We start from the raw sequence: 54,778 nt of genomic DNA on the forward strand, positions 1-54,778 counted from the left end.
ACCGCGCCGATGATCAGCGCCAGCACGACATGCACACGGCAAAGGCTGAGGACGAGCATCAGCCCCACCGCCAGCACCACTGCGTTCATCGTTGAACTCCTTGCAAATGAAACGAACTCGACCGTCTGCGGCCGAAAAAAGGGGCGTACTCTGCTACAGCCATCCCCGCCTGTCAAAGCCGCGCATGCGCGAATGTCGCCTGGCTATAAACCGTTGTGCACGGTTCTTGCGTGCGATTCGCCGAACGACGGCAATCCGGCGCCAGCGACCGGACCGTCGTCAAGAATGGGCGAGCCCTGCCGATAAGCCTTGGGCCCCCGCAGTTTCTTCGTACAAGGACCCCTCCCATGTTCCTTCGCCGCCTGTCCATCCAATGGAAGATCACCCTGCTGGCAGGGCTCTGCCTGCTCGGCGTGGTCGCCTTGCTGGTCGGCCTTTCGGTCTACCGCATGCAGCACAGCAGCGTGCTGGTGAAAAGCGCCAGTACACAGATGCTCGACGAATCGGCGCGCCTGCGCCTGGAAGCCCGCGGGGAATTGCAGGCGTTACGCATCCAGCGCTATTTCATGGATGCCTTCCAGTACGGCAAGGGCTTCTCCCGGCAGATCCTGTTCCTCCGCGACCAGGCGCAGAAGCGCTTCCTCGATGCCTACGACCTGCGCGAAGACCTGACCCGCCAGGTGCGCACCGCGCTCGCCGCCAATCCCGAGGTGCTCGGCCTGTACGTGGTCTTCGAACCCAATGCGCTGGACGGCAAGGACGAACTGTTCGTCGACCAGCCCGCCCTGGGCAGCAACGACAAGGGACGCTTCTCCCTGTACTGGGCGCAGGCCACGCCGGGACAGCTGGAATCCGAGTCGATGATCGAGTCCGAACTCGCCGACACCAGCAGCGGGCCCAGCGGCGCGGCCTACAACGCCTGGTACACCTGCCCGAAGGAAAGCGGGCAACCCTGCGTGCTCGATCCTTACTTCGACAAGGTCGGCGAACGCCAACTGCTGATGACCAGCATCGCCTTTCCCCTCGAACTGGATGGCAAGGTGATCGGCGTGATGGGCCTGGACATCAACCTGAGCAACCTGCAGGCGCTCAGCGAACAGGGCAACCGCGAACTCTACGACGGCGTCGGCCAGGTCGGCATCCTCAGCCCGGCCGGGCTGTTCGCCGGCAACAGCCGCGACGCCGGCCTGCTCGGCAAGAACCTGGCCAAGGCGGATCCGCAGCACGCCGGCGAACTCCTGCAACTGCTGGCCGCCGGCAAGAGCCGGTTGTTCAACGAGAACGACGACCTCAAGGTGCTGCAACCGTTGCAGCCGATTCCCGGCGCCAAGCCCTGGGGCGTGCTCCTCGAAGTGCCGAAGAGCGCCCTGCTCGGCCCGGCCCTGGCGCTGGAGCGGCAACTGGACGACATGCGTCGCGAAGGCACCTGGGTCGAACTGGGCCTCGGCCTCGGCGCCGCGGTGCTCGGCCTGCTGGTGCTGTGGCTGAGCGCCCGCGGCGTGACCCGGCCGATCCTCGGCGTCGCCCACATGCTGCGCGACATCGCCAGCGGCGAAGGCGACCTGACCCAGCGTCTGCCGCACACCGGGCGCGACGAGCTGGGCGAACTGGCCGGTTGGTTCAACCGTTTTCTCGACAAGCTGCAGCCGATCATCCGCGACGTGAAGGTCTCGGTGCGCGATGCGCGCAGTACCGCCGACCAGTCGGCGGCGATTTCCAGCCAGACCAGCGCCGGCATGCAGCAGCAGTTCCGCGAGATCGACCAGGTCGCCACCGCATCCCACGAGATGACCGCCACTGCCCAGGACGTCGCCCGTAGCGCCGCCCAGGCCGCCGACGCCGCGCGCGGTGCCGACCAGGCGACCCGCGACGGCCTGGCGCTGATCGACCGCACCACACAGAGCATCGACAGCCTGGCCGCCAACCTGACCAGCGCCATGGGCCAGGTCGAGCAACTGGCCAGCAGCAGCGAGGAAATCGGTTCGGTGCTGGAAGTGATCCGCGCCATCGCCGAGCAGACCAACCTGCTGGCGCTCAACGCGGCCATCGAGGCGGCCCGCGCCGGCGACGCCGGCCGCGGCTTCGCGGTGGTCGCCGACGAAGTGCGCAACCTCGCCCGGCGCACCCAGGACTCGGTGGAACAGATCCGCGGGGTGATCGAAGGCCTGCAACAGGGCACCCGCGACGTGGTCGACGCCATGCATGGCAGCCATCGCCAGGCCCAGGGCAGCGTCGAGCAGGTGGATGAAGCGGTGGCCGCGCTGCAACGGATCGGCGAGGCGGTGACGGTGATCAACGACATGAACCTGCAGATTGCCAGCGCCGCCGAGGAACAGAGCTCGGTAGCCGAGGAGATCAACCGCAATGTCGCGGCGATCCGTGACGTCACCGAGTCGCTGTCGAGCCAGGCCGAGGAATCGGCCCAGGTCAGTCAGTCGCTGAACCGCCTGGCCAACCACCAGCAGGGCCTGATGGAACAGTTCAAGGCCTGACCGTTCACGGCCTGAATAGCGCCGGGGGGCCGTAGGTCCCCCAGATCGCCAGGCGGGCCAGCGAGCGCAGCCAGCCACGCAGACGCGCCGGGGCTCCCGCCTCGGCCACCTTCGCTGCCGCTGTCCCGGCCTGTCGCGGCTCGCCGCGCTCGCTGCGCAACGCGTTTTCCACGGCCTGCTCGTAGCGAGCCTGCGCGGGTAACCGCGGCGACCGCCCCTCCTCTCGCTGTCCACTGGACTCGCCCAACAGGAACACCAGCACCGGCAGCATCAGCGCCCAGCGCCAGCGGCCCGTACTCGTCCGCCGTTTCATCGTCCAAGACCTCCTTGCAAGAAGCCCGGGATGCTAGGGAAAGCGCAGGAGGAAATCTTGCCGGGACTGTCGGCAAATGGTGAAGAACTGTTAAGCCCTGGCGGCGCGGCCGCTCTTCTGCAACGGCAACTCGACGCTCACCCGCAGGCCGCCCAGCGGGCTGTCCTCGAGACTCAGGCGGCCACCGCAGGCCTCGGCGATGTCGCGCGCGATGCCCAGGCCCAGGCCATGGCCGCTGACCTGCTCGTCGAGCCGGGTACCCCGCTCGAGCACCGCCTGGCGCTGGTCGGGGAGGATGCCGGGGCCGTCATCGTCGACCTTCAGGCGGACCATGCCCTCGCCCTGCGCGACAGTCAGGCGGACTTCGCTATCGGCCCACTTGCAGGCGTTGTCCAGCAGATTGCCGAGCATCTCCAGCAGGTCCTCGCGGTCCCATGGCAGGCGCAGCCCCGGTGGCGCGCTCCAGCTCACCTGCAGGTGCGGGCCGTGGATCAGGCGCAGGGTGTCGCACAGCGACGGCAACTCCTCGGCGCAATCGAAATGTGCGCCAGGCAGCGCTTCGCCGACCAGGCGGGCCTTGCCCAACTCGCGACCGAGGCGCTGCTGGATCTGTTCCAGCTGTTCGCGCAGGACCTGTTGCAACTCCGGCTGGCGCGCCATCTCCTCGCGCTCGGCGAGGCTGACCAGCACCGCCAGCGGCGTCTTCAGGGCGTGACCGAGGTTGCCCAGGGCGTTGCGCGAACGCTTCAGGGTCTCCTCGGTGTGCGCCAGCAGGTGGTTGATCTGCTCCACCAGCGGCTCCAGTTCCTCGGGAGCCTGGTTGTCCAGTTGGCTACGCTGGCCCTGTTGCAGCTGGGCGATCTGCAGGCGCACCTCCTCCAGCGGACGCAGCGAACGACGCACGGTCAGGCGCTGCAATAGCAATACCAGGAGCAGCGCCAGGGCGCCGGCGCCCAGACCCATCCACTGCACACGGGCGAAGCTTTCCAGGATCGGCGTATAGTCCTGCGCCACCACGATCCGCAGCTTCTGGCCCATGCGCTTGTAGTGGCCGCGGAACACCAGCAGTCGCTGCTCCTCGGGCCCATCGACCAGGCCCTGCACCAGCCCTTTCTTGTGCGGCACTTCCAGCTCGCTGTCCCACAGGGAGCGTGAGCGCCAGGTGTCCTTTTCCAGCTCGATGACGAAATAGCGCCCGGAATACGGGCGCTGGAACGCCGGGTTGAGGCGTTGCTCGTCCAGTTGCATGCCGTTCGGCCCGCGCACCATGGCCACCAGCAGGTTCTCCGCCTCCTCGCGCAGATTGCCGGCGAAATAGCGCCGCAGGCCCTGGTCGAACAGCCACAGGCCGGTCTGCGCGAGGACCAGCCCGACCACCAGCAGCACCGCGAACAGGCCGACGCTCAGGCGCCGCTGGATCGACCTCATCCGGCGGCCACCCCGGCGTAGCGGTAGCCCTGGCCACGGCGGGTCTCGATCACCTCGCGGCCGAGCTTGCGCCGCAGGTGGTTGACGTGGACCTCGATGACGTTGGAATCGCGTTCGGTCTCGCCGTCGTACAGATGCTCGGCCAGGTGCCCCTTGGACAGGACCTGGCCGGGGTGCAGCATGAAATAGCGCAGCAGGCGGAATTCGGCGGCGGTCAGGTCGACGTCGGCGCCGTTCAGGCACACGCACTGGCGCTGCTCGTCCAGGCGCAGCCCGGCGGCCTCCAGCTGGCTCTGGTTGGCCAGCCCATGGGCGCGGCGCAACAGGGCCTGGATGCGCAAGGCCAGCTCTTCCGGATGGAACGGCTTGGTCAGGTAGTCGTCGGCACCGGCCTTGAGCCCATCGATGCGTTCGGCCCAGGAACCGCGCGCGGTGAGGATCAGCACCGGAGTCGCGAGTCCCAGCCCACGCCACTCCTGGAGTATCTCCAGGCCGGGACGCCCGGGCAGGCCGAGGTCGAGGATGATCAGGTCGTAGGGTTCGCTGGCGCCCTGCACCGCCGCGTCGCGGCCGTCGGCCAGCCAGTCCACCGCGTAGCCCTGGCGGGTCAGGCTGGCCATCAGTTCGTCGGCCAGGGGAACGTGATCCTCAACCAGCAGCAACCGCATCAGTCGTCTTCCTCGTCCTTCAGGATGCGGCCGTTGCGGGCATCCAGTTCCAGTTCACGCACGACGCCGTCGCGGGTGAGCAGCTCCACCTCGTAGACATACACGTCGTCTTCCTCTTCCAGCTCGACCTCCAGCAGGCGCGCCCCGGGGTAACGCCCCAGGGCTTCCTGCATGAGGGATTCGAGCGGCTGTATCACACCGTCCTGGCGCAGGCGCAGGACCTCGTCCTGGTCCAGGTCGCGCGCCATCGCTTCGAGGCTGATGACCGCCAGGACCAGTGCGACGATCCCGGCGTAGCGCATGAGCCACTTCATCAGTCGTCCTGGTGGTCCTTGAGCACGGCGCCGGTAGCGGCATCCAGCTCCAGGTCCCATTTCACGCCCTGCGGGTCGCGCAACTCGACCTGGTAGATGTAGCGGCCGTATTCCTCTTCCAGCTCGGTATCGTGGACGCTCGAGCCGGGATGCTTGGCGATGGCGTTCTTGTTCAGCTCTTCGAAGGACTTGATGGTCCCGGCGTCACGCAGCTTCAGCGCCTCGTCCGGGCCGAGGTCGCGGGCCTGGGCCAGGCCGGCAGTCAGGGCGATGGCGGTGGCGGCGAACAGGGCAGTCAGTTTCTTCATGGGAATCTCTCCGTGGGAATCAATCGTGTTGCTTTCGACGGTTTGCAGATTAACCGGGCGCTCTTAATTGAAGCTGAATTTGCCGCAAGGACATGGCCGGGGCGCGCCATAGGGTAACGGAAAGCCTCTGCGATGGGGCTCGCCGGCGTTCGAAAGCGCTTGGTCCTGCGACAACTCGTCCTATAATCGCCGGTCCGCAAGGGAGAAGACCAGCATGCCAGCCATCCAGATCAAGTCCCCCGCACTGACCCTCAAGGCCGGTCGCCGCGCCCTCGCCCGCATCCGCGAGCGCGGCCTGCAGCCGGCCGACGTCGGCATCGTCCCCGGTGCCGCCGGCGGGCCAAAGGCGCTGGGCATCCAGGGACTGGACCTGGCGATCTTCGGCGAGTGGCTGCCGCGCGCCCCGCGTGAACGCTCGCTGATCGGCGCCTCCATCGGTTCCTGGCGCTTCGCCAGTGCCTGCCTGCCCGACGCCGTGGCCGGCCTCACCCGCCTCGGCGAGCTGTACACCCGGCAGCGTTTTCCCAAGGGCGTGAGCATCGCCGAAGTCTCGCGCAAGTGCGCGGCGATGCTCGACGACCTGCTCGCCGGCCAGGACGCGCGGATCCTCGACAACCCGCTGTACCGCCTCAACGTGGTGGTGGTGAAGAGCCACGGGCGCCTCGCCCACGACCACAAGGCCAGCCTCGGCCTGGGGCTGTCCTCGGTGATCCGCGACAACCTGATCGGCCGCCGCCATCTGCACCGCCACTTCGAACGGGTGATCCTGCATGACGCCCGCCAGGCGCCGCCGCTGGCCGCGCTGACCGACTTCCCGTCGCGCTACCTGCACCTGGACGGCGGCAACCTGCGCCAGGCGCTGCTCGCCTCCGGCTCGATCCCGATGGTCATGGAAGGCGTCCGCGACCTGCCTGGCGCCGGCCCCGGCACCTACCGCGACGGCGGCCTGCTCGACTACCATCTCGACCTGCCCTACGAGGACCGCGGCGTGGTGCTCTACCCGCACTTCACCGACAAGGTGATCCCCGGCTGGTTCGACAAGGGCTTGCCCTGGCGCCGTGGCGACGCCGGGCGCCTGCAGGACGTGTTGCTTCTGGCGCCGTCGCGCGAGTACCTGGCGCGCCTGCCGCACGCCAAGCTGCCGGACCGCAAGGACTTCACCCGCTACCTCGGCGACGACGACGGCCGCGAGCGCTACTGGCGCCAGGCGATGGCGGAAAGCCGCAGGCTCGGCGACGAATTCCTCGAACTGGTCGACGGCGGCCGGCTCGGCGAACGCCTGCAAGCGCTGGACTGAGCCGCCACCGACGAGAAGGATCCTGCATGAAACTGGCCGTAGCGCTGATCCACGGCATCGGCGACCAGCCCGATAGCCGCGACGAGGACGGTCTGCACAGCTACGCCCGCGAACTGGTGGCGGCGCTGCGCCGACGTCTCGGCGCGGAAGCCGGCGAGGTGGCCTTCCAGAGCCTGTACTGGGCCAGCGTACTGGACGCCCGCGAGCTGGCCTACCTCAAGCGCATCGAGCGCGAGCCGCTGGGCTGGCGCTGGCTGCGCCGGGCGGTGACGCTATTCCTCGGCGACGCCAGCGGCTACCGCAAGGTCAGCGCCGCCTACGACACCACCTACCAGCAGGTCCACCAGCACGTGCGCAGCGGGATCATGGCCCTGCGCGCGAAGGTCGGGCCGCAGACGCCGCTGGTGATCCTCGCCCACTCCCTGGGCGGGCACATCGTATCCAACTTCATCTGGGACCAGCAGAAGCTCAACCGCACGCCGAGTTGCTCGATCGACCCCTTCCTCGGCCTGGAAACCCTGGCCGGGCTGGTCACCTTCGGTTGCAACATCCCGCTGTTCACCTTCGCCTACGAGAAGGTCTGCCCGATCCGCTTTCCCGGCCACTGCCTGCCCCCGGCCATCCGCCAGCAGGCACGCTGGCTGAACGTCTACGCGCCGGCCGATCCGCTCGGCTATCCGCTGCGGCCGTTGCAGAACTACGCCGCGGTCGTCCACGAGGACCTCGCCCTGCCGGTCGGACCCTGGTACAAGCGGCACACCCCGTTGAGCCACATGGAGTACTGGAACGATGCGCGTTTTCACGATTACCTGGCGGACTACCTGCGCCGCCTGTTGGCTGCTGGCCTCGAGCCTGCCGGCGCTGGCCGCGCCCTCCCCGCAGGCGAGCCAGGAGATCGGCCGCTTGCTGAGCTTTGTTGAAGACAGCGGCTGCACCTTCATCCGCAACGGCAGCGAATACCCGGCCGCGGAAGCCCGCGCCCACCTGCAGAAGAAGCTCGACTACCTGGAGCGCAAGGACCTGGTCGCCAGCAGCGAGGACTTCATCGAGCGCGCCGCGACCCAGAGCAGCCTCAGCGGCAAGCCCTACCAGGTGCGCTGCGCCACGCAGACGCGCAACTCCGCCGACTGGCTGAACCAGGAGCTGCGGCGTCTGCGGCAAGCCCCCTGATCAACCGGGATGGCCGTCGACCCGCGGACGACACAGCATCGGCGCATAGAACCAGGCGAACAGCAGGAACGCCAAAGCCCACAGTCCGCCTGCCAGGGGCAGCGCCCAGTTCGCCGGCAACAGGCTGGGCAGGAACACCCGCGCCGCGCAGCCGAGATTGAGCAGAGCGAAAGCCCAGGGCATCGCTGCCGGCGGTTGCAGCGCGCGACCGGTATGGCCGAGAGTGACCCGTGCCAGCATCGCCAGGATCAACCCGCCCATGCCGCCCACCGCCAGCGCGTGCAGCGCCTGGCTCGGCGCCAGCGCCAGGCCCAGGCTCCAGAGCGCCATGCCGAGCGGCGCCACGGCGATCCAGAAATATGCCAGGTGCAGAGACCAGAGCAGCGGCACCTGCCAGATGCCGCGATCGCGCCAACGCCACAGGCGCCACAGTTGCGCACCACCGAGGGCGGCGAACAGTCCTGCAAGCCAGGGCGTCGGCTGCGTCGTGACGCCCGCGGCGGTGAGCAGCGCCACCAGCACGCAGCCCAGCAGGATGCCATTGTCCAGCCAGGCGATCGCCGGCACCTGCTGCTGACGGCCGAGACCGCGCTGGGTGAAGAACGGGATCACCCGCCCGCCGATCAGGTTCATCATCCCGGCGATCAGCCATAGCGCGGCGATGGAGGCACGCCGTTGCCAGTCGTCGTTGCCCTCGAACAGGCCGAGCAGGACCAGGGCGTCGGCCAGGGTCAACAGCAGCAACAGGCCCACCACCGGGTAATTGCGCTTCTGCCGCACCCGCCACAGGCTGCGACCGATAGCCCAGGCCAATAGCGGCAGGAAGCTCAGTTGCAGCACCAGCAGCAGCGCCAGCGGCGCATCGAATAGCCAGGCCAGGCGCGCCGCCAGCCAGAGCCCGGCGAGCAGGGCCAGGGGTTTGCCCTGCAGGCCGGGTACGCCGGTCCAGGTCTGCACGGCGGTCAACAGGAAGCCGGCGATGATCGCCACGCCGAAACCGAAGAGCATTTCGTGACGATGCCAGGCCAGCCAGCCACCGACCGGTTGCCAGCCGCTCCAGAGCCCGGCCAGCGCCGCCAGCCAGAGCGCGATGGCGAGGACCGCGAACAGCGCGCCGCCGAGGAAGAACGGGCGGAAGCCCAGGCGCCAGATCGGCGGTATGGCCATCAGCCTGGAACGATCAAGCACTTGCACAGCAGACCTCCCAACCGGGTCGACGCATGCGGAACAGCGCGCTCAGGCGCATCACGTAGCCGATCTTCAACAGGGTCGGGCCGAGGATCACCAGCGCATGGGAAAACACCAGCGCCGGCATGTTCAGGTAGCGGTCGAGGAAATAGGCGGCGATCACGCCGGCGACGAGCAGCGCCAGGCCGGCCGCCAGCAGCCCGTGACCGATCCGCAGCACCCGCCGTGGACAATCGAACAGAGCGTTCATCTCGATCTCCTTTTTCCGAAAAAGGGCCGACGCACCTCGCGCCGGCCCGTCGCTTCAGGCGTCCAGCGCGGCGGCCGGACCGAAGAACTCGTAGTGGCATTGCTGCGAGGGTACGCCGAGGTCGGCCAGGTGGCGCTTGACCTGCGCCATGAAAGGCCGGGGTCCGAGGAAGTAGGCGTCCAGGTCGCGCTCCTGCGGCAACCAGTCGGCCAGTTTCTCGCGGCTCAGCAATCCCTCGGCGTCGGCACTGTCGCCGGCGCGCGGTTCGCTGTAGCAGAAGAAGTGCTCGACCTGCTCGTGCTGCGCCGACACGTCTTCGATCCAGTCGCGGAAGGCATGCACGCCGCCATGCCGGGCGCAATGGATGAAGCGGATCGGCCGCGCCTGCGGCAGCGCTTCCTGCAACATGGCCAGGGCCGGGGTGATGCCGACGCCGGCGGTGATCAGCACCAGCGGCTTGTCGCTGTCACGCAGGACGAAATCGCCAGCCGGCGGAAACAGATCCAGCTCGTCGCCCTCGGCGACCCGGTCATGCAGGTAATTGGAGACCCGTCCACCCGCCTCGCGCTTGACGCTGATGCGGTATTCGCGGCCGTTGCTGGCAGCGGAAAGCGAATAGTTGCGGCGCACTTCCTCGCCGTCGATGTCCAGCCGCAGGCCGATGTACTGTCCCGGCTGGAACGCCAGCAGCGGCTGGCCGTCCACCGGCTCCAGGTAGAACGAGGTGATTTCCTCGCTCTCCGCCTGCTTGCGTGCCACGCGGAAGCGCCGCACGCCGCGCCAGCCGCCATCGGCCTGGGCGCTGGCGGCATACACCGACTCCTCGGCCTCGATCAGCAGGTCGGCCAGTTGCTGGTAGGCCGCGCCCCAGGCTTCGAGGACTTCGTCGGTGGCGATCTGTTCGCCGAGGACCTCGCGGATCGCCCGCAACAGGCAAGTGCCGACGATCGGATAGTGTTCGGGCAGCACCTGCAGGGAGACATGCTTGTTCACCACCTTGGCCACCAGCGGGCCGAGTTCCTGCAACTGGTCGATGTGCCTGGCGTACATCAGCACGCCATTGGCCAGCGCCCGCGGCTGGTCGCCGCTGGCCTGGTGGGCCTGGTTGAACAGCGGGCGAACCTCGGGGTACTCGCCGAGCATGGTGCGGTAGAAATGGGTGATCAGCGCTTCACCGCCGGTCTCCAGCAGCGGTACGGTGGCTTTGATGAGGGCACGTTGGGCATTGGACAACATAGATGACTCCTGACGCATGCAAGGTTTTGTTTCACCTCGAAGCATTTCAGGAAGCGTGCCAAGGCAAACTACCAGAATTCACGGGCCTTGCAGGCCGGCATAGGTCATAATGACTGCAACCATTCAGAGTCATTAGGACTGCAAAGAGGTCGAAATGACCACCAACCCCTTGCTTGCCACCCTGATCCCGCTGGTTGCCGACCTGTCCCGCGACCTGCCGGAAGACGAACGCTACCGCCGCCTGCTCCAGGCCCTGCGCGACCTGCTGCCCTGCGACGCCACCGCGCTGCTGCGCCTGGACGGCGAATACCTGATCCCGCTGGCGGTGGACGGCCTCAGCCCGGACACCCTCGGCCGGCGCTTCCGGGTCGGCGAACATCCGCGCCTCGAGGCCCTCCTGGAGCGCCGCGGGCCGACCCGCTTCCCCGCCGACTGCGGCCTGCCCGATCCCTACGACGGTCTGGTGGAAGGCCTCCACGGCCACCTGGAAATCCATGATTGCCTGGGCTGTCCGCTGTACCTCGACGACCAGCCCTGGGGCTTGCTGACCCTGGATACCCTCGATCCGTCGCGCTTCGCCAGCGCCGACCTGGATACCCTGGAGGCCTTCGCCAGCCTCGCCGCCGCCACGGTCAAGGCCAGCGAGCGGATGCGCGACCTGACCCGCCGCGCCGAGGACGAGCACCAGCGCGCCGAGGCCTATCTCGAAGCCGCTGGCGAGCGGCCACGGGAAATGATCGGCCAGAGCGCCGCGCACAAGGCGCTGCTGGAAGAAATCCGCCTGGTCGCCAACAGCGACCTGAGCGTACTGATCACCGGCGAGACCGGGGTCGGCAAGGAACTGGTGGCGCAATCCATCCACCGGCATTCCATGCGCAGCGGCAAGCCGATGATCAGTCTCAACTGCGCCGCGCTGCCCGAGACCCTGGTGGAAAGCGAATTGTTCGGCCATGTGCGCGGCGCCTTCTCCGGCGCGGTCAACGAACGGCGCGGCAAGTTCGAACTGGCCGACGGCGGCAGCCTGTTCCTCGACGAGGTCGGCGAGTTGCCGCTGGCGGTGCAGGCCAAGCTGCTCCGCGTGCTGCAGAGCGGGCAGTTGCAGCGGGTCGGCTCCGATCGCGAGCACCGCGTCGACGTACGCCTGATCGCAGCCACCAACCGCGACCTGGCCGAGGAAGTGCGTGCCGGGCGCTTCCGCGCCGATCTCTACCATCGCCTCAGCGTCTATCCCTTGCGCGTGCCGCCGCTGCGCGAGCGCGGCCGCGATATCCTCCTGCTGGCCGGCTACTTCCTCGAGGAAAACCGACCGCGCCTGGGACTGCGCAGCCTGCGCCTGGACCACGAGGCCCAGGCCGCGCTCCTCGACTATCGCTGGCCGGGCAACGTGCGCGAACTCGAGCACCTGGTCGGCCGCGCCTCGCTCAAGGCCCTCGGCCACAATCCGGAGCGGTCGCGGATCGTCACCCTGCATCGGCAGGATCTCGACCTGCCCGCGGAAACCCCCGCGCCACCTCGCAGCGTGGTCGAGCCCGCGCCCGCCGCGCCAACGACCGGTCACTCGTTGCGCGCGGCCACCGACGCCTACCAACGCCGCCTGATCCAGGACTGCCTGGCCCGCCACCAGGGAAGCTGGGCCTCGGCTGCACGCGAGCTGGGCCTGGATCGCGCCAACCTGGCGCGCCTGGCGCGCCGCCTGCAACTCAGGTAAACGACCGCCCGGTCGGAGCAGACCGGGTCCGGCGCGCAAACCTGCTACCATGGCGCCCCCATTCCGGTTGTCCGATAACCCCGATCCAGAGCGCACTACAGTGGAACTCTTCAAAGAATTCACCTTCGAATCCGCCCATCGCCTGCCCCACGTCCCCGAAGGCCACAAATGCGGGCGCCTGCACGGCCACTCGTTCCGTGTCGCCATCCACATCGAAGGTGAGGTCGATCCGCATACCGGCTGGATCCGCGACTTCGCGGAAATCAAGGCGATCTTCAAGCCGATCTACGAGCAACTCGACCACAATTATCTGAACGATATTCCAGGCCTGGAAAACCCCACCAGCGAAAACCTCTGCCGCTGGATCTGGCAACAACTCAAGCCGCTGTTGCCGGAACTCTCCAAGGTCCGCGTCCACGAAACTTGCACCAGCGGTTGCGAATATCGGGGCGATTGATTCGCCCGACTCTCCCCTGGCGCTTCGCCATCTGCTCTAAAACGGGCTTCCACACAACGGGCCCGTTCTGCCGTCTCTCTCCCATGGGTTGTACGAAGCATTATCCCCACGGACATAAAGGTTTCATATTCTTCCGGGAAACATCCGGCAAGCTGTCCCTACAGTCCGTTAGTCAATAAAACCGTGCAACTATATTGTTCTTCCAGTAGATAAAGACTTATCCTTTGCCGCGGACACGGAAAGTCCGTAAAGCCACTATAAATGCACCAAAACCCAGCACCATATTTTTAGAACGGGAGTGAAACGAATGTCCAAACTTGCCGAGTTCCGCGAGGCAGAGCGCAAACTTCAGGAGCAACTGGCCCTGCTGGAAAAGCTGAAAAGCGACAGCAGCCTGAAGCAGGAACTGGAATTCAAGGACAAGTTGCAGGCGTTGATGGACAAGTACGGCATGACCCTGCACAACATCATCGCCATCCTCGACCCCAAGGCTCCGGTCACCGTCAGCGCCGCTCCGCAGCGCCGTGCCCGCGCCCTGAAGGTCTACAAGAACCCGAACAACGGTGAAGTCGTCGAAACCAAGGGCGGCAACCACAAGGTTCTGAAAGCCTGGAAAGAACAGTACGGTTCCGAAACCGTCGAATCCTGGCTGCAACGCTAAGCCGGTTTTCCCGACGGCATCCTGCCGATGCCGTCGGAAACCCCACTGGCTACTTTCGCTCCCCTCCTCGCCAGATCAATTCTGCGACTTCGATTCGCAAGCGCTCCTGATCTTCTGCGCCGCCAGGTTGTTCTCCACCCCCGGCAGGTTCTCCAGCAGACACTCGTAATAAGCCTTTTCCCGCGACAGCAGGAAGGAGCCGTCGTTATACAACTTGTCGCAGGCCTGGGTGATGAAGTGAACCGCCACCCCGCTCTTCGCCGTGCGTTGGTAGTCGAGTATGCATTGGTCGTAGTCCTTGTCGTCGGCGAGAGCGGAAAGCGGGAATAACAGCAGCAGGGGCAGCAGGAACTTCATGGCAATGGTATCCATGGGAAAGTTGTGCTCCAGCATGGACGAGCCGGCTCGGAGTGCCAAGCCGACCATGAAGTAAAATTTTGCACTTGTTTACAGGCCGGACCAGACTGGCCGTTCTTCGCTGCGCGAATGCGACAATGGCGGGCCGGGGAGCCGAATCGCAGGCGTCCCGAGCGGATTCGGTTTCCCGGCCGCCTGGCGGCAACTCGCTCCATCGAAGGGCACCGCCCTCCGCCGAACTCTTCCGGCAAACGGGTGCTGCCCGATCCGCATCCGCTTCAATAGGCCGCTACGAACAGGAACGACAATTGTAGATTGAGCATGGGCGACAACATATTGTTCAGTTCCAGAAACTCCACCGATACTTGTCGCTGCTCCGCTTCTATATCCTGCAACAACCGACTGAACGAGGCTGGCTGCAACTGCCCGCGAACCTGGGCCTCGATACGCGCGATCGTCCCTTGCTTCTCGAAGCCGCGAGGAAGCAGTACGCTCACTTCCGCGTCAGGGACGCCCGCCAGGCGAACCCGCTCGGTCAGCCAGGCCTGCACATCGGCCCTCGCCTGCGACGCATTCGGCGCCTGCCAGAAGCGCTCTCGCTGAAGGTTCAGGACCTGCTTCGCCTGCATCGCCCGCTCCGGCCAGGCGGTCTGCCGGGAAACGTCCTGGAGCTTGAGCCATTCCCCGGCCAGACGACGATATTCCTCCCCTCGTTCCTCCCTCCAATCCATGCTGAGCATGACCAGATGCACAACCAGCAGCAGGCACAGGCTCCAGATGGCCATGCGCAAGAGTGGTTTTTCCTGCCATTGTCGTTGCAGGTTCCGCCCCTGGAACTGCAGTGATCGCTGGAAGTCCGACATCAGGCACCCTCCCCCGGCGTACGCAGGACCAGGCTCAGCGATAGCCCCTCGCTCTGCGAAGGTTCCACCCTGACATCTTCGAAACTCCCCGACTCCATGAAACGCCTCACATAGAGACGCGGGTCGACACTGTCGGTGGCAATCCGCAACTCCAGCTCGGAGCCTCGATAGCGCCAGGCGAGCAACCGACTGTCCTTCGGCAACAGTTCCGCTACCTGTCCCAGCAGCGCCACCTGCGAGCGATGCTGCAAAGCGCGCCCCAGCTCCGTGGCCATCCGATTGGTCTGCAAGGCCTGGTTGCGTGCGCTGAGGATCGGCGAGACCTGGCCGCTCAGCTGGTCGTACTGCGTTCGCAGCGCACGCTCGGCCCACCACCAGGACAAACCTTCCCCCAGATTGAATCCGCATCCCAGCAACAGGGTGGCTATGAGCCCATGCGGCAACCAACGCTCCCATCGCAGCAGCGTTGCTTCCGCCGCCGGAACGGCCCAGGGACGGCCCAGTGACTCTCCAGGCTCGGCAACCAGGCTCTCCGGGATGCGTATTCCCGCCAGCCCCCGGAGCAACCGAACCCATTGTTCTGGCTGGGGTGGGCTGGGAAAGAAATGGCTCAGGACAAGGCAGTCATCTCTCCAGACCTGGAGATCCAGCCCGGAGCGAACCCGAAGCAGCCGAACCGTCTCGCCTTCCGCGATCGACCGAGGGGGAGCCTGCAGGAGGGATTCGGGGATACAGCGATAACGCCGAGGTTGGTCGACGCAGTCTTCGGCAACGGCCTCCCGGACCTCCTCATCCCAGAACCAGACCAGAGCATGGCCACCCCGCCAGGCTACGTAATGGCCCGCGCGGCGAAAAGGCGCCAGGGCGGCAAGCTTCAACGCCAGTGCCTGATACCGGTCAGAGCGCGGCACATGATTGAGATCGAGACAGCGATAGACACACCACGCCCGATCCACGATCCACTGCGCTGGGGCGCGCCGCGCCAACCCTGTACCTCTACGTACCCACTCAAGCTGCGCCCGGCCATCCTTACCACGGCCTTGCCACAAGCGGGGCGGCAAGAACCCCGGGGGCGATATCGGGATGCAGCGGAGGATTCGAGTAGCGATCATTTATCTTCACGGACCTCTTCGAGAGAAGCTGCCAGGGTGGCAGCAGGCGGTGCTCTGAGTTGAAGCGGACCTCGTATTCCGTCCCCTGCTCGGCTCCTGGCGGGTAGAGCCGAATCGACAGGACCGGACTGGCCAGGCGCGCCCATCCATCCTCGGGAACCAGCCTCGCATGACCCCCGAGGATGTCATGCAGGTCCGACATCCGGGTGAACGGACGCTGCCAGCGGGCTTGCAGCAGTCGGCCGACAGCGTCCTCCGGTAGTCCCCAGGCAAGAGACAGGATTCGGGCATCCGCAGTGTTGATGTTCAGCGCCGCCTCGTCCGCCGCAACCAGATCGCGCCAACCGGCGTCGAGCAAATGCGCTTCCCAGGGGCGCCAGGCCTCCAGCCGGAAGACTTCCATCACCGAGCGCAACGGACGGCGCCGGGCCTGGCCCGGAGAGGACCTGTCGCTGGCTTGCGCGGCACTACCCAGTCGTGGAGCGGCGCCGGGATAGAGATAGCTGAACCATTGGGCGACCATGACCTGCACCTGCTCGGCGGGAACCCCCAACCCCGCCAGCAGCCTGGACAGTACCCGCGGATCGATGCCGGAAAGACTGAGGCGCGCAGAGCGATCGAGCAGCGCAACGCACCAGCCATTGGCCATGCAGAACTCCCGGCCATCCAGAGGCAGCTCCCCGCCAATGGGCAGGATCGAAGTGTCCATGTCCACCTTGCTCGGCGCGGCGCCAGCATTTCCCGGTACGCTCAGGCCCGCGACGGTATAGCGCTGGGTAGCCACCAGCCATTGGACCCGCGCCAGCAAGGCATGCTCCTCCAGCTCACGAAGCAGCACCTTGCGCCGGTTTTCCGTGGCATCCAGCGAGCGCCCGACCCAGAGTACAGCGGCACTGGCCAGCAGGGTCATGATGGCCAGGAACCAGACCACTCCGACCAGAACGAAGCCAGACGAGCGGGCAGACGCCGCATGTCGGCGTGCGCCATCAGAAATCATGTTCGGCGGGCCTCGCTCTGGGCAGTGCGACCGCGACAAGGACAAACAGGCGCTCCTCGGGAGCCGCCAGTGCCATCGCCTCGGGAAGGGTATCGGCCAGTTGCGCGCTCGGCGGCCAGTCCCGGTGCCACTGGCCGTGACCGTCCAGATAGCGGAAGCGAGCTTCGCCGCGCAGATGCAGGAGGGGCCAGCGACTGTCCTCCAGCCTTCGCACATAGATCAACTCGGTCCGGTCCTCTCCTGCCCGCCGCTCAAGCCGGAAGGCCAAGGGCGTCGGGATGCCCGCACGGCGATCCAGGGCCGCGGCAGACATGGCCTCGAAACTGAGTTCGTCCCCTCGCAGACGCCAGCGGACCTCGCCAGCCTCGGGAGCGACCAGGTTCTCCACCGCATCACGGAACCAATCGAAGGTCAGCGCCCGGACCTGTCCGCGCCCCAGGCTCTGGTGCAAGGACTGGTTGGCCTTGCTGGCATAGCTCAACCCTTGCATGAGCAACGTGCCGATGAAGGAAACGACCAGCAGCACCACGATCATCTCGAGCAGGGTGAATGCACCCTGTTTTCGTCGCGAGCGGATCATGGTCCATCACCCAGTCGCGCTGGGATGACCACGTACCCGGGAAGCTCCAGTTGCAGCGTCTGCGGCGTTCCATCGCCGGCCCGGATGCTGGCGACGACCCTGAACAAGGTCACGTCGTAGATGCCCGGACTGCCGCTATGGCGGCCCACCGCCGCTTTCGACGCGGACAGCGGCGAACTTCGCCACTCCAGCCGGTAATGCCCCAGCCGGGCCCTGCCTGCGGGTTCGAGCGCAGGGTTCATGCGCTCCAGATAGGCCATCGCCACCCGGGCCGTCTCGATGCGCAGCTCGGCCGCCTCGACCCGCTGCATGCTCCGAAAGGCACTGTTGAGCCAGGCGAATAGCGCACCGCCGACCACTGCCAGGAGCGTCAGCGCAACCACCGCCTCCAGGAGCGTGAAGCCTTCCTGCCGCGCCGGCATCAGCGGATCGTCCCGGGCGCGCAGAGGGGTGGCTGAAGCAGCAGCGTATGTGTCGCGCGCCCATGATGGACCTGCAACTTTCCGCCCAGGCAAACTCCGTTTGCCATGTAACGTATCGGCGGCCGAGCAGTAACCGTCCAGCCATCGGGCAGTCGCAGCAACTGCTCGGGAACCGCCCCGCTCTCACCAATGAGCAGCTCCCGCCCATCGCTGCGCACGCGATAGCCCAAGGTCTGCAATTGATTGAACAGATCGTCCAGCGCGGTCCTGCGCGCCCAGGTCTCCTGCATCCTCACCAGGCCGGGCAACGCCACCGCAGCAATGGCCCCGACGATCACCAGCACCACCAGCAGTTCGAGCAAGGTGAACGCGGCCTGGTCAACGTTTGGGCGCGTAACCGACATCGGCATCCAGGCCTTTCCCACCGGGCTGCCCATCCGCGCCCTGGCTGTAGAGAGTGAAGGGTTGTTCGGCACTCGGCCTGTCGCTGTACAGGTAAGGCCGGTTCCAGGGGTCCAGCGGTACGCCGCCCTCGAGGTAGGGCCCGTGCCAGAAGGCCCCGAGACGTTCATCGGAAGGCGGCGTGTTGAGTAGCGCCAGGCCTTCTTCTTCGGTCGGCAGCCGGCCGATGTCCAGGCGCATGGTGAGCAACGCGCCCTTGAGCATCTTCACCTGGGTATCCGCCGTCTGCGCCTTCGCCTTGTCGGCCTGATTGAACAGTCGCGGCCCGACGAGCCCCATCAGCATGCCGATAATCACCAACACCACAATCATCTCGAGCAGGGTGAAGCCCTGTTGTGCAGCTCTGTTCATACGGTTTCCACTTCACGTCTCATCCAACCAGCCGCGGCATCGATACCCGGCATTCAAAGCACCATGTCGTTGGCGCTGGTAATCGCCAGTACCACGCCGGTAATGATCAGGCCGAACACAGAGCCGATCAGCAGGATCGCCAAAGGCTCGATCAGTACCAGGGCCTTTTTCATTCGCGCCTGCCCGGCCTCTCCATAGAGCGTCGCCAGGCTCTGCAGCATCTCCGCGAGCTGCCCGGAGGCCTCTCCAACCCGCACCAGGCTCGAACCGATGGACGTGACCGCCTGGCGCTCCTCCAACGCTGCCGACAAGGCGATGCCGGCCCGCACATCCTGGGTGACTCGCTCCAGGGTCCGGCGCTGCCGGGCAATGCGGACGCCAGCGGCGGAAAGCAGCAGGGCCTCCACCAGCGGCACACGATTTCCCAGCAGGGTTCCAAGCACCTTCGACCATTGCGCTATTTCCGCCTGCATCAACCATTCCCCGACTACGGGCAGGCGCACCAACTGGTCGAGCGCATGGGCGCGGAGCGCCGGATTGCGCAGCGCCACGGCGATGCCGCCAGCAAGCAGCAGGACGGCGAACGCCAGCAAGCCGGAACTCTCGTTGCTCCATACCCCGATGCTCAGCACTGCCCAGGCAAGCCACGGGAGCTGGGCAGTCTCGTTCAGGAGATTGGCGAATTTCGGAACGACGAAGACGAACAGGGTCGCCACGGCGAGCACCCCGCTGAGCACCAGAATCGCAGGGTAGATCAGCGCCCCTTGCAACTCGGCGCGGGTTCGCCGTTCGTATTCCATCTGCGTGGCACAGTCCCTCAAGGCTCCTGCGAGGTTTCCGGTCATCTCGCCGGCCGCCACCAGTTGATATACATAGCGCGGCAAGTCGAGGCCGGCGCTCTCCAGCACCACGGGAAAGGATTGCCCCTGGCGCAGACCATTGGCCATCGCCTGCAGGGCGGTAATCAACTTCGGGTGGCGCGCGCCTCGCTCCTGAGCCTCCACCGCGTCGGCCATGCTCACTCCCGCCGCGAGCATGGTGGCCAGCTCGTGGATGGCCATGTTCAATTCCTCGGCCTTGAGCCGACGTCGCGAGCCTAGGTTGCGGCGTTTCACCTCCAGGCTGAGCGGGGTGAGCCCCTGGCGCTGCAACTGCCGCAGCGCATCCTGGCGCGTGGGGAGGCAGAGTTCACCACGAACGCGCCTGCCCTTGCGATCGACGGCCTGGTAGATGAAATTCATGGGCTTAGCCGCTGGTCACGCGATGCACCTCGTCAAGACTGGTCATACCCAACCAGGCCTTGATCAAGCCATCTTCACGCAGATTGCGCTGTCCCTGGCTGGCGGCAAGCCGATGCATCTGTTCGAGGGAAGCCCTCTGCACGATCAGGTCGCGCATCTCGGAAGACAGATCGACGAGTTCGTAGATGCCCACACGGCCGCTGTAGCCGGTACCTTCGCAGCGGCCGCAGCCTCGCGCCACGCGCCATTGCGCTGCCTGCCCCGGGAACAGCCGCGCGGTGGCCGCCTGGGTCGCTGCCAGATCGGCCGCAGCAAGGGTTGGCTCGCAAGGTTCCGCGCAGTGGGCGCACAACCTGCGCACCAGTCGCTGGGCCTGGACACCGCGCACCGGCGAAGCCACCAGGAAGGGTTCCACGCCCATGTCGATCAAACGCGTGAAGGCGCTCACCGCATCGTTGGTATGCAGGGTCGAAAGCACCAGGTGACCGGTGAGCGAGGACTGTACGGCGATCTCCGCCGTCTCCAGGTCGCGTATCTCCCCGATCATGATCACATCGGGATCCTGCCGCAGGATCGAGCGCAAGGCGGCAGCGAAGGTCAGGCCGATGTCGGCATGGACCTGGACCTGGGTGATATTGGGCACCTGGTATTCCACGGGATCTTCCACGCTGATGAGCTTGCGCACGCCATCATTGATTTCCTCCAGCGCGCCATAGAGCGTGGTGGACTTGCCCGATCCGGTGGGGCCGGTCACCAGGATGATGCCGTGGGGTTCCGCTACCCATGCACGCATCCTCCGCAAGTGGTCCGGGAGCATCCCGAGCCGGTCCAGGCGCAACCCCTCGCGCTCCTTCGGCAACAGGCGCATGACCACCGATTCGCCATGCACCCCTGGCAAGGTGGAGACCCGCACGTCGAGCTCCGTACCGCTGACCCGGATGCTCATGCGTCCATCCTGCGGCAACCGTCGCTCCGCGATGTCGATGGCGGAGATCAGCTTGATCCGCGAGACGACCGCCGCGAATCGCTCGCGGGGAAGGCTCAGTTGGTCGTGCAGGACGCCGTCGACGCGGAAGCGGATACGGAAGTCGAACTCCCGGGGTTCGATGTGAATATCCGAAGAACGCTTTTCCATGGCCTGGCTCATCACGTTGTTGACGAGTTCGACTACCGGCGCCTCCTCCGCCAACTCCCGCAGGTAACGGATGTCTTCGCTGCCGTAGGCGTGCCGATCCGCACCTTGCCGGGCCAGGTCCAGGGAGTGCTCCAACCAGCCGTCCAGATCCTGGGAGCGGCACAGCACTGCTTGAATCGAGCGCTCCGGATAGAAATAGCCCAGGGTTTCGCGTATCGAAGGAGATAACGGATCACGCGCCGCGAACAGCAGTTGCTCGCCCTCCTCCCAGACCACCAGTTGCTCTTCGACGAACCAGTCGGTATTGATCGGGGTACTGAGCAGGAATGCGGCGATGGACTCTTCGCTCGGCTTCCGCAGGTCGTCCCCCACCAGCGGCAACCGCAGTTGCTCCGCCAGCACCTGCATGAGGGTATTTTCCGAGATGGCTCCGGAACGCACGAGAATGCCTCCCAGACGGCCGCCAAGCCGGCGTTGCAGGTCGAGCGCCCGCTCGAGTTCCTGGCCGCTCACCAACCCGCGTTCGAGCAAACGCTGCCCCAGCGGTATCCACTCGGCCGTCATCTGCGGGCCCGGGGAAACGGCCTCAGAGGACATCTGCAAAACCTTCCTGAACCCGACGGAACCAGAGGAAGCCCGATGAACAGACCAGCAGAGACGCAACGCAATAAACGCTGAAGACCCCAAGGGTCGGATAGGGAGCATCGAAAAGGATCGCCCTGACCATTTCCACCGGGATCGTCAGCGGATTGAGGTACAGGTAGGGCTGCATTACCGGCGGCAAGGAAGACAGCGGATAGAACACCGGGCTGATGAATAGCAGAAGCACCAGGAGAAACTGGACGAACTGCCCTATGTCGCGAACATAGACCCCGAGTCCCGCGAGGAACCACGCCAGCCCCGTCACGCAGAGCAGGAAGGGGAGCAGGGCAAGCGGTAGCAGAACCAGTTGCCAGCCTGGCTCGACGCCGCTGAAGAGAAGAAAGATACAGAGCACCAGGTAGCCGAGCATGGCGTTGAAGAAAGCGGCCAGCAGCGGTGTGAGGGGGAGTATCTCCAGGGGAAAAACCAGCTTCTTCACGTAGTTGGCGTTGGCCTGGATGATAGTCGGGGCCCTGGACAGGCTTTCAGCGAGGATCCCGTTCAGCAGGAGTCCGGAAAACAGGGTCAAGGCGAAGGAGAGCGTGCTCTGGCTTCCACCCCAGCGCGACTTCAGCACGAAGCCGAAGACAAACGTATAGATCAGCAAGAGCAGGAACGGCGAGACGATGATCCAGATGCGGCCCAACATGGCGTCGCGATAACGCAGTTCGACCTCGCGCCGGGTCATGACCAGCAGGAGCCTGATGCGACTGGCGAGACTGGCCGGTACCAAGAGGGAACCACTCACAGAAAAACTCTCCACGGCGAAGAAGAACAGAACCCGCTAACCATGAAGGATCGAAGCGAGCGGGGCCATCAGCCCCCACTACTTCTGGCGTAAGGTTTTTCTGATTCAAGAAGAGCCTTCAGAAGGCCGGAGCAAGCCGGCACTCTCGCCAACTCGATCTCCCATCGGCTCCGTACCTGCTGGAAAGCACGTGGGTAACCCCGACAATGGCAACGGCTCTCAAGGTGAGGGGCCGGACTGCGCGGAGTGCACCCTCGATTCAGCAGCCAGCGGCAGGGAAACCGGGACGAAAGCAAGACTCATCCTGCAATCGGGGCGATTTCTTCATAGCGCTGGAAAACCTCGCTCAGTGAAACGAAAGCACGCACTGAGCGCCCCGTACGCCAGGAACTGGCAACCTGCACGCCGACCCGGCCTGGGGCGGCATGGCGAGTTCGACGAATACGACTCGGCGCACCACCTGCCCCCTGTGCCCGCGCTCAAGCGACGCCGCGGCTGCCAAGGGGTTGCAGCGACCTGCGTAGACGGCAGGCGGACGCGATCGGCGCTCTCCCCGCCGTCATGGTTGAGTTTCGGATTGCGTCCGATGGCTCAGCGGATCACCCCGGCGCGCACCGTCAGCGGCCAACTGACCCGATAGCGCGTCTGCGGGTCGCCCCAGGCTTCGCGCAGCTCATCGACGAACGCGGCGCCCGGATCCTGGCCAAGGGCCTTGCCGGCCTCCTTCACCGCCGACCAGGTACCGACATAGCCCAGCAGTTCGTCCAGGGTCCAGGCCACCTCGATGGCCAGGTCCGGCAGGCGACGCTCCTCGAAGGGGAACGGCAGACTGCGGTAGCCCTCCTCCACGTGGCGCCGCTCGGCAGGCCAGTAGGGGCCGACGACCTGGTGGTAGAAGTGCTGGACCAGCGGTTCCATGGGTCCGTCGACATGCAATACGCCATAGGTAACCAGGGCCAGGATGGCGTCCGCGCGGGCCACACGCCGGACTTCCTCGTAGAAGCGCGGCAGGTCCAGCCAGTGGGCGGCCTGGGCGACCGTCACCAGGTCGGCGCTGGCCGCCGCCAGTCCGCTGTCCTCGGCCAGGGCCACGCGATACTCGACCCGCTCGCGCGCCTGCGCCTTGTCGATCTGCGCGGCGCTGGCGTCGGTACCGACCACCCGTTCGAAACGCTCGGCCAACAGCACCGTGAGCTGTCCGGTGCCGCAGCCGCAGTCCAGGGCCAGGCGGGTGCCGGGGCAGAGCGCGGCCAGCTCGTCGACCAACCGCGCCGGGTAGGTCGGACGATGTGCGGCGTAGTTCGCCGAACCCGTGGAGAAATGATCCTTGAAAGGTGCCGTCATGGGACTCTCCCGAAATGATCCCGGCGACCACAGGGACCATGGCCGTCCAGGCTGCCGCCTTACACTAGGCGAATCCTGTCGATACGGAAACACGACTTTCGGTCACCTTGGAGCACCGTCTCACTACTGCATGCGGTGCAGCAATCAACTGCAAAGAACCTACCTGGTCATCCCCGGATGCTTCATTAGACTGCCGGAACGACGAACGCAGCCAAGGAGACCGCCATGCCCAGTCGCATCACCCTCAACGCAAACGGAGGCCCCGAGGTCCTGCGCCTGGAGCAAGTCCAGGCGCAGCAACCGGGCCCCGGCGAGGTCTGGCTGGAGCAGGCCGCCATCGGCGTCAATCCGCTGGACCTCGGCCAGCGCTCGGGAGCGGTACCGATTCCGCTGCCGTCCGGCCTCGGCCTGGAAGGCGCCGGAGTGGTCGCCGCGCTGGGTCCGGGAGTCTCCGGACTGGCGCCGGGCGACCGCGTCGCCTATGCCACCGGCCCGCTGGGCGCCTATGCCAGCGCCCGGCTCTACCCCGCCGAGCGCTTGCTGAAGCTGCCCGACACACTCGCTTTCGAGGACGCGGCGGCGCTGCTGTTCAAGGGCATCACCGCGCACTACCTGCTGCACGCCACCTACCCCGTCGGGCCCGGCACACGCATCCTGCTGTACGGCGCGGCGGGCGCCGTCGGCCAGTTGATGGCGGCCTGGGCCCGGCACCTGGGCGCCTGGGTGATCGGCGTGGTGTCGAAGGCGGAAAGCGTCGAGCGGGCCAGGGCTGCCGGCTGCGACGAGGTGCTGGTGTTCGACGCGGCCAGTCTCGCCGCCCAGGTCGCCGAGCTGACCGCCGGGCGCAAGGTCGATGTGGTCTACGACCCCATCGGTCGCGCTACCTTCGAGGCATCCCTGAACAGCTTGCGTCCGCGCGGCCTGCTGGTGTCCTTCGGCGCTACCTCCGGCGTGCCGCCAGCCGTCGAAGTCGCCACCCTCAACGCCAAGGGTTCGCTGTTCCTCACCCGTCCCTCGCTCGCCGCCCACACCGCCAACCCGGAGGAATACCGGCTACGCGCGCAGGCTGTGCTGCGCGCCCATGCAGACGGTGTCATCCAGCCCCGGGTCTGGCGGCGCTACCCGCTGGCCGAGGCGGCCGTGGCGCATACCGATCTGCTGGAGGGACGCTCGCAAGGCGCGCTGGTACTCTTGCCCTGACCCACCCGCAAGAGGCGCATGCATGCAACCGTTCGACAGCCGGCAGGCCGATGAAGTCGCCACGCTCCTGGCCCTGGCCGAGCACGGTTCGTTCGCCGCCGCCGGCCGCGCCCTGCAGCGACATCCCTCGGTGCTCTCGAAGCGGCTCGGCGCACTGGAGCGTCGCCTCGGCATCCGCCTGGTCGAACGCACCACCCGGCAACTGCGCTTCACCGATGAAGGCGAGCGCCTGGCGAGCCGCTTCCGCCAGGCCGTCGACCTGCTCGACGAGGCCGAGCACGAAGCCAGCCTGGGCGCCGCGCAACTGCGCGGACGCCTGCGCATCGCCCTGCCGTCGGCGATGGGCCGGCTCTGGCTCGGTCCGCTGCTGGCGGAGTTCGCCCTGGCGCATCCGCAGGTGGTGCTGGAAACCGACTATTCGGAGCGCTTCGTCGACATCATCGCGGAAGGCTTCGACCTCGCGATCCGGGTCGGCGAACTGGCCGACAGCCGCCTGGTGGCCAGGCGGCTGTGCGCCCATCGGCGCATCCTCGGTGCCGCTCCCGACTACCTGGAGCGGCATGGGGTACCGCGTATCCCGGCCGACCTGGCGGCACACAACTGCCTCGGCTTCAGCGGACTGCACTCGTACCCGGAATGGAAGCTGACCCGCCAGGACGAACAGCAGCCCGTGCGGGTACGCGGCTCGATGGTCAGCAACGACAACGAAGCCCTGCTCTGCGCCGCACGCCAGGGCCTGGGCATCTTCGCCGCCGGCGAGTGGCTGATGAGCCGCGACCTCGAAGCCGGCAGGCTGGTACGGGTGCTGCCGGAGTGGCAACTGGACGCCGACGCCGGCGTCTACCTGGTGCGCCCCTCGGCGCGCTACGCCACGGCGGCGGCCAGCGCGTTCCGCCAATGGGTGGAAGCGCGGTTCGCCGCTGGCCCGCCCTGGCAGCGCCAGCGGGCCTGAGCGGTATCCGCGAGCGGCTCGCCGAGGAGCGCGCCGCCTCCCGCCCCTCGCTCCCGGACAATCCGGATACCCTCCCGCCAGCATGCGGATAGCCAATGACCCGCCGACCGGTTCCTACTAGGCTGGTTCGCTTCGCTTTCCCGTTTTCCCACTCCAACAACAACCCGATGAGGAATCCAGGCATGGGACAGTACGTCAGCATCGCCGCGTCCGACGGCAGCGGCCGGTTCGACGCGTATCTCGCGCTCCCCGCCAGCGGCAAGGGGCCGGGCGTGGTGATCGGTCAGGAAATCTTCGGCGTCAACGCGAACATGCGCGCGGTGGCCGACCTGTACGCCGAAGAGGGCTACGTGGCCCTGGTCCCCGACCTGTTCTGGCGGCTGCAGCCGGGGGTCGACCTGGGCTACGACGAAGCGGCCTTCGCCAAGGCCATCGAGCTGTTCCAGCGCATCGACCTGGACGCCGCGGTGGACGACATCGCCGCCTGTATCGAGCACCTGCGCCAACGCGAGGAGGTGGTCCACGCCGGGATCGGCTTCGTCGGCTTCTGCATGGGCGGCAAGCTGGCCTACCTCGCCGCGACGCGCACCGACGTCTCCTGCTCGGTGGGCTACTACGGCATGGGCATCGAGGCGCTGCTCGACGAGGCGAAACAGATCAAGGGCCGGCTGGTGCTGCATTTCGCCGAACAGGACGCCTACTGCCCGCAGCAGGCCCGCGACGCGATCCTGCCCTGCCTGTGCAACCTGCCCAAGACCGAGTTGTACCTCTACCCCGGCGTCGATCACGCCTTCGCCCGCGTCGGCGGCATGCACTTCGACAAACCGGCCTACCTGATGGCTCACGAACGCAGCATCGCCGCCCTGAAGCGGGAGATTGGGCCGAACTTCGACCTCTCCGCGCTGTGGGACGAGCATGTGCGCCACGAGTTCGATACCCGCGACGTCGCCGCGACCATGGCGACCATGGTCGCCGAGCCCTACGTCAACCATGTCCCGACCCTCACCGGCGGCGTCGGCCAGCGCGAACTGAGCCGCTTCTACCGCCATCACTTCATCCACGGCAACCCGCCGGACATGACCCTCACGCCGATTTCGCGGACGGTGGGGGCGCTGCAGGTGGTCGACGAGTTCGTCATGCGCTTCACCCACAGCTGCGAGATCGACTGGCTGCTGCCCGGCGTCCCACCCACCGGGCGCTTCGTGGAAATCCCCATGCTCGGCGTGGTGCGCTTTCGCGGCGACCGCCTTTACCACGAGCACATCTATTGGGACCAGGCCGGCGTGCTGGTGCAGATCGGCCTGCTCGACCCGCAGGGCCTGCCGGTCGCGGGGGTGGAAAGCGCGCGCAAGCTGCTCGACGAAAGCCTGCCGTCGAACCGCCTGATGGCGCGCTGGGCAGCCAGCGAAGGACTCGGCCTCTAGCGGCCGGCTAGCCGCCGAGCAAGGCGCAGAAACGCGCCAGGTCGACGTTACCGCCGCTGAGCAGGATCCCGACCCGCTTGCCGCGCAATTCGTCCTTGCGCTGGCGGGCGGCGGCCAGGCCGAGGCAACCGGTGGGCTCGACCAGCAGCTTCATCCGCGCGGCGAGGAAGCGCATGCCATCCACCAGTTCGGCGTCGCTGGCGGTGAGGATGTCATCGACGTTGCGCTGGATCAGCGGGAAGGTGAGATTGCCCAAATGCTGGGTCTGGGCGCCATCGGCGAGGGTCTGCGGCGTATCGATATGCACGATGGCGCCGCTGCGCAGCGAACGCTGGCCATCGTTGCCGGCCTCCGGCTCCACCCCGTAGATCCGGCAGGCCGGCGCCAGCGCGCGGATCGCCAGGGCGCAGCCGGAGAGCAAGCCGCCGCCGCCGAGGGGCGCGAAGAAGGCGTCCAGCGGACCGACTTCTTCGAACAGTTCCTTGGCCGCGGTGCCCTGCCCGGCCAGCACGTCGGGGTGATCGTAGGGCGGGATCAGGGTCAGGCCATGGCGCTGCGCCAGGTCGCGGCCGATCTGCTCGCGATCTTCCGTATAGCGGTCATAGAGCACTACCTGCCCGCCGTAGCCACGGGTCGCCTCGATCTTCACCGCCGGCGCGTCGGCCGGCATCACGATGGTCGCCGGGATCCCCAGCAAGCGCGCCGAGAGGGCGATGGCCTGGGCGTGGTTGCCGGAGGAGAACGCCACCACTCCGGCGGCACGCTGCTCGGCGGAAAACCGCGACAGCGCGTTGAAGGCGCCGCGGAACTTGAACGCTCCCATGCGCTGCAGGTTTTCGCATTTGAAGAAGACTTCCGCGCCGAGTTCTTCGTCGAGGGTACGCGAGGACATCACCGGCGTGCGGTTGGCATGCCCGGCGATCCGCGCGGCGGCGGCGATCACATCGTCGTAGGTAGGCAGGTCGTGCATGGTCGGCTCCTCGGACCTTGGCAAAGAAGACAGGCAGGTCGCCAGGTTACCAGGCGAACGCCGCCAGCAGCGCCTGCGCGACAGCATCGGCGGCGGAAGACTGGCGGAGCCATTGACGAAGAGGCCCTGCATGGGTCGATGCTCCGCGATGCCGGGTCGGCCTCACTCGTCCAGGTAGCCGTCCCTGATGCCCTTCGAGCGGCGGTAGAGGTAGAGCCCGAGGCGCAGCACGACGAGCACGCCGAAGAACACCCCGACGGTCACCCAGGTGTTGCCGAAGAACCATTCCAGGCAGACATAGAGCAACGCCAGCGGTATGCAGACGAGGGTCATCAGCAGGTAATGCTTGATCATTGCGGCGGGCACTCCTCTTCTTCGTCCTTCAGCGGGCATTTGACGATCTGCTTGCCCGTCTGCCAGGCGGCCTGGGTGGCCACGGCCTTCTTGATGGTATCGGCATGGGCGGCCTTGCGCGCGGCCAGCTTGGCCGCGCGGTTGGCGGTGTTGGCCGCCTGTCCGGAAAGGGTCCTGATCGCCTTGGCGGACTGCACCACGGTCTTGCCGGTGCTGAGCATGCCCGGCGCCACGGTGCCGATGGCCGCCGAGGCGCCGACGTGTTTCCAGTTGATGTCGATGCACTTCCACTTGATATCGGTGAGGTCGCGATCGCTGTCCCAATTGTCCTTCATCTGCCCCAGCACCTGCTTGCCGGTCTGCATCCCCAGCTCGATGCCGGCGCCCAGCGCCGCTCCGATCGCGGCGCGGGCGGCGAAGGCGCCGATCACCACCAGCGGGATGATCAGGCCGGTGGGATCGTAGGCCAGCGTGGGCGCGTTCAGCGCGTAGGCATAGGGGTTGGGGCCACCGCCCAGGCCGAGCGGGTCCTGGCTGGCATAGCGCCCGGCTTCCGGCAGGTAGTAACGGTAGCGGTTGTAGTAGAGGCCGCTTTCCTCATCGTGGTACTGCCCCTGGAAGCGGATCGGCTGCGCACCCGGCTGTCGTTCCGGCGCTACCGCCCGCCAGTCGTCCGGAACGCCCTGCCAACGCAGTTGGCCACGTTCGTCGCTCAGCTGCAGGGGGGTACCGAGGTGATCGGTGTGGAAGAAAGCGATCCGCGCCTCGCCCAGCGCCGGCACGCATTGCGCCGGCAGCGGCTGGCCTTCGGCGGCGAACGCCTGGCGCAGTTGCAGCAGCTCCGGGGGATCGGGCTCGCAGGCCTGCTCCAGGCGCAGCAACGGGACGAAACCGCCCGGTTCGTGAACGGTGGTGCGCAGTTCCCGCGCAAAGGCTTCGGCGCATTGGCGATCGCCGTCCCAGCCGAAGCGCACCTGCTGCTCGACACCGTCGCGCAGCACCACCTTGGCGATCCGTCGCGACAGCGCGTCGTAGCGGTAGCGCGCCTCCAGCCGCGTGCCGTCGGCGTAATCGCGCGTCAGATGGACCAGGCGCTGCGCGCCGTCGTAGGCCAGGCGCAGGCGCTCGCCGTCGGCGCCGATACGCTCGACCAGGTTGCCCAGCGCATCGAAGCGATAGCGGTTGCCGGCGATCCTCTCCACGCGGTTGCCGGCCCAGCGCGCCGGGCCTTCGCCGGCCTGGTTCGCGCGCGCCTCGGAGCGACTGAAACCGGAGCGGTACAGTTCGTTCTCGGCGAATGCCTGGCGAGCGTCCTCGCGCGCGTACTCGCCGACGCCCTCCAGGCGGTTGCCGGCGGCGTCGTAGCGGTAGGTGCTGGCCGCCGCGCCAGCGCGCCGGCTGGCCAGCAGGCGACCGCCGAGGTCGTATTCGTAGCGCACCGACGGATACTGGTTGTCGTCGATGCCGACCAGTTGTCCAAGTCCGTCGTAGCGATAGCCGCGCTGCCAGTCGAAACCGCCGGCCAGACGCAGGCGGCTGCGCTGCAGGCGTCCCAGCGGCGCGTGCTGGCGCTCCTGGGTGAACAACGCGTCATCCTGCCCGTCGCGGCGGGCGTCGCGACGCACCTCACGGTGCAGGGCATCGCGCTCGAAGGCCAGCTCGACCGCACCGACCAGCGCGCCGTGCAGATGACCCGGGCCATAGGTCAGCCAGGCGACCGGCGGCGCGTCGCCGTAGCGGCTGGTCTGGCGCACGCCTAGCGCGTCGTGGCTGTGCTCGACGCTGTAGACCCAACCGTCGGCATGTACCTGGCTTTCCAGGCGCAGGTTACCGACCTCGTCGTACGTGTAGCGCACCTCGCAATCCGCCCCGCCGGCGCTGGCCAGGCGGCCGTCGGCCAACCAGCGGTAACGCTCGACCAGGGCCGGTGCGTGCTCGGTGGCGGGAACCCGGATGCTCGCCAGGCGGCCGTCGCGGTCGTAGGCATAGGTGGTCTCGCGACCGTCGGCATCCTCGCGGGCGATCAGTTCGTCAGCGGCGTTGTAGCGATAGCGTTGGCGACGACCGTCGAAGCCGGTCTCTTCCACCAGACGGTCCAGCAGGTCGTAGCGGAACTGCGCCTGGACGCCGTTCTCGTTGGTCAGGGCGACCAGCCTGCCGGCTTCGTCGTGCAGGTAGGACAATTCGCCGCCGCCGGCGTCGGAAACCCGCGCCAGCAGATCGCCGTGCCCCCAGGAAAACAGCGTGGCGTGCCCCTCGGCATCGGCGATACGGGTCTGCCGCCCAAGGGCGTCGTATTCATAGCTCAGGGCGCTGCCGTCGGCCAATTCCAGGCCGATCAGTTGCCCCAGCGGGTCGTAGCGGCGCCGGGTCAGTTGTCCCAGCGGGTCGCTGCTGGCGACCAAACGTCCTTCGTTGTCGTAGTCGTAACGCCAGACCTGGCCGGAACAATCGGTCAACGCGGCCAACAGGCCGAAGCGGTTCCACTCCAGGCGCCGCTCGCCGCCGCGCGGGTCGACGATTCGCGTCGGCCGGTCGGGCAGGCGCGGGTCTTCGTAGGCGTAGCGGGTGCTGCCAGCCGGGCCGCGCACCGTCGTCGCATTGCCCCGTTCGTCGCGCTCGAAGGTCCAGCGGCGCTGCATCGCGTCCTCCAGCTCGACCAGCAGCCCGGTCTCTTCGTCGACGCGCTTGCGATAGCGCGCCTTGCCCGGCGACTCCTCCTCGAGCATCCGCCCCTGGCCATCGCGCCGGCGCCGCGTCTCCCGTCCCAGCGGATCGCGCATGGCGACCAGGCGGCCGAACAGGTCGTAGTCGAACTCGCTACGGCTGCCGTCGGCCCTGACCAGCGCGGTCCAGCGCCGCTGCCCGCCCTCGCCGGCGAACTCGTAGCGTTCGACGCGGCCGAGGCTGTCGCTGACCTCGGTGGCATCGCGCAGGTAGCGGAAGGTACGGGTCAGGCCGCCCGCCTCGATCTGCTTCACGACCCGCCCGTGCGGAGCATGGACATCCCACTCGTAGCGAACCTCCAGCCCGCCCGGTTCGCCGTGGGCGACCAGCATGTGCTCGCGCCAGGCGAATACCCGGACCACCTGGCCAAGACGGTCGCGCACGGCGATCAGATCGCCGCTGTCGCTGAACTGGTAGCGCACCAGCCAGTCGAGCCCCGGGCTCTGCGGATCGATGTAGTCCGGAGGCGGTCCGTCGTGGCTGGCCAGGATCACGCCGAACAGACGCAGGCCGTCGTCGCCCTCGCTCGGCTCGCAGGCTTGCTGGTAGACCAGCGCATAGCTGCGCCCGGCGCTGTCGCGCACGCCGGTGAGCAGGCCACGTCCGCTCCAGCGGAACTCGGTGCGGTAGCCGGCGCGGCCGAAGCTGGCCTGCAGGCGCCAGATACCGTCGGGGCAGCGCTGGAAATGCAGGTAGCTGTGGCCGGACAGCACCAGCACGGAGCCCTCCTGCGTCTGCAGTTCGGCCGGCACCGCCGCCCAGCGCCCGCGCCAGGCCTGCGCTTCGCCGCCGCTCGAACCGCCGCGGCGCAGCCACAGCTCCTCGCTGCCGGAATAATGCTGGGCGCCGGGAGCCAGCGCAGGAAAGCCGATCCGGCGGCCCTGGGCGTCGACCAGCACGCAGGCGTCTTCGCTCAGTTCCAGGTGCATGCTCTCGCCCGGCAGCCACCAGCCCCGGCCGAGCCGGCCGATACGGGGGTTGCTCGACAGGTAGCCACGGGCGAAGGTGAAGGTGTCCGGCGCCGCCAGGGCGAAATCGACCTCTTCCGGCAGCAGCTTGCTGCCGAGCATCGGGTTGACCGGCTTGCCCACCAACGGCACGCAGGCGGACACCCGGTCGGCCAGGCCGACCGCGCTGCTGCCGACGTGCACGGTGGGCGAGCCGGTGGAGATAACCCCTCCCGAGACTTTCTCGCCGACATGGGAAACCGGTAGGCCGCTCATCTATCCATCCTTCCTTGGGAAAAGCCGCGACAGGACATCCGCCCGCCGCTCAACAGTTGATATCGACATTGGGCGAGAGGATCTCGATCTCCCCCGGCGTCAGGCGGATCGTGCTCTGGCCGCAGCGCAAGAGGATCTCGCGGTCGGCGGTCAGCTCGATGCGCTGGCTGCCGAGGGTGATGCTCTGACCGTCCAGGGTGATCTTAGAGCCATCGTCGCTGCCGCCCACGCTCACTTCGTAGCTATCGCCCACCGACAAGGTCTTCTTCTTCATCACCTGGGTGCTCTGGTTCAGCCCGACCACGGTGTTCATCATCATGCCGACGTTCAGGCTGTAGCCGAGCCCGACGTTTTCCATGCGCCCCATGCCGACGTTCTGCAACGAGGCCATGAGGATGGTTTCCGTCTTGTTCATGCCGATCCTGACCGTCTCGTTGCGGTCGACCGTCTTGCTGCGGTTGGCATGCACGGTGATGGTCTCGTTGTTGTCCACGGTCTCGGTGCGATCGTGCTTCACATGCACCGTCTCGTCGTGGTCGATGGTCTTGGTCCGGTCGTGGCCGACCCAGTGGGTCTCGTCGTTCTCGACCTCGATGTCCTGGTTCCTCTCGGCATGGATGAACAACTGCTCGGCGCCCTTCTTGTCCTCCATGCGGATCTCGTTGAAGTTGGCCGGCGTGCCGCCCTTGCTCGAACGGCTCTTGGTGCCGCTCTGGGTAGCGTTCGCCGGCAGCTCGTAGGGCACCGTCTGCTCGGCGTTGTAGACCCGCCCGGTGATGATCGGCCGGTCCGGGTCGCCTTCGAGGAAGCTGACGATCACTTCCTGGCCGATCCGCGGGATCTGGATCGAGCCCCAGTTCTTCCCGGCCCAGGCCTGCGAGACGCGCATCCAGCAGGAGCTGTTCTCGTTGGACTGGTCGTGGCGGTCCCAGTGGAAATGCACCTTGACCCGGCCATACTGGTCGGTCCAGATCTCCTCGCCCTTGGGCCCGACCACCACCGCGGTCTGCGGGCCACGCACCACCGGCACCGGGGTCGACGGCAAGGGGCGGAAAGCCTGGCCGGCGTCGATACAGTCCAGCTCGCTCTCGAACTGCGCGCCGCCCCCGCCATTACCGGTCTCGTAGAGCTCCTGGACTACCCGGTACTCGGCGCCAACCACCAGGTATTCGCGGTTCTGGTCCAGGCGCGGGTAGTTGCTCAGGTGGAACAGATGGCCCGCCCCGATACCCCTGGCGCATCCCCGCAGGCGAACTCGCTCGTACTGGGTCTGGATCGCCTCGATGCGGGTCCGTGCATAGTGTTCGCCGTCCTGACTCTGCACATACTCGCCAGGGTAGTCGTAGAGCGGGTAGTCGGCCGCGGCATGGGCGCGCCCGACATTGGAGCGCACTTCCAGGCGGGTGCCGGGACGCTGGAAGTCGTAGTCGTTGAGGCTCAGCGAGCCGGGCTGGACCTCGCGCGCCATGTGCCAGTCGAAGAAGTGGTCGCGCTCGCGGTGGCCGAGGCTCGGCGGGTAATAGGGCACGCTGGTGTAGCCGGCCGGGCTGTGGTGCGCGCCGTAGGCATCGGAGAGCACCAGGATGTGGCGCTTCTTTTCGTGGCGGAACCAGTAGTAAATGCCTTCCTGCTCCATCAGCCGGCTGACGAAATCGAAGCTGGTCTCGCGGTATTGCACACAGTATTCCCACTCGCGGTAGGAGCGGCTCAGGGCGTCCTCGAAGTCGGAGAAGCCAAGGTCGCGGAACACCTGCTTGATGATGTCCGGGACCTTCTGGTTCTGGAAGATGCGGCAGTCGGAGGTGCGCGTCAGCAGCCACAGCCAGGGCCGCAGGGTGACCTGGTAGCTGGCGAACTGGCCGGCGCCGGCGCCCTGGCTACAGCGCGCGACGATGCCGTGGAAATACCGCCGGCTGCCGCCGGGGAGTTCCAGCGCGAGGCTCATCGGCTTGCCCAACAGGGCATCCAGAGGCAAGGCGGGATTGCTCGAGACCAGTTCGAGCTCGTGGCTGAACAGCCGGCCCAGCTCTTCGCGACCCTCCAGCCGTTGCAGTTGCAGGACCTCGGGTCCCAGCGGGGAGTCCACGTGTACCAGGCGGGTGTGTTGGGAGAACAGCATGGGGGAATCTTCCTTGATAGTCACCTGCGGCGGGCGGCCCGAACAACGCGCCAGCAGCGCGCCAGATGATCGTACAACCCAGTGCCGTCGCGAAAGGCTGGCCAATAGCCACGACACTCCTGCCCGCCTCCTGCGGACCCGCCGACCCTAAGCCAGAACCAAAGCCGAAGCAACGACGGCTTTGTCGAAAAGTATTTCCGCTCCGAGCACGCTGCGGCGCATTGGCCCATTGCCCGATACCCGGCAAAAATGAGATATTCACGAACGTGAATCATTCTCATATTTCAATCCCATCTCCCCGCCTGCTGCTGGTCGAAGACGACCCGCGCCTACGCGAGGATCTCGACGCGCATTTCCGCCGGCGCGGCTTCCGCGTAACCGTCTGCGGCGATGGCTCGCACGGACTGGAAGCCGCCGGGCGCGAAGCGTTCGACCTGGTGTTGCTGGACATCATGCTGCCCGGCCTCGACGGCCTGGCCCTGCTGGAGTCGCTGCGCCGCGAGCAGGCCACGCCGGTGATGCTGATGTCGGCCCTGGGCGCCGAACAGGATCGCATCAGCGGCTTCACCCGCGGCGCCGACGACTACCTGCCGAAGCCGTTCAGCCTGGCCGAGCTGGATGCCCGCACCGACGCCCTGCTGCGCCGCGTACGACTGGACCGCCTACCGTCGGCGCAGCGGCGGGATACCCGGCTGGTGTTCGACGACCAGGCCCAGGATGTGCTCCACCAGGGCCTTCCGGCGGGGCTGACGCCATCCGAGTACCGCCTCCTGGCGACGCTCCGCGAACACGCTGGCGAGGCGCTGAGCAAGCCGTTCCTCTACCGGAGCGTGCTGCACCGCAGCTACACGCGCCTCGACCGCGGTCTCGACGTGCACGTCTGCAACCTGCGGCGCAAGCTCGCCGTGGTCGCCGTCCGTCACCTGCAGATCCAGGCGGTGCGCGGCCAGGGCTACCTGCTGGTGGAGACGGAACACCCCTGATGCGCAGGCACCCGCTGTTATGGAAACTGGCGCTGCTGCAGGTCGGCTTCTGCCTGCTGCTGACCTGGCTGATCTACACCTGGGGCCTGTCGGTGGAGCGCAGCACCTACTTCCTCGCCCCGGCCGACCGCCACTACCTGGCGGATTACGCGCGGCAGGCGGAGGATGCCTGGCGCAGAGAGGGCGCCGCGGGCGCCGAACGCTTCCGCAAGGAACTGTCGGCGAAGGAAGATACCTGGGTGGCGCTGGTCGGACCGCACCTGGAAAGCCTCGGCAGCACGCCGCTAAGCGCCGAGGAGTCGAGCCACCTGACCTTCATGCGCAAGCTCGACTGGCCGATGAGCCGGCGCCTGCAGGACGAACTGCCGTACGTCAGCATCGAGTTCCCCGGACATCCCGAGCAGGGCCGGCTGGTAATCCAGTTACCGGAGCGCCTGCTGCCCGGCGGACTGACCCCCTGGACCCACCTGGTCACCCACGGCATAGTCCCGACCTTGCTGGCCGCCCTGCTCGGCCTGCTGCTCTATCGCCACCTGGTGGTGCCGCTGAACCGCTTGCGCGATCGCGCCGACGCCCTGCGCGCCGACGAACTGGAAAGCACTCCCCTCGCCGCACCGCTGGCGGCCCGCCGCGACGAACTCGGCGAGCTGGCCCAGGCCCTGGAGCACATGGCCGAGCGCCTGCGCCTGAGTCTCGCCCAGCAGCGCCTGCTGCTGCGCACCCTGTCCCACGAACTGCGCACGCCGCTGGCGCGCCTGCGCATCGCCCACGACAGCGAGCTACCGCCGGAGCAGTTGCGCCAGCGCCTGGATCGCGAAATCGGCGACATGCAACGACTGCTGGAAGACACCCTCGACCTCGCCTGGATGGACACCGAGCGCCCGCAACTGCCCACCGAGCCGGTGCTGGCGCTGTCGGTGTGGGAAGCGCTGCGCGATGACGCCTGTTTCGAAAGCGGCTGGGACCCGGCGCGGCTACCCTGCCGCTTGGGCGTCGACTGTCGCGTCGAGGTACACCTGGACAGCCTGGCCCAGGCCATGGAAAACCTCCTGCGCAACGCCATCCGTCACTCGCCCGAGGACGGCACGGTCAGCCTCGACGGCGAGCGCGAGGGCGACTTCTGGCACCTGCGCCTGCAGGACCAGGGCCCTGGCGTGGCGGAAGACCAGTTGGAACGCATCTTCCTCCCCTACCAGCGCCTGGACGATAGCGCCGGCGAAGGTTTCGGCCTCGGCCTGGCGATCGCCCGGCGCGCCATCGAGCTACAGGGCGGCCGGCTCTGGGCCAGCAACGGCAAGCCCGGATTGTGCCTGCACCTGTGGCTGCCGGCGGCCGCCTGAGGGCGAAGTGTTTAGAAAGTTAATGCGCTTTACTCTCAAATAACAATCAATATCATTTGTGATCTCTTGCATTTCGCTGCATTGCCCGGAGATCACCGATGTCCTCACGCGCCCTTCCCGCCGTTCCCTTCCTGCTGCTGTCCAGTTGCCTGCTCGCCAACGCCGTACACGCCGCCGGCCAGGGCGACGGCTCCGTCATCGAGCTGGGCGAGCAGACCGTGGTCGCCACCGCCCAGGAGGAAACCAAGCAGGCGCCGGGGGTTTCCATCATCACAGCCGAGGACATCGCCAAGCGACCGCCGAGCAACGACCTGTCGCAGATCATCCGGACCATGCCGGGGGTCAACCTGACCGGCAACAGCTCCAGCGGCCAGCGTGGAAACAACCGGCAGATCGACATCCGCGGCATGGGCCCGGAGAACACCCTGATCCTGGTCGACGGCAAGCCGGTCAGCTCGCGCAACTCGGTGCGCTACGGCTGGCGCGGCGAGCGCGACAGCCGCGGCGACACCAACTGGGTGCCGGCCGACCAGGTCGAGCGCATCGAAGTGATCCGCGGCCCGGCGGCGGCGCGCTACGGCAACGGCGCGGCGGGCGGCGTGGTGAACATCATCACCAAGCAGGCCGGCGCGGAAACCCACGGTAATCTCAGCGTCTACAGCAATTTCCCGCAACACAAGGCCGAAGGCGCCAGCGAACGGATGAGCTTCGGTCTCAACGGGCCGCTCACGGAAAACCTCAGCTACCGCGTCTACGGCAACATCGCCAAGACCGACTCGGACGACTGGGACATCAACGCCGGCCACGAATCCATCCGCACCGGCAAGCAGGCCGGCACCCTCCCCGCCGGTCGCGAAGGCGTGCGCAACAAGGACATCGACGGGCTGCTCAGCTGGCGCCTGACGCCCGAGCAGACCCTCGAGTTCGAGGCCGGCTTCAGCCGCCAGGGCAACATCTACACCGGCGACACGCAGAACACCAACAGCAACAACTACGTGAAGCAGATGCTCGGCCACGAGACCAACCGCATGTACCGCGAGACCTACTCGGTCACCCATCGAGGCGAATGGGACTTCGGCAGCTCGCTGGCCTACCTGCAGTACGAGAAGACCCGCAACAGCCGGATCAACGAAGGCCTGGCCGGCGGCACCGAAGGTATCTTCGACCCCAACAACGCCGGCTTCTACACCGCCACCCTGCGCGACCTGACCGCCCACGGCGAGGTCAACCTGCCGCTGCACCTGAGCTACGAGCAGACCCTGACCCTCGGCAGCGAGTGGACCGAGCAGAAGCTCGACGACCCCAGCTCCAACACCCAGAACACCGAGGAAGGCGGCTCGATCCCCGGTCTCGCCGGAAAGAACCGCAGCAGCAGTTCCTCGGCGCGGATCTTCTCGCTGTTCGCCGAGGACAACATCGAGCTGATGCCCGGCACCATGCTCACCCCAGGCCTGCGCTGGGACCACCACGACATCGTCGGCGACAACTGGAGCCCATCGCTGAACCTGTCCCACGCGCTCACCGAGCGGGTCACCCTGAAGGCCGGTATCGCCCGCGCCTACAAGGCCCCCAACCTGTACCAGCTGAACCCCGACTACCTGCTCTACAGCCGTGGCCAGGGTTGCTACGGGCAAAGCACCAGTTGCTACCTGCGCGGCAACGACGGCCTCAAGGCCGAGACCAGCGTGAACAAGGAACTGGGCATCGAGTACAGCCACGACGGCCTGGTAGCGGGGCTGACCTACTTCCGCAACGACTACAAGAACAAGATCGAATCCGGCCTGTCACCGGTCGACCACGCCAGCGGCGGCAAGGGCGACTACGCCAACGCGGCGATCTACCAGTGGGAGAACGTGCCCAAGGCGGTGGTCGAGGGCCTCGAAGGCACCCTGACCCTGCCCCTGGCCGACGGCCTGAAGTGGAGCAACAACTTCACCTACATGCTGCAATCGAAGAACAAGGAAACCGGCGACGTGCTCTCGGTGACGCCGCGCTACACCCTCAACTCGATGCTCGACTGGCAGGCCACCGACGACCTCTCGCTGCAAGCCACGGTCACCTGGTACGGCAAGCAGAAGCCGAAGAAATACGACTATCACGGCGACCGTGTCACCGGCAGCGCCAACGACCAGCTCTCGCCCTACGCCATCGCCGGCCTCGGCGGCACCTATCGGTTGAGCAAGAACCTGAGCCTCGGCGCCGGCGTCGACAACCTGTTCGACAAGCGCCTGTTCCGCGCCGGCAATGCCCAGGGCGTGGTCGGCATCGACGGGGCCGGCGCGGCGACCTACAACGAGCCCGGACGGACCTTCTATACCAGCCTGACCGCGTCGTTCTGAGCCATAACGAGAAAGCCTGATGAGAACCTCCCTGCTCGTCGCCGCCCTGGGCCTCGCCCTGGCGGCGGCCCTGCCCGGCGGCGCGCCGCTGGCGCAACCGGACCCCGAGGCGACCATGGACCGCAGCCTGCTGCAACGCCAGGACCTGCCCTATCGCTTCAGCGCCGTGGACCTGGATTCCGTCGATGGCCAGCGGCATTACCGGCTGTGGCTCGGCCGACCGCTGCAGGCACCGCCCGCCGCCGGCTACCCGGTGGTCTGGATGCTCGACGGCAACGCCGCCGTCGGCGCCCTCGACGAGTCAACCCTGAGACGCCTGGCCGACGGCGACGCACCGCTGCTGGTCGCCATCGGCTACCGCACGCCGCTGCGCATCGACCGCGCCGGGCGTACCTTCGACTACACCCCCGCGAGTCCCGGCCAGGCCGATCAGCGCGACCCGCTCAACGGCCTGCCCAGCGGTGGCGCCGACGCCTTCCTCGACCTGCTGCGCGACGGCATGCGCCCGGCCGTGGCGGCGCAGGCGCCCCTGGACACTGCGCGACAAACCCTCTGGGGACACTCCTATGGCGGCTTGCTGGTGCTCCACGCACTGTTCACCCGTCCCGGCGAGTTCGCCCGCTACGCCGCGGCCAGCCCGTCGCTGTGGTGGCGCGACGGGGCGATCCTCGGCGAACGAGCGGGGCTCGAACAGCGCCTGCGCGGAAAGCGCGCGGAACTCCTGCTCTGGCGCGGCAGCGCCGAACCGGCCAGCCCGCGCGGCTCGCTGAAAGCCGAGCCGGGCCAGGCGATGGCGCGGCTGGTAGATGACCTGCGCCGGGTTGCCGGGCTCACGCTGGACTTCCAGCCGCTCGACGGCCTGGGTCATGGCGAAACGCTGGGGGCCTCGTTGCGCCTTCTGCTCGCCCGTCCGGCGGTGGAACGCCAGCGCTGAAGACGCACGCTCCCAAGAGAACCGAGGCAACGGCGGATAACCGCTTCGCGGTTATTCGCCCTACCGGAAGCCAGGCATCCGCGCGCCGCTGCATCCCTCTACGCTGCACGGCATCCTCTCCCGCCTGCGGGAGAGGGTTGGGGTGAGGGAAAATCGCCCTACGCCACCACCGGAATCAGCGGGTCGGCCGCCGCCAGCGCCACGGCGCGGTCCGCCGCCGGCGGGTAGATCCACACGCCATTGATCTCGGTCTTGATCTTCTTGCCCTCCTCGCGCACGAACCGTACCTGGCGGTCCCAGCCCTCGGTGAACACCGCGCCCCAGCCGCCGAGATCGAGACAGGTCACGTATTTCACCTGGCTGTAGGGAATCGGCTCGACGCCGAGCAGGTCGGCGGCCACGTTATTGCCGGCCGAGCGACCCAGGGCGATGGCGTGCTGGCAGGTCATCAGGGCATGGTTGCCGAGCTCGTCGGTAGCCGCGCGGGCCACGTCGCCGGTGGCGTAGACATCGTCGAGACCGAGCACCTTGAGGTTGCGGTCGACATGCAGGCGACCCTGGGCATCGCGCTCGCCCGGAATCTGCCCGGTCAGGGTGCTGGCCCGCACGCCCACGGTCCAGACCACGGTCTTCGCCTCGATCCGCTGGCCGTCGTCGAGCGTCACGCCCTCGGCATCCACCGCCGCCACCGAACGCCCCAGGCACCACTCCACGCCCAGTTCCGCCGAGGCCTCGGCGATCAAGCCGCTCAGGTCCGCGCCCATCGATGTGCCGATGGCGGCGCCGCGGTCGACCACGATCACTCGCAGCGCCGCTTTCTCGCCGAGGATCGCCCGCAGGCGCGCCGGCATCTCGGTGGCGGTCTCGATGCCGGTGAAGCCGCCGCCGGCGACCACCACGGTGTTGCGTGCCGGTGAATCCGGCAAGTCGCGCAGGGCATGCAGGTGTGCCTCCAGGCGCAGGGCGTCTTCCAACTGGTCGACATCGAAGGCCGCGTCGATGCCGACGACACTCGCCGGACGCCACACGCCGCTGCCGGCCGCCAGCACCAGGCGGTCGTAGTCCAGTTGCCCCAGCGTGCCCTCGGCATCGCGGTACTCCACCCACTTGCCGGCCACGTCGATGCGCTGCGCGCTGCCCTGCACGAAACGCACGCCGACCGCGGCGAACAATTCGCCCAGCGGCGCCGCCATGCGCTGCACGTCAGGCTCGTAGAAACGCGGGCGGATGCGCAGCTCGGGCTGCGGCGCGAGCACCGCGACCTCGACGTCGTCGCGGCCCTGGCGGTCGAGCTGGCGCACTGCGCTCAGCGCGCTCCACATGCCGGCGAATCCGGCACCGACGATCAGGATACGTTGTTTCATTGGGGGCTCCTGGAGGGAAAGGACGGGATATCCGGAGAAAAGCCTCTCCGTAACTACGACTATATTTGTCGTAGTTAAGAAGATCAATCCCCGAAAAGCGTTCCGACAGGCAATCGCCCCTCGCCGTGAAAGAGAGGAAAAGACGTCGAAAACATACGAAAAGGATCGGAGATAGAGCGCTTCGAGGCGGAAGACAGCGAACGACCTGTCCTTGTGAGCGACCTGAAAACCGCGCAGAATATTGCGAATATTTCTATCGGAGTTAGTGATGGCTCTCTATAGCGCCGGCGTCGAATACGGCATCCACTGCCTGTTGTTCCTCGCCGACGAGAAAGGCGACAGCCGCGAGTCCAGCGTACGTACCCTCGCCGAGTTGCAGGGCGTGCCGCCGGAACTGCTGGCCAAGGTCTTCACCCGCCTGGCCAAGGCCGGCCTGGTGGCTGCCACCGAAGGCGTGCGCGGTGGCTTCCGCCTGGCACGGCCGGCCAACGAAATCAGCGTGCTCGACGTGGTCCGCGCCATCGACGGCGACAAATCGATCTTCGAATGCCGCGAGGTCCGCGAGCGCTGCGCGATCTTCGAAGGCAACCCGCCTTCCTGGGCGACCCGCAACACCTGCTCGATCCACGCGGTGATGCTCACCGCGCAGAAGCGCATGGAAGAAGCGCTGGCCCAGCAGACCATCCTCGACCTGGTACGCCGGGTGGGGCGTATCGCGCCACCGGAGTTCGGCGAAGAAGTGCTGCGCTGGATGGATGCCAGCCGGGAAGGACGCGGCGGCTCCCGCGACTAGCCCTTGGCGCATACGGAGCGGCGCCGCAAGCCCGTTTCGCGGAAAACACCATTGTCGACTGCGGTGCTAATCGCGCCGGCGTTTCTCCCTACCCTATCGCCAGAGGCCGCCGCAGAGCAGCCGCCGGCCCACTGCAATGGCCCGTGACCAACTTGCGTGATAGGTGAACGATGGAACCTGGCAGCTACCAACTGACCATGAGCGTGCTCATGACCCCCGACAAGGCGAACTTCTCCGGCAACGTCCACGGCGGCGCGCTGCTCAAGCTCCTCGACGAAGTGGCCTTTGCCTGCGCCAAGCGCTACGCCGGACGCTACGTGGTGACCCTGTCGGTGGATCAGGTGATCTTCCGCGAGCCGATCCATGTCGGCGAACTGGTGACCTTCCTCGCCTCGGTGAACTACACCGGGCGCACTTCGATGGAGGTCGGGGTGAAGGTGATGACCGAGAACATCCACGAGCGCACCGTGCGCCATACCAACAGTTGCTTCTTCACCATGGTGGCGATGGACGACCAGCGCCGGCCGGTGGCGGTGCGTCCGCTGGAACCGGAGACCGCGATCGAGAAACGCCGCTACGCCCAGGCCCTGGCCCGGCGCGAGCAGCGCAAGCTGATGGAACTGCGCTACCAGGAGATCCGCGAACAGGTGGATCACGCGATGCCGGCCTGAACGCCGCCCGGCCCGCGGGCCGGGTCCTCAGCCCTCGCCGACCAGGCTCTCGAACGCTTCTTCCAGCACGCTGGCGCTGCCGGGGCGGACCACCCGCGCCACCTCCCGGCCGTCGCGAAGAAAGACGAAGGTCGGCCACAGCTTGACCTGGAACGAGCGCCCCAGGCGGCGCCCGGGACCGTCCTCGACCTTCAGGTGGCCGACCTCCGGATAGTCGCTGAATACTTCCGCCAGCAGCGGCTGGGCGGCCTGGCAATGGCCGCACCAGTCGGTACCGAACTCCACCAGCGTCGGACCGGCGAGCCGGTCCAGTTCGTCGCGCGCCGGTGCCTCGGCGCTGTATCGGGTCTTCATACGCTGCTTCTCCATGAGCTTGGCTGACAGGACGGCAGACTCCCGCGGCGGCGCCAGGTTCGACCCGCGCGACGATGGACTCAGCGTTTCCGCACGCGCGCCATGCAGCGCTGGTAGCGTTCGTCGACGCGCTTGGCGAACCAGGCGGTGGTCAGCTTGCGGGTGATCTTCGGGCTCTCCAGGGTGATCCCCGGCAGCACGGCGCGGGGCAATGTCTTGCTGGTGGCGCTTTCGGCCAGGGCGAAGACCTTGCGGTACAGCGCGCTGTCGGCGAACTCCGGGCTGTCGCCCTGCTCCAGCGCCCGGCGGATCGCCGCGTCGCTCATGTCCAGGCGCTTGCCGAGGCTGCGCACGGCCAGTTCGGTGGAGCCCGGCGTGCGCGTGCCGTAGCGGATCAGATCGCCATCCAGCGCCAGCGGAATCCCCGAGACGCGACTCACCGCGCTCTGGAACGCGGCGTTGCGACTGGCATACCAGCCGGCGTTGAAGTCGGCGAATCGGTACAGCGGCGCCGGGTAGTCCGCCGGATAGCCAAGCAGGTGGGCGATGCCGAAATACATGCCGCCGCGCCGGCTGAACACCTCGCGGCGGATGCTGCCGTCCAGCGGATAGGGATAGCCGTCCGCGTGCTGCTCGGCGAAAGCGATGCTGACCTGCATCGGCCCGCCGGTGTGTACCGGGTTGAAGCCGCCGAACAGCTTGCCGCCCATGGGCACGATGGCGATGAAATCGTCGAATGTCTCGCTCAGTTCCTTCTCCGTGCGCGCCGCGGCCAGGCGCTGGCTGTAGGTGCGGCCATCGGGCGACTTGATATTCAGCGCCGAGCTGACCAGGAACGCCGGCACGTGCAGCTTGCCGGCACGACGCTCGACCTCGCGGGTGGCGATCCTGCCCAGGCCGGCCACCGGCGGGTCGACCTGGTAGGTGGACTCCTGCTCGGTCACCGCCAGCACCGCACAGAGATTCTCGTCGCTGGGGTAGATCTGCTGGGCGGAAAAGGCCGCGTAGATATCGCTGGCCCACCCTTGGCGATCGCGCACCGTGGCCGGCATCAGGCGGACGATCTTCGCCCGTACTTCGTCGGGGTTGGGCGGCGGCGGCTCCGCCGACCGCGAACTGCACCCGGCCAGCGCCAGGAGCATGAGCAACCCCGTTACGCCGCGACCCTGGCGTACTGCTTTCATCTGCGATTCCCTGTTCCGTTGCGAAGTGGGCGGCCGATGGCGACCGCCGAAGCCAGGGCATTCTAGCCGAGCATCCGGCGGCTTCCGTACCGTCCGTCACGCACGGTCGCGGTTCACAGCGCTGCGTCGGTGCGCTGCCGCTTGACCCGACGCCAGGTCGAGGGCGAGGCGCCGGCCAGCCGGAGAAAGATCCGCGAGAAATGCGGCTGGTCGGAAAAGCCGCAGGCGACGCCGATCTGCGAAAGCGGTTCGTCGCTGCCCAGCATCAGCTCCTTGGCCCGGTCGACGCGCATGCGCATCAGCCATTCGTGGGGCGAAAAACCGGTGCTGCACTTGAAGGCCTTGGTGAAATAGCTGCGCGAGAGCCCGCACTCCTCGGCCAGGCGCGCCACCGACACGCCCTCGGCCAGATGCCCGGCGATCAGCTCCTTGGCCCTGCGCAATTGCCAGGGCGCCAGGCCCTTGCCGGTGCAGACCGGGACCTGGGTCGAAGCGAAGCGATCCTGAACGTGGGTCAACAGCGCCAGCATGACCTGCTCGATGAACAGTTCGTTGCGCTCGCCCGCCCTGGCGAAGCTGGGCAGCAGCGCCAGCGCCAGGTGATAGACCACCGGATCGTCGACACCGATGATCCGCTCCGGCTCGGCGGACGCGCGTTGCCCTTCTTCGTAGAGAAACTCCTTTATCGAAGCGCGCGGCAACATGAAGCGGACATTGTCGTAAGTTGTCCGGTGCTGGCACTTTATTTCATCGCCAAGATAGGCGATGGAGATACTTTTCCGTGGATGTCCGCCATCGAAAACCAGTTTGTTTCCATTCCAGAGACGATGGGAATTGAAATCGCGCAACTGCACGATGACGGAAAACGAATCGGCACAAGGAATATGGATCACCTTGTCCGGATCGGGAGTCGCCTCACTATTGCGAATCAAGGCGTACCCTTCTCCCCTTATGATGTTCCCTGGCGTGGATTGGTCGCCCTTTGTTCTGTCTATGGCAACAGTCATGACTCCCCCTGATTCCATGCGCCTGATGATCTCGTGACACTTTTCTCTCGACGCGAAAAACGACGCACGAAAGCTCCCCCAGAGATTAATCCGAGGGAGCCGTTCCGGGGAAATCTAACCGACGAAGATAACTACCAGATTACTGCGCTGTTACTCGATGATATAACGCTCAACCCTTTTCCTTTTCCGACGGGCCAGCGGCCTGGTCGAGGCGATGCCGACCCGGTAGTTGCCCCAGCACATGGCCGACCGAACCCGCCTTGTCGCAGGCCGAGGCGAACGCGCAACCGCCGAGCAATTGCTTGCCGACCGGGATGACCTGCTCGCCGAGCAGGATGCCGAGCAACCCCACCAGCGCCACCAGCGGCGGAGCCGGCGAACGCACCTGCAGCAGGCTGTAGACGATCCCCACCAACAGTCCGGCGCCCAGCGACAATACGTAGAGCTTCATCTTCGTTCTCCTTCGCGGCCGTGCCACCCGGCGGACCGGAGCGGCACGGCCGGCATTCACTTGGCCGGATTCGGGCCGATGCGTTCGCCGTGGGTCACCCGCTCGGGCGCCTTGTGCACCATGGTGTAGGCGTAGTCCACGCCCATGCCGTAGGCCCCGGAATGCTCCTTGGCGATGGCCATCACGGCGTCGTAGGTATCCCGGCGGGCCCAGTCGCGCTGCCACTCCAGCAGGACCTGCTGCCAGGTCACCGGTACCACGCCGGCCTGGACCATGCGGTCCATGGCGTACTTGTGGGCGTCGCTGGAGGTGCCGCCCGAGGCATCGGCCACCATGTAGATCTCGTAGCCGCCCTCGAGCATGGCGCAGAGGGCGAAGGTGGTGTTGCAGACCTCGGTCCACAGCCCGGCGACCACGACCTTCTTGCGGCCCGCGGCGGCCAGCGAGTCGCGCACGTTCTGGTCGTCCCAGGAGTTCATCGAGGTGCGTTCGAGGATCTTCTGCTCGGGGAACACCGCCAGCAGCTCCGGATAGGTCGGGCCGGAGAAGCTGTCGGTTTCCACCGTGGTGATGGTGACCGGGATGTCGAATACCTTCGCCGCCTTGGCCAGGCCCACTACGTTGTTCTTCAGCGTCTGGCGATCGATGGACTGTACGCCGAATGCCATCTGTGGCTGCTGGTCGATGAAGATGATCTGGCTGTTCTGCGGAGTTAGAACTTCGAGATAGTGGCTCATGATTGTTTCCTGACAACGAACGATGAATTCCAGCTGTTGCGCACAACAGCACGCAGGCCAACAGATAATTTCCCGTGGCCGGCCAGACTATGAAGCATGAATATTGGAAAAAACAAACTTTTCGAGAAAATAAATCACTGAACTGCGGCCCTGGATAAAGTTGAACGGCGATATTCAAAATATTCGACACATCCATACAAAAAGCGCACACAGAGACAATAAAAGAAGGATTACCAGCTAGCAGAATCGACAGTCCGCCCTATAAGAAAAAGCCCCCATGAAGTTCAGGACATGTCTCGCGCCTTACTTGCTATCGACCACCAGCAAGTTGCGCTTGCAGGAGGATGCGTCATTCGGGAAAACCGCTCTTTCGTCCCGTACGTTTCCCGCCGCACCTATCCTGTCCGGTGGCCTCTCTCGCCGCCGCCCTCGCTGACCGATTCCGCCCCGCTGCCAGGAGCACGCCATGAGCCACGATCCGCCGAGCAAGGACCGCCGCCATTTCCTCACTACCAGTTCGGTGCTGGGCGCCGCCGGAGTCCTGTGGTCCGCCCTGCCCTTCGCCAACGCCGCCAGCCTTTCTCCCTCAAGCAACCCAGGAGGTTCCATGACCGCCGACCTGATCCTGCACAACGGCCGTTTCCACACCGTGGACCGCGACAACCCCACCGCCACCGCCGTGGCGATCAAGGACGGCAAGTTCCTTGCCGTCGGCAACGACGCCGAGGCGATGCTCCATCGCGGCAGCGCCACCCAGGTGATCGACCTGCAGAAGCGCACCGTGATCCCCGGTCTCAACGACTCGCACCTGCACCTGATCCGCGGTGGCCTCAACTACAACCTGGAGCTGCGCTGGGAAGGCGTGCCCTCCCTGGCCGACGCCTTGCGCATGCTCAAAAACCAGGCCGAACGCACGCCCAGCCCCCAGTGGGTGCGGGTGGTCGGCGGCTGGAACGAGTTCCAGTTCGCCGAGAAGCGCATGCCGACCCTGGAGGAATTGAACAAGGCCGCGCCGGACACCCCGGTGTTCGTCCTCCACCTGTACGATCGCGCCCTGCTCAACCGCGCCGCCCTACGCGTGGTCGGCTACACCAAGGACACGCCCAACCCGCCCGGCGGCGAGATCGTCCGCGACAGCAGCGGCGAACCCACCGGCATGCTGATCGCCCGGCCCAACGCGATGATTCTCTACGCCACCCTGGCCAAGGGACCGAAGCTGCCGCTGGAATACCAGGTCAACTCCACCCGCCAGTTCATGCGCGAACTCAACCGCCTCGGCCTGACCAGCGCGATCGACGCCGGCGGCGGCTTCCAGAACTACCCGGACGACTACCAGGTGATTCGCGAACTGGCCGACCAGGGCCAGCTCACCGTACGCATCGCCTACAACCTGTTCACCCAGAAACCGAAGGAAGAACTCGCCGACTTCAAGAACTGGACCGGCAGCGTCAAGTACGGCCAGGGCAGCGATTTCTTCCGCCACAACGGCGCCGGCGAGATGCTGGTGTTCTCCGCCGCCGACTTCGAGGACTTCCTCGAACCGCGCCCGGACCTGCCGCAGACCATGGAGCAGGAGCTGGAGCCGGTGGTCCGCCACCTGGTGGAGCAGCGCTGGCCGTTCCGCCTGCACGCCACCTACGACGAATCGATCTCGCGGATGCTCGACGTGTTCGAGAAGGTCGACCGCGACATTCCGTTCAACGGCCTGCCCTGGTTCTTCGACCACGCCGAGACCATCACCCCGCGCAACATCGAGCGGGTACGGGCACTCGGCGGCGGCATCGCGATCCAGGACCGCATGGCCTTCCAGGGCGAGTACTTCGTCGACCGCTACGGTGCCAAGGCCGCCGAGGCCACGCCGCCGATCCAGCGCATGCTCGCCGAGGGCGTGCCGGTGGGTGCCGGCACCGACGCCACCCGGGTCTCCAGCTACAACCCCTGGACCTCGCTGTACTGGCTGGTCAGCGGCCGCACCGTCGGCGGCATGGCCCTGTATCCGCAGGGCCTGCCGCGGGAAACCGCATTGCAGCTGTTCACCCACGGCAGCGCCTGGTTCTCCAGCGAGCAGGGCAAGAAAGGACAGATCAAGGTTGGCCAGCTCGCCGACCTGGCGGCGCTGTCGGCGGACTTCTTCGGCGTCGAGGAAGAGGCCATCAAGTGGATCGAGTCGGTGCTCACGGTGGTCGACGGCAAGGTCGTCTATGCCGCCGCCGAGTTCGACAAGCTCGGTCCGCCGGCGCCGCCGGTGCTGCCGGACTGGTCGCCGGTGGCCAAGGTACCCGGCCACTGGCGGCAAGGCGCGCCGCTGACCGCCCAGGTCCACCAGTGCGTCGGTGCCTGCGCGGTACACGCCCACGAGCACAACCGCGCGCGCCACTCCAACGTACCGGTGAGCGACTTCCAGGGTTTCTGGGGCGCATTCGGCTGTTCCTGCTTCGCTTTCTGACGTACCCGGGCGGGCCCTTCGCGGCCCGCCTCGCCCGGAGTTTTCCCGATGATCCGCGTTCGACCGGTCGGCCGCCTGGCCCTTTTCCTGGCGCTGGGCGGCACCTCGCCGTGCCACGCCGCGACAGAGGAAGCCAAGGCACCCGACTACCTGGAGTGGCGCCTGCTCAACCGCAACTACTTCCTCTACAACGACTATCGCCGCGCGGACGTCGGGCGCGGCTACCGCAAGGAATGGGCACACGGCCTGATCGCCGACCTGGAGTCGGCCTATACTCCCGGCCGCGTCGGTTTCGGCCTCGATCTCCACGGCTTCGCCGGCTTCAAGCTCGACGGCGGACGTGGCCATGCCGGCACCGGCCTGTTGCCGCTGGACTCATCCGGCGATAACGCCAGCGAGTATTCCGACGCCGGCGCCGCACTCAAGCTGCGGCTCGGCGAGAGCCTGCTCAAGGTCGGCGAAATGACCGTCGAGACCCCGGTCTTCGATACCAGCGACAAGCGCCTGCAACCCCAGTACGCCAGGGGCTTCTTCCTGCAGAGCGACGACCTCGACCGCGTGCGGATCCAGGCCGGGCGCTTCACCGCCTTCAAGGAACAGGCCTCCAGCTCCGGCCATGGCGACTTCGACGGCTACGGCGCGAGCACCGCCGGCAGCGCCATCGGCTTCGCCGGCGCCAGCCTGGCGGCCAGCGACAACCTGAGCGGCTCGCTGTTCGCCGCGCAACTGGACAACGTCTGGCGCCAGGTCTATCTCAACATGAACCTGCAACGTGCCGCGTTCAGCCTGGATGGCAACCTCTATCGCACGCGCGACCAGGGCCGCAGCCGGGCCGGCGCGATCGACACCCTGGCCTACAGCCTGCAACTGAAGTACCGCGTCGGCGCGCAGGGTTTCTCCCTGGCCTACCAGCGTGTCCATGGGGATACGCCGTTCGACTTCGTCGGAGGTGACTCCATCTACCTCGCCAACTCGATCAAGTACGCCGATTTCAACGGTCCCGGCGAACGCTCCTGGCAGGCCCGCTACGACCTCGACCTGGCCCCGTTCGGCCTGCCGGGGCTGAGCTTCATGGCGCGTTACGTCAGCGGCCGCGCCATCGACGGCAGCCATGCGCCGGCCGGCGGCGCCTACAACCCGCTGGGCGCCGATGGCCGCTACCGGCCCTTGCAGGGCAGCGGCGGCAAGCACTGGGAGCGCGACCTCGACCTGCGCTACCTGTTCGCCTCGGGCCCGCTCAAGGACCTCTCGCTGAACGTCTCGCACCTCAGCCACCGGGCCAACGCGGCCCAGGCCGGCGACGACATCGACCGCCTCTACCTGATCGTCGAATACCCACTCAAAGGCTCGCTCTGACCATGACCGCACCCGCCGCCTCACCCTGGAGTCCCCTGCGCCAAGCCACCTTCCGCTGGCTATGGCTGGCCAGCATCGCCTCGAACATCGGCACCTGGATGCACGAGGTGGGCGCCGGCTGGCTGATGACCTCGCTCTCCGCCAGCCCGCTGAACGTGGCCCTGGTGCAGGTCGCCGGATCGCTGCCGATGTTCTTCCTGGCCCTGCCGGCCGGCGCCCTCGCCGATATCGTCGACAAGCGCCGCTACCTGCTCGGCGTGCAATTGTGGATGGCCTTGGTGGCCACCCTGCTGGCCAGCCTCACCCTGCTCCAGTTGACCAGCGTCTGGCTGCTGCTCGGCCTGACCCTGTGCATGGGCATCGGCACCGCGCTGATGATGCCGGCCTGGAGCGCCACCACTCCGGAACTGGTGGGCAAGGACGAACTGCCGGCGGCGGTGGCGCTGTCCAGTGTCGGGGTCAACCTGGCGCGGGCGGTCGGACCGGCCATCGCCGGGGTGCTGGTGAGCCTGGTCGGCCCCTGGCTGACCTTCGCCCTCAACGCCCTCTCCTTCTTCGCGGTGATCGCCGTGCTGCTGGCCTGGAAACGCGAGGCCGTGCCCTCGGTGCTGCCGGCGGAACGCCTGTTCGGCGCCCTGCGCGCCGGCTGGCGCTACAGCCGCAGCTCGAGGCCACTGCAATCGGTGCTGGTGCGCGCGGTGGCGTTCTTCCTCGGCGCCAGCGCCGGCATGTCGCTGCTGCCCCTGATCGTGCGCGGCGAACTGCATGGCAACGCCATGGACTTCGGCCTGCTGCTGGGCAGCGTCGGCGTCGGCGCGGTGCTCGGCGCCGCGTTCCTGCCGCGCCTGCGCGAACGCCTCGGCAGCGACCGCCTGGTGCTGCTCTCCAGCGTGCTCTACGCACTGGTGCTGGTGGCCCTGGCGCTGCTGCGCAACCTCTATTTGCTGGTGCCGGTGATGCTGCTCAGCGGCGCGGCATGGATCGCCGTGCTCTCCAGCCTGCAGGTCGCCGCGCAGACCTCCGTGCCGGCCTGGGTCCGCGCCCGCGCGCTGGCGGTCTACATCCTGGTGTTCTTCGGCAGCATGGCCGCCGGCGGCGCCCTGTGGGGTCTGGTCGCCAGCCACCTGTCGATCACCTTCGCCCTGCTCTGCGCCAGCGCCGCGCTGCTGCTCGGCCTGTTCGCGTCGCTGCGCTGCCGGCTGCCGGTCACCGAGGCCGAGGACCTCGCGCCGTCGCTGCACTGGCCGGCACCACTTGTCGACGAAGAGGTGGACCAGGAACGCGGCCCGGTGATGGTCACCCTCGAGTACGACATCGACCCGCAGGACGCCGCGGCATTCCAGGCGGCGATGGTCGAGGTGCGCGCCATGCGTCGGCGCAACGGCGCGGTGTCCTGGGGGCTGGTCCAGGACAGCGGCAACCGTCGCCTGTGGCTGGAGTTCTTCATCGACGAATCCTGGCTGGAACACCTGCGCCACCACCAGCGGGTGACCCGCGGCGAGTTGCGGGTCGAGGCCGCCGCCCGGCGCTTCCAGAGCGCCGGCGTGGAGGTGCGCATCCGCCATTACCTGCACGGCGCGGCCAGGCCTTGAGCCTCCCGGGCGACGGTCGTCGCCTGCCCCTGGCGGATCCGCCCACGGCTGTTATCCTGCTCGCCGATGGCGCCACAAGGACGGTGGCCGGTAGCGATGCCGCGCACCCGCGGCGCCGCGAACGCAACCCACAGGGAAGTCCACCCATGTCCTACGACTACGAGAAAACCAGCCTCACCCTCTACCGTGCGGTATTCAAGGCCAACTACGACGGCGACATCGGTCGCTACCTGCGTCCCGACAAGGAACTCGCCGAGGCTGCGGAAGTCGCCCCGCTGCTGCATCCGACCTTCGACAGCCCCAACACCCCTGGCGTCCCCGCCCGCGCGCCGGACATCGTCGCCGGCCGCGACGGCCTCTACGCCCCGGACACCGGCGGCACCTCGGTGTTCGACCGCGCCGGCGTGCTGCGCCGCGCCGACGGCGACTTCGTGATACCCGACGGCACCGACATCCCGCCGGACCTTAAGGTGAAGCAGGACAGCTACAACAAGCGCCTGCAAGCCACCCACTACACCATCATGCCGGCCAAGCCGATGTACCGGGAGGTCCTCATGGGCCAACTGGACAACTTCGTGCGCAACGCCATCCGCCGCCAATGGGAAAAAGCCCGCGGGCTCTAGGAGTGAACCATGAACCTGAAACCCCAAACCCTGATGGTGGCGATCCAGTGTGTCGCCGCGCGCACCCGCGAACTCGACGCGCAGTTGCAGAACGACGACCCGCAGAACGCCGCTGAACTCGAACAGTTGCTGGTCGGCTACGACCTCGCCGCCGACGACCTGAAGAACGCCTACGAGCAAGCCCTGGGCCAATACAGCGGCCTGCCGCCCTATGACCGGCTGATCGAAGAGCCGGCATCCTGACGGCCCGTGGGCAGGCCATCGTTGGCCTGCCCGCTCCAGCGCGCGCAGAGAAACGACAGATGGTCTTCGGCTGGCACGGCGACACCATCACCCGCGACACCGCAGTGTGCCGCGACTAGCGCAACGCCCAGGACGTACGGCGCTTCCTCGTCGGGCTGTGCGGCGCCGACTTCCGCTTCGATCGTGCCTTCATGGCCTGGATTGGCGACGGCGCGGCAAAATCCCTGAGTGAGGTGGCGGACGAACGGCGACGGCGCCACGCCGACACCAGCCCCTCCGCCTGAGCGAGCGCTCAGGCGCGGAAATGGCTCGGCGGCTGGCCGCTCCAGCGCTGGAAGGCATGGCGCAGGCTGGCGGTCTCGCTGAAGCCGAGTTCCTCGGCGATCCGGTAGATCGGCATGTCGCCGCTCTGCAACAACTCCTTGGCGCGGGCGAAGCGCAACTCGTCGAGCAATTGCTGGTAGCTGGTGCGCTGCTGCTGAAGGTGCCGGCGCAGGCTGCGCGACGAACAGTTCAGGCGCCTGGCCAGTTCCTCCAGGCCGGGCGGGTCCTGCAAGCGCTCGGCGAGGATCGCCCGGACCTTGTCCAGCCAGGCACGACGCGCGGCCAGGTCGATGTTCTGCCGCCGGCACTGTTCCAGCATCTCCCGGTGGGTCACCGGGTCGGCCAGCGGCAACGGGCGCTCCAGCCATTCGGCGGCGAAGCCGATGGCGCTGCGCTCGCGTTCGAAGTGCAACTCGCAGGCGAAACCCTCGGCGTAGGCCCGCGCCATCGCCTCGTCGCCGGCATAGTCGAAGGCCGCTTCCAGCAAGGGCAGCGGCTGGCCGAGCAGGTCGGCGCAGGTGACCTTCAGCGAGCCCAGGCAAAGCTCGGTGTTGAATGGCCGCAGCGCCTCGTCCTCGCCGTAGCCGGTGGCCACCAGCCAGGCGCGGCCGTCGGCGACTTCCAGCGACAGGTGGAAGTAGGTGCCGAGCAAGACCGGATAGCTGAGGCCGATGCGCAGCGCCTCGCCGAGGGTCGGCGCGGAGAGCAGCGCGTAGCCGAGCAGGCCGTAGGCGGAAATCCGCGTGCGCAGTCCCAGGCGCAGGCCGAGGGCCGGCTCGTCGCTGAGCCGGCAGGCGTTGGCGAACACCTGCTGCTCCTGCCAGGGGCTGATCAGGCGCCGCAGGTCGAGCAGGTCGGCGGGGGTGATGCCACTGCCTTCGAGCAGTTGCTCGCGGGCGAACCCTTCCTTCTCCAGCAGCGAGAGAGTGAGGGTCGACATGTGCAGCGAGTTGAGCCAGGTGGCGCGGGAGAAGGTCGAGTCGATCATGGCGTGCCCATCGTTACCGGTGGCCGCGCCGCGCTGTTACCGCGCGGACGGGATACACAGGGTAGGCAAGTTGCGTGCCGCCGCGCCTGTCGCCGGTCCCGCAGGCAGTTGGCTCAACCGCGCGAGAGGAAGCGCATGCCCTCCTCCAGGCCGCTCAGGGTCAACGGATACATCTGTTCCTTGACCAGTTCGCGGACCAGGCCGGTGGACGCCGTGTAGTTCCAGGTGTCCTTCGGATAGGGGTTGATCCAGATGAGCTTCTTGTACTTCTCCATGAAGCGCTGCATCCAGACGTAACCGGCTTCCTCGTTCCAGTGCTCGACGCTGCCGCCGGCC

General features: G+C 67.0%; 54 protein-coding genes and 3 pseudogenes (2 of these 57 cut by a window edge). 24 read left to right on the forward strand and 33 right to left on the reverse strand.

Annotated elements, in window-relative coordinates:
• Window positions 1-89, reverse strand: the 5' portion of a protein-coding gene (locus HMPREF1224_RS15140) for a Na+/H+ antiporter family protein (RefSeq protein WP_003113382.1). It extends 1,237 nt beyond the left edge of the window; 89 of the gene's 1,326 nt are visible here — the first part of the coding sequence; it begins with the start codon at window positions 87-89; its stop codon lies off the left edge, out of view.
• Window positions 90-566: 477 nt separating this feature from the next.
• On the opposite strand from HMPREF1224_RS15140, the pseudogene HMPREF1224_RS46135 reads away from it, so the two are divergent.
• Both HMPREF1224_RS46135 and HMPREF1224_RS46140 read left to right on the forward strand, forming a co-directional pair.
• Window positions 567-1,586: pseudogene (locus tag HMPREF1224_RS46135) on the forward strand (chemotaxis protein); the annotation flags it as partial.
• 369 nt (window positions 1,587-1,955) lie between these two features.
• Window positions 1,956-2,492 (forward strand): annotated as a pseudogene (locus HMPREF1224_RS46140) (methyl-accepting chemotaxis protein); the annotation flags it as partial.
• A 4-nt stretch (window positions 2,493-2,496) separates the two neighbouring features.
• Here the strand turns inward: HMPREF1224_RS46140 and HMPREF1224_RS15150 are convergent.
• From HMPREF1224_RS15150 to HMPREF1224_RS15170, 5 genes are all read right to left on the reverse strand, one after another.
• Window positions 2,497-2,805, reverse strand: coding sequence for a hypothetical protein (locus HMPREF1224_RS15150; RefSeq protein ID WP_003113384.1), 309 nt, complete (start codon window positions 2,803-2,805; stop codon window positions 2,497-2,499).
• A gap of 90 nt (window positions 2,806-2,895) precedes the next feature.
• A complete protein-coding gene (carS, locus tag HMPREF1224_RS15155) occupies window positions 2,896-4,233 on the reverse strand; it encodes a two-component system sensor histidine kinase CarS (RefSeq protein WP_003090493.1) in 1,338 nt (445 codons plus the stop codon).
• A complete protein-coding gene (gene carR, locus HMPREF1224_RS15160; protein ID WP_003090494.1) occupies window positions 4,230-4,901 on the reverse strand; it encodes a two-component system response regulator CarR in 672 nt (223 codons plus the stop codon). Before carR ends, carS begins: the two co-directional genes overlap by 4 nt.
• Window positions 4,901-5,215 (reverse strand): PepSY domain-containing protein, encoded by a 315-nt coding sequence (locus tag HMPREF1224_RS15165; RefSeq protein WP_003097704.1) that lies wholly within the window; start codon window positions 5,213-5,215, stop codon window positions 4,901-4,903. Before HMPREF1224_RS15165 ends, carR begins: the two co-directional genes overlap by 1 nt.
• Complete coding sequence (locus HMPREF1224_RS15170) at window positions 5,215-5,523, reverse strand: PepSY domain-containing protein (RefSeq protein ID WP_003090497.1); 309 nt, start codon at window positions 5,521-5,523, stop codon at window positions 5,215-5,217. The genes HMPREF1224_RS15165 and HMPREF1224_RS15170 overlap by 1 nt, the downstream gene beginning before the upstream one ends.
• A gap of 214 nt (window positions 5,524-5,737) precedes the next feature.
• Here HMPREF1224_RS15170 and HMPREF1224_RS15175 point away from each other — a divergent pair, with 214 nt between their 5' ends.
• Genes HMPREF1224_RS15175 through HMPREF1224_RS43990 form a run of 3 tightly spaced genes read left to right on the forward strand, consistent with a single transcriptional unit; the run spans window position 5,738 to window position 7,990 of the window.
• Window positions 5,738-6,820, forward strand: a complete 1,083-nt coding sequence (locus HMPREF1224_RS15175; protein WP_003113385.1) for a patatin-like phospholipase domain-containing protein — start codon at window positions 5,738-5,740, stop codon at window positions 6,818-6,820.
• A 26-nt stretch (window positions 6,821-6,846) separates the two neighbouring features.
• Window positions 6,847-7,740: a hypothetical protein gene (locus HMPREF1224_RS15180; RefSeq protein WP_003115327.1), complete on the forward strand. Its 894-nt coding sequence runs from the start codon at window positions 6,847-6,849 to the stop codon at window positions 7,738-7,740.
• Entirely contained in the window at window positions 7,724-7,990 is a 267-nt protein-coding gene (locus tag HMPREF1224_RS43990) for a YfeK family protein (protein ID WP_003115326.1), read from the forward strand. Before HMPREF1224_RS15180 ends, HMPREF1224_RS43990 begins: the two co-directional genes overlap by 17 nt.
• Here HMPREF1224_RS43990 and HMPREF1224_RS15185 read toward each other — a convergent pair whose 3' ends face one another.
• The 3 genes from HMPREF1224_RS15185 to hmpA are packed head-to-tail and all read right to left on the reverse strand — an operon-like array spanning window position 7,991 to window position 10,664.
• Entirely contained in the window at window positions 7,991-9,184 is a 1,194-nt protein-coding gene (locus HMPREF1224_RS15185; RefSeq protein WP_003122598.1) for an NnrS family protein, read from the reverse strand.
• Complete coding sequence (gene ppyR / locus HMPREF1224_RS15190; protein ID WP_003090502.1) at window positions 9,171-9,428, reverse strand: psl/pyoverdine operon transcriptional regulator PpyR; 258 nt, start codon at window positions 9,426-9,428, stop codon at window positions 9,171-9,173. The genes HMPREF1224_RS15185 and ppyR overlap by 14 nt, the downstream gene beginning before the upstream one ends.
• 54 nt (window positions 9,429-9,482) lie before the next feature.
• Window positions 9,483-10,664 (reverse strand): NO-inducible flavohemoprotein, encoded by a 1,182-nt coding sequence (gene hmpA / locus HMPREF1224_RS15195; RefSeq protein ID WP_003113387.1) that lies wholly within the window; start codon window positions 10,662-10,664, stop codon window positions 9,483-9,485.
• A gap of 154 nt (window positions 10,665-10,818) precedes the next feature.
• Here hmpA and norR point away from each other — a divergent pair, with 154 nt between their 5' ends.
• From norR to mvaU, 3 genes are all read left to right on the forward strand, one after another.
• A complete protein-coding gene (gene norR, locus HMPREF1224_RS15200; protein WP_003113388.1) occupies window positions 10,819-12,372 on the forward strand; it encodes a nitric oxide reductase transcriptional regulator NorR in 1,554 nt (517 codons plus the stop codon).
• 100 nt (window positions 12,373-12,472) lie between these two features.
• Complete coding sequence (gene queD, locus HMPREF1224_RS15205) at window positions 12,473-12,829, forward strand: 6-carboxytetrahydropterin synthase QueD (RefSeq protein WP_003090505.1); 357 nt, start codon at window positions 12,473-12,475, stop codon at window positions 12,827-12,829.
• A gap of 307 nt (window positions 12,830-13,136) precedes the next feature.
• A complete protein-coding gene (gene mvaU, locus HMPREF1224_RS15210; protein WP_003090506.1) occupies window positions 13,137-13,490 on the forward strand; it encodes a histone-like nucleoid-structuring protein MvaU in 354 nt (117 codons plus the stop codon).
• A 75-nt stretch (window positions 13,491-13,565) separates the two neighbouring features.
• Here mvaU and HMPREF1224_RS15215 read toward each other — a convergent pair whose 3' ends face one another.
• From HMPREF1224_RS15215 to HMPREF1224_RS15265, 12 genes are all read right to left on the reverse strand, one after another.
• A complete protein-coding gene (locus HMPREF1224_RS15215) occupies window positions 13,566-13,862 on the reverse strand; it encodes a VF_A0006 family four-cysteine protein (protein WP_003097713.1) in 297 nt (98 codons plus the stop codon).
• Window positions 13,863-14,125: 263 nt separating this feature from the next.
• A complete protein-coding gene (locus tag HMPREF1224_RS15220; protein ID WP_003116711.1) occupies window positions 14,126-14,710 on the reverse strand; it encodes a GspMb/PilO family protein in 585 nt (194 codons plus the stop codon).
• Window positions 14,710-15,093 (reverse strand): hypothetical protein, encoded by a 384-nt coding sequence (locus HMPREF1224_RS45550; RefSeq protein WP_024099895.1) that lies wholly within the window; start codon window positions 15,091-15,093, stop codon window positions 14,710-14,712. The genes HMPREF1224_RS15220 and HMPREF1224_RS45550 overlap by 1 nt, the downstream gene beginning before the upstream one ends.
• A 646-nt stretch (window positions 15,094-15,739) precedes the next feature.
• Window positions 15,740-16,819, reverse strand: coding sequence for a type II secretion system minor pseudopilin (locus HMPREF1224_RS15225; RefSeq protein ID WP_003097718.1), 1,080 nt, complete (start codon window positions 16,817-16,819; stop codon window positions 15,740-15,742).
• Window positions 16,809-17,399, reverse strand: coding sequence for a PulJ/GspJ family protein (locus HMPREF1224_RS15230; RefSeq protein WP_003097720.1), 591 nt, complete (start codon window positions 17,397-17,399; stop codon window positions 16,809-16,811). Before HMPREF1224_RS15230 ends, HMPREF1224_RS15225 begins: the two co-directional genes overlap by 11 nt.
• Window positions 17,396-17,821, reverse strand: a complete 426-nt coding sequence (locus tag HMPREF1224_RS15235) for a PulJ/GspJ family protein (protein ID WP_003116709.1) — start codon at window positions 17,819-17,821, stop codon at window positions 17,396-17,398. Before HMPREF1224_RS15235 ends, HMPREF1224_RS15230 begins: the two co-directional genes overlap by 4 nt.
• Window positions 17,821-18,231: a prepilin-type N-terminal cleavage/methylation domain-containing protein gene (locus HMPREF1224_RS15240; protein WP_003097723.1), complete on the reverse strand. Its 411-nt coding sequence runs from the start codon at window positions 18,229-18,231 to the stop codon at window positions 17,821-17,823. The genes HMPREF1224_RS15235 and HMPREF1224_RS15240 overlap by 1 nt, the downstream gene beginning before the upstream one ends.
• Entirely contained in the window at window positions 18,200-18,634 is a 435-nt protein-coding gene (gspG, locus tag HMPREF1224_RS15245; protein WP_003110089.1) for a type II secretion system major pseudopilin GspG, read from the reverse strand. The genes HMPREF1224_RS15240 and gspG overlap by 32 nt, the downstream gene beginning before the upstream one ends.
• Before the next feature lie 53 nt (window positions 18,635-18,687).
• On the reverse strand, window positions 18,688-19,875 hold the full coding sequence (locus tag HMPREF1224_RS15250; RefSeq protein ID WP_003097729.1) for a type II secretion system F family protein: 1,188 nt from the start codon (window positions 19,873-19,875) through the stop codon (window positions 18,688-18,690).
• Window positions 19,876-19,879: 4 nt separating this feature from the next.
• Window positions 19,880-21,607 (reverse strand): GspE/PulE family protein, encoded by a 1,728-nt coding sequence (locus HMPREF1224_RS15255; RefSeq protein ID WP_003122595.1) that lies wholly within the window; start codon window positions 21,605-21,607, stop codon window positions 19,880-19,882.
• The gene (locus tag HMPREF1224_RS15260) at window positions 21,597-22,400 is read right to left on the reverse strand and encodes an ABC transporter permease (RefSeq protein ID WP_003097732.1); all 804 of its coding nucleotides are present in this window, start codon (window positions 22,398-22,400) and stop codon (window positions 21,597-21,599) included. Before HMPREF1224_RS15260 ends, HMPREF1224_RS15255 begins: the two co-directional genes overlap by 11 nt.
• Before the next feature lie 591 nt (window positions 22,401-22,991).
• The gene (locus HMPREF1224_RS15265; RefSeq protein WP_010793085.1) at window positions 22,992-23,744 is read right to left on the reverse strand and encodes a class I SAM-dependent methyltransferase; all 753 of its coding nucleotides are present in this window, start codon (window positions 23,742-23,744) and stop codon (window positions 22,992-22,994) included.
• Window positions 23,745-23,969: 225 nt separating this feature from the next.
• On the opposite strand from HMPREF1224_RS15265, the gene HMPREF1224_RS15270 reads away from it, so the two are divergent.
• The 3 genes from HMPREF1224_RS15270 (at window position 23,970) to HMPREF1224_RS15280 (ending at window position 27,320) form a co-directional block, all read left to right on the forward strand.
• Window positions 23,970-24,944 (forward strand): quinone oxidoreductase family protein, encoded by a 975-nt coding sequence (locus HMPREF1224_RS15270; RefSeq protein ID WP_003097735.1) that lies wholly within the window; start codon window positions 23,970-23,972, stop codon window positions 24,942-24,944.
• A gap of 22 nt (window positions 24,945-24,966) precedes the next feature.
• Window positions 24,967-25,896 (forward strand): LysR family transcriptional regulator, encoded by a 930-nt coding sequence (locus HMPREF1224_RS15275; protein WP_003160458.1) that lies wholly within the window; start codon window positions 24,967-24,969, stop codon window positions 25,894-25,896.
• A 182-nt stretch (window positions 25,897-26,078) separates the two neighbouring features.
• On the forward strand, window positions 26,079-27,320 hold the full coding sequence (locus HMPREF1224_RS15280; RefSeq protein ID WP_010793086.1) for a dienelactone hydrolase family protein: 1,242 nt from the start codon (window positions 26,079-26,081) through the stop codon (window positions 27,318-27,320).
• A 7-nt stretch (window positions 27,321-27,327) separates the two neighbouring features.
• On the opposite strand, the gene HMPREF1224_RS15285 is transcribed toward HMPREF1224_RS15280, so the two are convergent.
• The 4 genes from HMPREF1224_RS15285 to tssI all read right to left on the reverse strand — a co-directional run bounded on the left by HMPREF1224_RS15285 (window position 27,328) and on the right by tssI (window position 34,713).
• Window positions 27,328-28,290 carry a threo-3-hydroxy-L-aspartate ammonia-lyase gene (locus HMPREF1224_RS15285; RefSeq protein ID WP_003090528.1) on the reverse strand — a complete coding sequence of 321 codons (963 nt, stop codon included), beginning with the start codon at window positions 28,288-28,290 and terminating at the stop codon, window positions 27,328-27,330.
• A 162-nt stretch (window positions 28,291-28,452) separates the two neighbouring features.
• Window positions 28,453-28,644 carry a hypothetical protein gene (locus tag HMPREF1224_RS15290; protein WP_003090543.1) on the reverse strand — a complete coding sequence of 64 codons (192 nt, stop codon included), beginning with the start codon at window positions 28,642-28,644 and terminating at the stop codon, window positions 28,453-28,455.
• Window positions 28,641-32,594, reverse strand: coding sequence for a type VI secretion system effector Tse5 (gene tse5 / locus HMPREF1224_RS15295; RefSeq protein ID WP_010793087.1), 3,954 nt, complete (start codon window positions 32,592-32,594; stop codon window positions 28,641-28,643). The genes HMPREF1224_RS15290 and tse5 overlap by 4 nt, the downstream gene beginning before the upstream one ends.
• Before the next feature lie 49 nt (window positions 32,595-32,643).
• Complete coding sequence (gene tssI, locus HMPREF1224_RS15300) at window positions 32,644-34,713, reverse strand: type VI secretion system tip protein TssI/VgrG (RefSeq protein ID WP_003158481.1); 2,070 nt, start codon at window positions 34,711-34,713, stop codon at window positions 32,644-32,646.
• A gap of 266 nt (window positions 34,714-34,979) precedes the next feature.
• On the opposite strand from tssI, the gene HMPREF1224_RS15305 reads away from it, so the two are divergent.
• The 4 genes from HMPREF1224_RS15305 (at window position 34,980) to pfeE (ending at window position 40,309) form a co-directional block, all read left to right on the forward strand.
• The gene (locus tag HMPREF1224_RS15305; RefSeq protein ID WP_010793088.1) at window positions 34,980-35,696 is read left to right on the forward strand and encodes a response regulator transcription factor; all 717 of its coding nucleotides are present in this window, start codon (window positions 34,980-34,982) and stop codon (window positions 35,694-35,696) included.
• A complete protein-coding gene (gene pfeS / locus HMPREF1224_RS15310; protein ID WP_003113403.1) occupies window positions 35,696-37,036 on the forward strand; it encodes a two-component system sensor histidine kinase PfeS in 1,341 nt (446 codons plus the stop codon). Before HMPREF1224_RS15305 ends, pfeS begins: the two co-directional genes overlap by 1 nt.
• 98 nt (window positions 37,037-37,134) lie before the next feature.
• Entirely contained in the window at window positions 37,135-39,375 is a 2,241-nt protein-coding gene (gene pfeA / locus HMPREF1224_RS15315) for a siderophore enterobactin receptor PfeA (protein WP_010793089.1), read from the forward strand.
• A gap of 19 nt (window positions 39,376-39,394) precedes the next feature.
• A complete protein-coding gene (gene pfeE, locus HMPREF1224_RS15320; protein WP_003090549.1) occupies window positions 39,395-40,309 on the forward strand; it encodes a ferric enterobactin esterase PfeE in 915 nt (304 codons plus the stop codon).
• Between the two features lie 158 nt (window positions 40,310-40,467).
• On the opposite strand, the gene HMPREF1224_RS15325 is transcribed toward pfeE, so the two are convergent.
• Complete coding sequence (locus HMPREF1224_RS15325) at window positions 40,468-41,673, reverse strand: NAD(P)/FAD-dependent oxidoreductase (RefSeq protein ID WP_010793090.1); 1,206 nt, start codon at window positions 41,671-41,673, stop codon at window positions 40,468-40,470.
• A gap of 268 nt (window positions 41,674-41,941) precedes the next feature.
• Here HMPREF1224_RS15325 and HMPREF1224_RS15330 point away from each other — a divergent pair, with 268 nt between their 5' ends.
• Both HMPREF1224_RS15330 and HMPREF1224_RS15335 read left to right on the forward strand, forming a co-directional pair.
• Complete coding sequence (locus HMPREF1224_RS15330; protein WP_003090553.1) at window positions 41,942-42,466, forward strand: RrF2 family transcriptional regulator; 525 nt, start codon at window positions 41,942-41,944, stop codon at window positions 42,464-42,466.
• A gap of 170 nt (window positions 42,467-42,636) precedes the next feature.
• The gene (locus tag HMPREF1224_RS15335) at window positions 42,637-43,137 is read left to right on the forward strand and encodes an acyl-CoA thioesterase (protein ID WP_003090555.1); all 501 of its coding nucleotides are present in this window, start codon (window positions 42,637-42,639) and stop codon (window positions 43,135-43,137) included.
• Window positions 43,138-43,164: 27 nt separating this feature from the next.
• Here the strand turns inward: HMPREF1224_RS15335 and HMPREF1224_RS15340 are convergent, their stop codons facing one another.
• The 3 genes from HMPREF1224_RS15340 to HMPREF1224_RS0111880 all read right to left on the reverse strand — a co-directional run bounded on the left by HMPREF1224_RS15340 (window position 43,165) and on the right by HMPREF1224_RS0111880 (window position 45,568).
• Window positions 43,165-43,491 (reverse strand): thioredoxin family protein, encoded by a 327-nt coding sequence (locus HMPREF1224_RS15340; RefSeq protein ID WP_003101499.1) that lies wholly within the window; start codon window positions 43,489-43,491, stop codon window positions 43,165-43,167.
• An 80-nt stretch (window positions 43,492-43,571) separates the two neighbouring features.
• A complete protein-coding gene (locus tag HMPREF1224_RS15345; protein WP_010793091.1) occupies window positions 43,572-44,675 on the reverse strand; it encodes a DUF1615 domain-containing protein in 1,104 nt (367 codons plus the stop codon).
• Between the two features lie 113 nt (window positions 44,676-44,788).
• Window positions 44,789-45,568 carry an AraC family transcriptional regulator gene (locus HMPREF1224_RS0111880; protein ID WP_223818588.1) on the reverse strand — a complete coding sequence of 260 codons (780 nt, stop codon included), beginning with the start codon at window positions 45,566-45,568 and terminating at the stop codon, window positions 44,789-44,791.
• On the opposite strand from HMPREF1224_RS0111880, the gene HMPREF1224_RS45840 reads away from it, so the two are divergent.
• Window positions 45,461-45,694, forward strand: a complete 234-nt coding sequence (locus tag HMPREF1224_RS45840) for a hypothetical protein (protein WP_223290715.1) — start codon at window positions 45,461-45,463, stop codon at window positions 45,692-45,694. The two genes, HMPREF1224_RS0111880 and HMPREF1224_RS45840, sit on opposite strands and share 108 nt — an antisense overlap.
• A gap of 157 nt (window positions 45,695-45,851) precedes the next feature.
• Here the strand turns inward: HMPREF1224_RS45840 and HMPREF1224_RS15350 are convergent, their stop codons facing one another.
• Window positions 45,852-46,133, reverse strand: a complete 282-nt coding sequence (locus tag HMPREF1224_RS15350; RefSeq protein ID WP_003101509.1) for a XapX domain-containing protein — start codon at window positions 46,131-46,133, stop codon at window positions 45,852-45,854.
• 56 nt (window positions 46,134-46,189) lie between these two features.
• A complete protein-coding gene (locus HMPREF1224_RS15355) occupies window positions 46,190-46,870 on the reverse strand; it encodes a hydrolase (RefSeq protein WP_003090561.1) in 681 nt (226 codons plus the stop codon).
• A gap of 607 nt (window positions 46,871-47,477) precedes the next feature.
• On the opposite strand from HMPREF1224_RS15355, the gene HMPREF1224_RS15360 reads away from it, so the two are divergent.
• The 6 genes and pseudogenes from HMPREF1224_RS15360 to HMPREF1224_RS45845 form a co-directional block, all read left to right on the forward strand.
• Entirely contained in the window at window positions 47,478-49,316 is a 1,839-nt protein-coding gene (locus HMPREF1224_RS15360) for an amidohydrolase (RefSeq protein WP_003101513.1), read from the forward strand.
• A 48-nt stretch (window positions 49,317-49,364) separates the two neighbouring features.
• A complete protein-coding gene (locus HMPREF1224_RS15365) occupies window positions 49,365-50,672 on the forward strand; it encodes an OprD family porin (protein WP_010793094.1) in 1,308 nt (435 codons plus the stop codon).
• 2 nt (window positions 50,673-50,674) lie between these two features.
• Complete coding sequence (locus HMPREF1224_RS15370) at window positions 50,675-52,264, forward strand: MFS transporter (RefSeq protein WP_003101515.1); 1,590 nt, start codon at window positions 50,675-50,677, stop codon at window positions 52,262-52,264.
• Between the two features lie 146 nt (window positions 52,265-52,410).
• Window positions 52,411-52,887, forward strand: a complete 477-nt coding sequence (tse2, locus tag HMPREF1224_RS15375) for a type VI secretion system effector Tse2 (RefSeq protein WP_003451813.1) — start codon at window positions 52,411-52,413, stop codon at window positions 52,885-52,887.
• Window positions 52,888-52,896: 9 nt separating this feature from the next.
• The gene (tsi2, locus tag HMPREF1224_RS15380; protein ID WP_003114383.1) at window positions 52,897-53,130 is read left to right on the forward strand and encodes a type IV secretion system immunity protein Tsi2; all 234 of its coding nucleotides are present in this window, start codon (window positions 52,897-52,899) and stop codon (window positions 53,128-53,130) included.
• A 131-nt stretch (window positions 53,131-53,261) separates the two neighbouring features.
• Window positions 53,262-53,414: pseudogene (locus HMPREF1224_RS45845) on the forward strand (DUF6434 domain-containing protein); the annotation flags it as partial.
• Window positions 53,415-53,422: 8 nt separating this feature from the next.
• Here the strand turns inward: HMPREF1224_RS45845 and HMPREF1224_RS15385 are convergent.
• Together HMPREF1224_RS15385 and HMPREF1224_RS15390 are read right to left on the reverse strand one after the other, a co-directional pair.
• Entirely contained in the window at window positions 53,423-54,442 is a 1,020-nt protein-coding gene (locus tag HMPREF1224_RS15385; protein WP_003101519.1) for an AraC family transcriptional regulator, read from the reverse strand.
• A gap of 113 nt (window positions 54,443-54,555) precedes the next feature.
• Window positions 54,556-54,778, reverse strand: partial view of a vWA domain-containing protein gene (locus HMPREF1224_RS15390; protein ID WP_003101527.1) — the end only. 959 nt of this gene lie beyond the right edge of the window; the window shows 223 of its 1,182 coding nt (coding positions 960-1,182); the start codon falls outside the window, past its right edge; it ends in the stop codon at window positions 54,556-54,558.

This window comes from Pseudomonas sp. P179 (genome assembly GCF_000478485.2).
Lineage (GTDB): Bacteria > Pseudomonadota > Gammaproteobacteria > Pseudomonadales > Pseudomonadaceae > Pseudomonas > Pseudomonas aeruginosa.

Bases quoted from the DNA above. Each gene is read 5' to 3' on its own strand.
- HMPREF1224_RS15150 (WP_003113384.1), bottom strand. From the start codon at position 2,805: ATGAAACGGCGGACGAGTACGGGCCGCTGGCGCTGGGCGCTGATGCTG.
- carS (WP_003090493.1), bottom strand. From the start codon at position 4,233: ATGAGGTCGATCCAGCGGCGCCTGAGCGTCGGCCTGTTCGCGGTGCTG.
- carR (WP_003090494.1), bottom strand. From the start codon at position 4,901: ATGCGGTTGCTGCTGGTTGAGGATCACGTTCCCCTGGCCGACGAACTG.
- HMPREF1224_RS15165 (WP_003097704.1), bottom strand. From the start codon at position 5,215: ATGAAGTGGCTCATGCGCTACGCCGGGATCGTCGCACTGGTCCTGGCG.
- HMPREF1224_RS15170 (WP_003090497.1), bottom strand. From the start codon at position 5,523: ATGAAGAAACTGACTGCCCTGTTCGCCGCCACCGCCATCGCCCTGACT.
- HMPREF1224_RS15175 (WP_003113385.1), top strand. From the start codon at position 5,738: ATGCCAGCCATCCAGATCAAGTCCCCCGCACTGACCCTCAAGGCCGGT.
- HMPREF1224_RS15180 (WP_003115327.1), top strand. From the start codon at position 6,847: ATGAAACTGGCCGTAGCGCTGATCCACGGCATCGGCGACCAGCCCGAT.
- ppyR (WP_003090502.1), bottom strand. From the start codon at position 9,428: ATGAACGCTCTGTTCGATTGTCCACGGCGGGTGCTGCGGATCGGTCAC.
- hmpA (WP_003113387.1), bottom strand. From the start codon at position 10,664: ATGTTGTCCAATGCCCAACGTGCCCTCATCAAAGCCACCGTACCGCTG.
- norR (WP_003113388.1), top strand. From the start codon at position 10,819: ATGACCACCAACCCCTTGCTTGCCACCCTGATCCCGCTGGTTGCCGAC.
- mvaU (WP_003090506.1), top strand. From the start codon at position 13,137: ATGTCCAAACTTGCCGAGTTCCGCGAGGCAGAGCGCAAACTTCAGGAG.
- HMPREF1224_RS15215 (WP_003097713.1), bottom strand. From the start codon at position 13,862: ATGGATACCATTGCCATGAAGTTCCTGCTGCCCCTGCTGCTGTTATTC.
- HMPREF1224_RS15220 (WP_003116711.1), bottom strand. From the start codon at position 14,710: ATGTCGGACTTCCAGCGATCACTGCAGTTCCAGGGGCGGAACCTGCAA.
- HMPREF1224_RS15225 (WP_003097718.1), bottom strand. From the start codon at position 16,819: ATGATTTCTGATGGCGCACGCCGACATGCGGCGTCTGCCCGCTCGTCT.
- HMPREF1224_RS15230 (WP_003097720.1), bottom strand. From the start codon at position 17,399: ATGATCCGCTCGCGACGAAAACAGGGTGCATTCACCCTGCTCGAGATG.
- HMPREF1224_RS15235 (WP_003116709.1), bottom strand. From the start codon at position 17,821: ATGCCGGCGCGGCAGGAAGGCTTCACGCTCCTGGAGGCGGTGGTTGCG.
- HMPREF1224_RS15240 (WP_003097723.1), bottom strand. From the start codon at position 18,231: ATGCCGATGTCGGTTACGCGCCCAAACGTTGACCAGGCCGCGTTCACC.
- gspG (WP_003110089.1), bottom strand. From the start codon at position 18,634: ATGAACAGAGCTGCACAACAGGGCTTCACCCTGCTCGAGATGATTGTG.
- HMPREF1224_RS15250 (WP_003097729.1), bottom strand. From the start codon at position 19,875: ATGAATTTCATCTACCAGGCCGTCGATCGCAAGGGCAGGCGCGTTCGT.
- HMPREF1224_RS15255 (WP_003122595.1), bottom strand. From the start codon at position 21,607: ATGTCCTCTGAGGCCGTTTCCCCGGGCCCGCAGATGACGGCCGAGTGG.
- HMPREF1224_RS15265 (WP_010793085.1), bottom strand. From the start codon at position 23,744: ATGACGGCACCTTTCAAGGATCATTTCTCCACGGGTTCGGCGAACTAC.
- HMPREF1224_RS15270 (WP_003097735.1), top strand. From the start codon at position 23,970: ATGCCCAGTCGCATCACCCTCAACGCAAACGGAGGCCCCGAGGTCCTG.
- HMPREF1224_RS15275 (WP_003160458.1), top strand. From the start codon at position 24,967: ATGCAACCGTTCGACAGCCGGCAGGCCGATGAAGTCGCCACGCTCCTG.
- HMPREF1224_RS15280 (WP_010793086.1), top strand. From the start codon at position 26,079: ATGGGACAGTACGTCAGCATCGCCGCGTCCGACGGCAGCGGCCGGTTC.
- HMPREF1224_RS15285 (WP_003090528.1), bottom strand. From the start codon at position 28,290: ATGCACGACCTGCCTACCTACGACGATGTGATCGCCGCCGCCGCGCGG.
- HMPREF1224_RS15290 (WP_003090543.1), bottom strand. From the start codon at position 28,644: ATGATCAAGCATTACCTGCTGATGACCCTCGTCTGCATACCGCTGGCG.
- tse5 (WP_010793087.1), bottom strand. From the start codon at position 32,594: ATGAGCGGCCTACCGGTTTCCCATGTCGGCGAGAAAGTCTCGGGAGGG.
- tssI (WP_003158481.1), bottom strand. From the start codon at position 34,713: ATGCTGTTCTCCCAACACACCCGCCTGGTACACGTGGACTCCCCGCTG.
- pfeS (WP_003113403.1), top strand. From the start codon at position 35,696: ATGCGCAGGCACCCGCTGTTATGGAAACTGGCGCTGCTGCAGGTCGGC.
- pfeA (WP_010793089.1), top strand. From the start codon at position 37,135: ATGTCCTCACGCGCCCTTCCCGCCGTTCCCTTCCTGCTGCTGTCCAGT.
- pfeE (WP_003090549.1), top strand. From the start codon at position 39,395: ATGAGAACCTCCCTGCTCGTCGCCGCCCTGGGCCTCGCCCTGGCGGCG.
- HMPREF1224_RS15325 (WP_010793090.1), bottom strand. From the start codon at position 41,673: ATGAAACAACGTATCCTGATCGTCGGTGCCGGATTCGCCGGCATGTGG.
- HMPREF1224_RS15330 (WP_003090553.1), top strand. From the start codon at position 41,942: ATGGCTCTCTATAGCGCCGGCGTCGAATACGGCATCCACTGCCTGTTG.
- HMPREF1224_RS15335 (WP_003090555.1), top strand. From the start codon at position 42,637: ATGGAACCTGGCAGCTACCAACTGACCATGAGCGTGCTCATGACCCCC.
- HMPREF1224_RS15340 (WP_003101499.1), bottom strand. From the start codon at position 43,491: ATGAAGACCCGATACAGCGCCGAGGCACCGGCGCGCGACGAACTGGAC.
- HMPREF1224_RS15345 (WP_010793091.1), bottom strand. From the start codon at position 44,675: ATGAAAGCAGTACGCCAGGGTCGCGGCGTAACGGGGTTGCTCATGCTC.
- HMPREF1224_RS45840 (WP_223290715.1), top strand. From the start codon at position 45,461: ATGTCCGCCATCGAAAACCAGTTTGTTTCCATTCCAGAGACGATGGGA.
- HMPREF1224_RS15350 (WP_003101509.1), bottom strand. From the start codon at position 46,133: ATGAAGCTCTACGTATTGTCGCTGGGCGCCGGACTGTTGGTGGGGATC.
- HMPREF1224_RS15355 (WP_003090561.1), bottom strand. From the start codon at position 46,870: ATGAGCCACTATCTCGAAGTTCTAACTCCGCAGAACAGCCAGATCATC.
- HMPREF1224_RS15360 (WP_003101513.1), top strand. From the start codon at position 47,478: ATGACCGCCGACCTGATCCTGCACAACGGCCGTTTCCACACCGTGGAC.
- HMPREF1224_RS15365 (WP_010793094.1), top strand. From the start codon at position 49,365: ATGATCCGCGTTCGACCGGTCGGCCGCCTGGCCCTTTTCCTGGCGCTG.
- HMPREF1224_RS15370 (WP_003101515.1), top strand. From the start codon at position 50,675: ATGACCGCACCCGCCGCCTCACCCTGGAGTCCCCTGCGCCAAGCCACC.
- tse2 (WP_003451813.1), top strand. From the start codon at position 52,411: ATGTCCTACGACTACGAGAAAACCAGCCTCACCCTCTACCGTGCGGTA.
- tsi2 (WP_003114383.1), top strand. From the start codon at position 52,897: ATGAACCTGAAACCCCAAACCCTGATGGTGGCGATCCAGTGTGTCGCC.
- HMPREF1224_RS15385 (WP_003101519.1), bottom strand. From the start codon at position 54,442: ATGATCGACTCGACCTTCTCCCGCGCCACCTGGCTCAACTCGCTGCAC.